The organism is Salibacterium halotolerans (assembly GCF_900115625.1).
Lineage (GTDB): Bacteria > Bacillota > Bacilli > Bacillales > Marinococcaceae > Salibacterium > Salibacterium halotolerans.
The window spans coordinates 1-57,671 of sequence record NZ_FOXD01000012.1; the positions used below are offsets into that span (position 1 = coordinate 1).

General features: G+C 49.0%; 56 protein-coding genes, 4 tRNA genes and 1 pseudogene (1 of these 61 running past the window's edge). 14 read left to right on the forward strand and 47 right to left on the reverse strand.

Annotated elements, in window-relative coordinates:
• Positions 1-411: 411 nt before the first annotated feature.
• The 3 genes from BM124_RS10865 to BM124_RS10875 form a co-directional block, all read right to left on the reverse strand.
• Positions 412-852 carry an OsmC family protein gene (locus BM124_RS10865; RefSeq protein WP_244504311.1) on the reverse strand — a complete coding sequence of 147 codons (441 nt, stop codon included), beginning with the start codon at positions 850-852 and terminating at the stop codon, positions 412-414.
• Between the two features lie 14 nt (positions 853-866).
• Positions 867-1,958: an NAD(P)/FAD-dependent oxidoreductase gene (locus BM124_RS10870; RefSeq protein ID WP_170841107.1), complete on the reverse strand. Its 1,092-nt coding sequence runs from the start codon at positions 1,956-1,958 to the stop codon at positions 867-869.
• A gap of 163 nt (positions 1,959-2,121) precedes the next feature.
• Positions 2,122-2,769, reverse strand: coding sequence for a class F sortase (locus BM124_RS10875; RefSeq protein ID WP_093337529.1), 648 nt, complete (start codon positions 2,767-2,769; stop codon positions 2,122-2,124).
• Between the two features lie 333 nt (positions 2,770-3,102).
• Here BM124_RS10875 and BM124_RS19520 point away from each other — a divergent pair, with 333 nt between their 5' ends.
• On the forward strand, positions 3,103-3,237 hold the full coding sequence (locus BM124_RS19520) for a hypothetical protein (RefSeq protein ID WP_280139734.1): 135 nt from the start codon (positions 3,103-3,105) through the stop codon (positions 3,235-3,237).
• Here BM124_RS19520 and BM124_RS10880 read toward each other — a convergent pair.
• The 4 genes and pseudogenes from BM124_RS10880 to BM124_RS18975 form a co-directional block, all read right to left on the reverse strand.
• Entirely contained in the window at positions 3,216-4,586 is a 1,371-nt protein-coding gene (locus BM124_RS10880) for a copper amine oxidase (protein WP_093337531.1), read from the reverse strand. The genes BM124_RS19520 and BM124_RS10880 overlap by 22 nt on opposite strands.
• A gap of 229 nt (positions 4,587-4,815) precedes the next feature.
• Positions 4,816-5,607 (reverse strand): anti-sigma factor, encoded by a 792-nt coding sequence (locus tag BM124_RS10885; RefSeq protein WP_093337533.1) that lies wholly within the window; start codon positions 5,605-5,607, stop codon positions 4,816-4,818.
• Entirely contained in the window at positions 5,597-6,166 is a 570-nt protein-coding gene (locus BM124_RS10890) for an RNA polymerase sigma factor (RefSeq protein ID WP_090926543.1), read from the reverse strand. Before BM124_RS10890 ends, BM124_RS10885 begins: the two co-directional genes overlap by 11 nt.
• Positions 6,167-6,322: 156 nt before the next feature.
• Positions 6,323-6,901: pseudogene (locus BM124_RS18975) on the reverse strand (peptide-methionine (S)-S-oxide reductase MsrA); the annotation flags it as partial.
• A gap of 244 nt (positions 6,902-7,145) precedes the next feature.
• Here BM124_RS18975 and BM124_RS10900 point away from each other — a divergent pair.
• Complete coding sequence (locus BM124_RS10900) at positions 7,146-8,024, forward strand: ZinT family metal-binding protein (protein ID WP_093337536.1); 879 nt, start codon at positions 7,146-7,148, stop codon at positions 8,022-8,024.
• Between the two features lie 343 nt (positions 8,025-8,367).
• On the opposite strand, the gene BM124_RS10905 is transcribed toward BM124_RS10900, so the two are convergent.
• Entirely contained in the window at positions 8,368-9,138 is a 771-nt protein-coding gene (locus tag BM124_RS10905; RefSeq protein WP_093337537.1) for an SDR family NAD(P)-dependent oxidoreductase, read from the reverse strand.
• 360 nt (positions 9,139-9,498) lie between these two features.
• Between BM124_RS10905 and BM124_RS10910 the strand changes: the two genes are divergently transcribed.
• The gene (locus tag BM124_RS10910) at positions 9,499-11,007 is read left to right on the forward strand and encodes a BCCT family transporter (RefSeq protein ID WP_093337539.1); all 1,509 of its coding nucleotides are present in this window, start codon (positions 9,499-9,501) and stop codon (positions 11,005-11,007) included.
• Positions 11,008-11,097: 90 nt separating this feature from the next.
• On the opposite strand, the gene BM124_RS10915 is transcribed toward BM124_RS10910, so the two are convergent.
• The 3 genes from BM124_RS10915 to BM124_RS10925 form a co-directional block, all read right to left on the reverse strand.
• Complete coding sequence (locus tag BM124_RS10915) at positions 11,098-12,015, reverse strand: pseudouridine-5'-phosphate glycosidase (protein ID WP_093337541.1); 918 nt, start codon at positions 12,013-12,015, stop codon at positions 11,098-11,100.
• Positions 12,012-13,136, reverse strand: coding sequence for a PfkB family carbohydrate kinase (locus tag BM124_RS10920; RefSeq protein ID WP_244504312.1), 1,125 nt, complete (start codon positions 13,134-13,136; stop codon positions 12,012-12,014). Before BM124_RS10920 ends, BM124_RS10915 begins: the two co-directional genes overlap by 4 nt.
• A 151-nt stretch (positions 13,137-13,287) precedes the next feature.
• Positions 13,288-14,004: a glycerophosphodiester phosphodiesterase gene (locus BM124_RS10925; protein WP_093337542.1), complete on the reverse strand. Its 717-nt coding sequence runs from the start codon at positions 14,002-14,004 to the stop codon at positions 13,288-13,290.
• A 124-nt stretch (positions 14,005-14,128) separates the two neighbouring features.
• Between BM124_RS10925 and BM124_RS10930 the strand changes: the two genes are divergently transcribed.
• Positions 14,129-16,222 (forward strand): transglycosylase domain-containing protein, encoded by a 2,094-nt coding sequence (locus BM124_RS10930; RefSeq protein WP_093337544.1) that lies wholly within the window; start codon positions 14,129-14,131, stop codon positions 16,220-16,222.
• Positions 16,223-16,372: 150 nt separating this feature from the next.
• Here the strand turns inward: BM124_RS10930 and BM124_RS10935 are convergent, their stop codons facing one another.
• Genes BM124_RS10935 through BM124_RS10945 form a run of 3 tightly spaced genes read right to left on the reverse strand, consistent with a single transcriptional unit; the run spans position 16,373 to position 18,840 of the window.
• Positions 16,373-16,930, reverse strand: a complete 558-nt coding sequence (locus BM124_RS10935; RefSeq protein ID WP_093337547.1) for a YwhD family protein — start codon at positions 16,928-16,930, stop codon at positions 16,373-16,375.
• A gap of 45 nt (positions 16,931-16,975) precedes the next feature.
• Complete coding sequence (locus BM124_RS10940; RefSeq protein ID WP_093337548.1) at positions 16,976-17,482, reverse strand: YwgA family protein; 507 nt, start codon at positions 17,480-17,482, stop codon at positions 16,976-16,978.
• Positions 17,482-18,840 (reverse strand): HD domain-containing protein, encoded by a 1,359-nt coding sequence (locus BM124_RS10945; protein WP_093337550.1) that lies wholly within the window; start codon positions 18,838-18,840, stop codon positions 17,482-17,484. The genes BM124_RS10940 and BM124_RS10945 overlap by 1 nt, the downstream gene beginning before the upstream one ends.
• A 180-nt stretch (positions 18,841-19,020) precedes the next feature.
• Between BM124_RS10945 and BM124_RS10950 the strand changes: the two genes are divergently transcribed.
• Positions 19,021-19,872: a lipoate--protein ligase family protein gene (locus BM124_RS10950; protein ID WP_244504313.1), complete on the forward strand. Its 852-nt coding sequence runs from the start codon at positions 19,021-19,023 to the stop codon at positions 19,870-19,872.
• 57 nt (positions 19,873-19,929) lie between these two features.
• On the opposite strand, the gene pta is transcribed toward BM124_RS10950, so the two are convergent.
• Positions 19,930-20,928: a phosphate acetyltransferase gene (gene pta / locus BM124_RS10955; RefSeq protein ID WP_093337552.1), complete on the reverse strand. Its 999-nt coding sequence runs from the start codon at positions 20,926-20,928 to the stop codon at positions 19,930-19,932.
• Positions 20,929-21,310: 382 nt separating this feature from the next.
• On the opposite strand from pta, the gene BM124_RS10960 reads away from it, so the two are divergent.
• The 7 genes from BM124_RS10960 to BM124_RS10995 all read left to right on the forward strand — a co-directional run bounded on the left by BM124_RS10960 (position 21,311) and on the right by BM124_RS10995 (position 28,506).
• Positions 21,311-22,138 carry an oxidoreductase gene (locus BM124_RS10960; protein ID WP_093337553.1) on the forward strand — a complete coding sequence of 276 codons (828 nt, stop codon included), beginning with the start codon at positions 21,311-21,313 and terminating at the stop codon, positions 22,136-22,138.
• Positions 22,139-22,242: 104 nt separating this feature from the next.
• Positions 22,243-22,992 (forward strand): hydrogen peroxide-dependent heme synthase, encoded by a 750-nt coding sequence (hemQ, locus tag BM124_RS10965; protein ID WP_093337555.1) that lies wholly within the window; start codon positions 22,243-22,245, stop codon positions 22,990-22,992.
• A 345-nt stretch (positions 22,993-23,337) separates the two neighbouring features.
• Positions 23,338-23,763 (forward strand): cell wall hydrolase, encoded by a 426-nt coding sequence (locus tag BM124_RS10970; RefSeq protein WP_093337557.1) that lies wholly within the window; start codon positions 23,338-23,340, stop codon positions 23,761-23,763.
• A gap of 90 nt (positions 23,764-23,853) precedes the next feature.
• Positions 23,854-24,294, forward strand: coding sequence for a spore coat protein GerQ (gene gerQ / locus BM124_RS10975; RefSeq protein ID WP_425288585.1), 441 nt, complete (start codon positions 23,854-23,856; stop codon positions 24,292-24,294).
• A 534-nt stretch (positions 24,295-24,828) separates the two neighbouring features.
• Positions 24,829-26,982 (forward strand): ATP-dependent Clp protease ATP-binding subunit, encoded by a 2,154-nt coding sequence (locus tag BM124_RS10985; RefSeq protein ID WP_093337560.1) that lies wholly within the window; start codon positions 24,829-24,831, stop codon positions 26,980-26,982.
• Between the two features lie 271 nt (positions 26,983-27,253).
• Complete coding sequence (locus tag BM124_RS10990; RefSeq protein WP_093337561.1) at positions 27,254-27,580, forward strand: DUF3817 domain-containing protein; 327 nt, start codon at positions 27,254-27,256, stop codon at positions 27,578-27,580.
• Between the two features lie 110 nt (positions 27,581-27,690).
• Entirely contained in the window at positions 27,691-28,506 is an 816-nt protein-coding gene (locus BM124_RS10995) for a DUF368 domain-containing protein (protein WP_093337563.1), read from the forward strand.
• Between the two features lie 624 nt (positions 28,507-29,130).
• Here the strand turns inward: BM124_RS10995 and BM124_RS11000 are convergent.
• The 8 genes from BM124_RS11000 to BM124_RS11035 form a co-directional block, all read right to left on the reverse strand.
• Entirely contained in the window at positions 29,131-29,496 is a 366-nt protein-coding gene (locus BM124_RS11000; RefSeq protein WP_093337565.1) for a hypothetical protein, read from the reverse strand.
• Between the two features lie 471 nt (positions 29,497-29,967).
• Complete coding sequence (locus BM124_RS11005; protein ID WP_093337566.1) at positions 29,968-30,339, reverse strand: DUF423 domain-containing protein; 372 nt, start codon at positions 30,337-30,339, stop codon at positions 29,968-29,970.
• A gap of 18 nt (positions 30,340-30,357) precedes the next feature.
• Entirely contained in the window at positions 30,358-30,669 is a 312-nt protein-coding gene (locus BM124_RS11010) for a DUF5327 family protein (RefSeq protein ID WP_170841110.1), read from the reverse strand.
• 142 nt (positions 30,670-30,811) lie between these two features.
• Complete coding sequence (locus BM124_RS11015; protein WP_093337569.1) at positions 30,812-30,997, reverse strand: hypothetical protein; 186 nt, start codon at positions 30,995-30,997, stop codon at positions 30,812-30,814.
• A 96-nt stretch (positions 30,998-31,093) separates the two neighbouring features.
• Positions 31,094-31,417 (reverse strand): MerR family transcriptional regulator, encoded by a 324-nt coding sequence (locus BM124_RS11020; protein WP_093337571.1) that lies wholly within the window; start codon positions 31,415-31,417, stop codon positions 31,094-31,096.
• Between the two features lie 46 nt (positions 31,418-31,463).
• On the reverse strand, positions 31,464-32,198 hold the full coding sequence (locus tag BM124_RS11025) for an exonuclease domain-containing protein (RefSeq protein WP_093337572.1): 735 nt from the start codon (positions 32,196-32,198) through the stop codon (positions 31,464-31,466).
• The gene (locus BM124_RS11030; RefSeq protein ID WP_093337573.1) at positions 32,189-33,217 is read right to left on the reverse strand and encodes a DUF294 nucleotidyltransferase-like domain-containing protein; all 1,029 of its coding nucleotides are present in this window, start codon (positions 33,215-33,217) and stop codon (positions 32,189-32,191) included. The genes BM124_RS11025 and BM124_RS11030 overlap by 10 nt, the downstream gene beginning before the upstream one ends.
• A 4-nt stretch (positions 33,218-33,221) precedes the next feature.
• The gene (locus BM124_RS11035; protein WP_093337574.1) at positions 33,222-34,511 is read right to left on the reverse strand and encodes an ammonium transporter; all 1,290 of its coding nucleotides are present in this window, start codon (positions 34,509-34,511) and stop codon (positions 33,222-33,224) included.
• Positions 34,512-34,699: 188 nt separating this feature from the next.
• On the opposite strand from BM124_RS11035, the gene BM124_RS11040 reads away from it, so the two are divergent.
• Positions 34,700-35,293, forward strand: coding sequence for a YdcF family protein (locus BM124_RS11040; RefSeq protein ID WP_093337575.1), 594 nt, complete (start codon positions 34,700-34,702; stop codon positions 35,291-35,293).
• Positions 35,294-35,353: 60 nt separating this feature from the next.
• On the opposite strand, the gene BM124_RS11045 is transcribed toward BM124_RS11040, so the two are convergent.
• From BM124_RS11045 to BM124_RS11055, 3 genes are all read right to left on the reverse strand, one after another.
• Entirely contained in the window at positions 35,354-36,184 is an 831-nt protein-coding gene (locus BM124_RS11045) for an aldo/keto reductase (RefSeq protein WP_093337576.1), read from the reverse strand.
• Positions 36,185-36,202: 18 nt separating this feature from the next.
• Positions 36,203-36,877 (reverse strand): uracil-DNA glycosylase, encoded by a 675-nt coding sequence (locus BM124_RS11050; protein WP_093337577.1) that lies wholly within the window; start codon positions 36,875-36,877, stop codon positions 36,203-36,205.
• A 90-nt stretch (positions 36,878-36,967) separates the two neighbouring features.
• Entirely contained in the window at positions 36,968-37,738 is a 771-nt protein-coding gene (locus BM124_RS11055; protein WP_093337578.1) for an inositol monophosphatase family protein, read from the reverse strand.
• A 156-nt stretch (positions 37,739-37,894) separates the two neighbouring features.
• Between BM124_RS11055 and BM124_RS11060 the strand changes: the two genes are divergently transcribed.
• A complete protein-coding gene (locus BM124_RS11060) occupies positions 37,895-38,485 on the forward strand; it encodes a DedA family protein (RefSeq protein ID WP_093337580.1) in 591 nt (196 codons plus the stop codon).
• A 64-nt stretch (positions 38,486-38,549) separates the two neighbouring features.
• Here the strand turns inward: BM124_RS11060 and BM124_RS11065 are convergent, their stop codons facing one another.
• The 21 genes from BM124_RS11065 to rpsF form a co-directional block, all read right to left on the reverse strand.
• On the reverse strand, positions 38,550-40,199 hold the full coding sequence (locus BM124_RS11065) for a methyl-accepting chemotaxis protein (RefSeq protein ID WP_093337582.1): 1,650 nt from the start codon (positions 40,197-40,199) through the stop codon (positions 38,550-38,552).
• A 9-nt stretch (positions 40,200-40,208) separates the two neighbouring features.
• A complete protein-coding gene (locus tag BM124_RS11070; RefSeq protein WP_093337583.1) occupies positions 40,209-41,180 on the reverse strand; it encodes a BMP family lipoprotein in 972 nt (323 codons plus the stop codon).
• Between the two features lie 259 nt (positions 41,181-41,439).
• Positions 41,440-41,919, reverse strand: coding sequence for a 23S rRNA (pseudouridine(1915)-N(3))-methyltransferase RlmH (rlmH, locus tag BM124_RS11075; RefSeq protein WP_093337585.1), 480 nt, complete (start codon positions 41,917-41,919; stop codon positions 41,440-41,442).
• 348 nt (positions 41,920-42,267) lie between these two features.
• On the reverse strand, positions 42,268-43,521 hold the full coding sequence (locus BM124_RS11080; protein ID WP_093337586.1) for a S1C family serine protease: 1,254 nt from the start codon (positions 43,519-43,521) through the stop codon (positions 42,268-42,270).
• A 76-nt stretch (positions 43,522-43,597) separates the two neighbouring features.
• The gene (locus tag BM124_RS11085; protein WP_093337588.1) at positions 43,598-44,392 is read right to left on the reverse strand and encodes an MBL fold metallo-hydrolase; all 795 of its coding nucleotides are present in this window, start codon (positions 44,390-44,392) and stop codon (positions 43,598-43,600) included.
• Between the two features lie 14 nt (positions 44,393-44,406).
• Entirely contained in the window at positions 44,407-45,288 is an 882-nt protein-coding gene (locus BM124_RS11090; protein WP_170841111.1) for a two-component system regulatory protein YycI, read from the reverse strand.
• 1 nt (position 45,289) lies between these two features.
• On the reverse strand, positions 45,290-46,621 hold the full coding sequence (locus BM124_RS11095; RefSeq protein ID WP_093337591.1) for a YycH family regulatory protein: 1,332 nt from the start codon (positions 46,619-46,621) through the stop codon (positions 45,290-45,292).
• Positions 46,618-48,441: a cell wall metabolism sensor histidine kinase WalK gene (walK, locus tag BM124_RS11100; protein ID WP_093337592.1), complete on the reverse strand. Its 1,824-nt coding sequence runs from the start codon at positions 48,439-48,441 to the stop codon at positions 46,618-46,620. Before walK ends, BM124_RS11095 begins: the two co-directional genes overlap by 4 nt.
• 2 nt (positions 48,442-48,443) lie before the next feature.
• On the reverse strand, positions 48,444-49,151 hold the full coding sequence (gene yycF / locus BM124_RS11105; RefSeq protein ID WP_093337687.1) for a response regulator YycF: 708 nt from the start codon (positions 49,149-49,151) through the stop codon (positions 48,444-48,446).
• Between the two features lie 216 nt (positions 49,152-49,367).
• Positions 49,368-49,443: transfer RNA gene (locus BM124_RS11110), tRNA-Phe, on the reverse strand.
• A gap of 41 nt (positions 49,444-49,484) precedes the next feature.
• Positions 49,485-49,560 (reverse strand) — tRNA-Asp (locus BM124_RS11115).
• Between the two features lie 342 nt (positions 49,561-49,902).
• Positions 49,903-49,977, reverse strand: a tRNA-Glu gene (locus BM124_RS11120).
• Between the two features lie 25 nt (positions 49,978-50,002).
• Positions 50,003-50,078 (reverse strand) — tRNA-Lys (locus BM124_RS11125).
• Positions 50,079-50,261: 183 nt separating this feature from the next.
• Positions 50,262-51,551, reverse strand: coding sequence for an adenylosuccinate synthase (locus BM124_RS11130; RefSeq protein ID WP_093337594.1), 1,290 nt, complete (start codon positions 51,549-51,551; stop codon positions 50,262-50,264).
• Positions 51,552-51,821: 270 nt separating this feature from the next.
• Entirely contained in the window at positions 51,822-53,189 is a 1,368-nt protein-coding gene (gene dnaB / locus BM124_RS11135; protein WP_093337597.1) for a replicative DNA helicase, read from the reverse strand.
• A 97-nt stretch (positions 53,190-53,286) separates the two neighbouring features.
• The gene (gene rplI, locus BM124_RS11140; RefSeq protein WP_093337598.1) at positions 53,287-53,730 is read right to left on the reverse strand and encodes a 50S ribosomal protein L9; all 444 of its coding nucleotides are present in this window, start codon (positions 53,728-53,730) and stop codon (positions 53,287-53,289) included.
• On the reverse strand, positions 53,727-55,694 hold the full coding sequence (locus BM124_RS11145) for a DHH family phosphoesterase (RefSeq protein ID WP_093337600.1): 1,968 nt from the start codon (positions 55,692-55,694) through the stop codon (positions 53,727-53,729). The genes rplI and BM124_RS11145 overlap by 4 nt, the downstream gene beginning before the upstream one ends.
• Before the next feature lie 11 nt (positions 55,695-55,705).
• Positions 55,706-56,644: a YybS family protein gene (locus BM124_RS11150; RefSeq protein WP_170841112.1), complete on the reverse strand. Its 939-nt coding sequence runs from the start codon at positions 56,642-56,644 to the stop codon at positions 55,706-55,708.
• Between the two features lie 175 nt (positions 56,645-56,819).
• The gene (gene rpsR, locus BM124_RS11155; protein WP_093337603.1) at positions 56,820-57,047 is read right to left on the reverse strand and encodes a 30S ribosomal protein S18; all 228 of its coding nucleotides are present in this window, start codon (positions 57,045-57,047) and stop codon (positions 56,820-56,822) included.
• A gap of 59 nt (positions 57,048-57,106) precedes the next feature.
• A complete protein-coding gene (ssb, locus tag BM124_RS11160; protein WP_093337604.1) occupies positions 57,107-57,586 on the reverse strand; it encodes a single-stranded DNA-binding protein in 480 nt (159 codons plus the stop codon).
• A 26-nt stretch (positions 57,587-57,612) separates the two neighbouring features.
• Positions 57,613-57,671 carry the end of a 30S ribosomal protein S6 gene (rpsF, locus tag BM124_RS11165; protein WP_090927338.1) on the reverse strand. It continues 229 nt past the right edge of the window, so 59 of the gene's 288 nt are visible here — the last part of the coding sequence; the start codon falls outside the window, past its right edge — the gene reads right to left on this strand; the stop codon is at positions 57,613-57,615.

Genomic DNA, 57,671 nt, shown 5'->3' on the forward strand with positions numbered 1-57,671 from the left:
AAGTCTATCCCTCTACAATAGGAGATTTTTTTAGGCTTGTAAATGAAAAATAACCCATAAATGATACTATAAGGAAGTTGTTTGCAAGACTAGTGCCATAATCCCGGAATAACGGACAGTTCTCCACGCAGAATGTCCAGTAAAAATTTTTACCGGACATTTTCCTATCCAATTTGTCTCTAACCTCCACTTTTTCTCTCCGCCCGGCAGCATGTAAATCGTAGAAGCGCTCTATCGGTTCCTTTTTCGCGCAGTAAACCAGTGGGGCTTAGACACCAACTAACCTACACAATGCGGGATGACGGTGGAATGTGTGGCGGCAAGCACAGTACGACTGCACCACAAACACACAAAAACCCGGACGCTGCGGTCTCCAACTGTCGTCCGGGTCGTGATACATATACCAATTGTCTATGCTTTTTCCCAGGTGGTATTCAGTTCCACACCCGCGGCTTCAAGTGTTGTGAACACGGGGCAGCGCGCGTCGGTCAAACGCTTCAGCTCCTGGACGCGTTCCTCTGACTCACTCGTTGTCACTTTGGCGTGGACGGTGACCGTCTGAAAATACGGCCGCACCCCTTCGACACCCTGCATGCCGCGCGGATCAATATCACCCGAGATATCAAAGGTCAGCCCCTGCAGGTCAAAATCCAGCTCTTTCGCCACGAAGTTTGCGACGACGTTTTCGCAGCCGGCAAGAGACCCGAGCATCGTCGTCAGAGGATCCGGGGCAGTGTCGTTTCCGCCCAGACTCTGCGGTTCGTCAATTTCAATGCGGTGCTTTCCCGATTCTGCCACGGTTTTCATGTTTTCGGATTCACTACTGATGTGAAAATTCATGTGCTGCGCCACTCTTATTTCCTCCTTTAAGAACGAATTTCTTTCATAATATATTTATCCAGCTTTTTCTTTTCTCTCCAGGCCTGCCTGCTGATATACGTCTTGCTGCCGCGGCGGTAGAAGCCTGTCCTGTGCCCCATATTCAATACAAGCGATTCTTTCTTCGGCGGCTTGAACGTTTTGAGCTTTGTTTTGCCGCGCAGCATACGATCGAGGTTTTCCTCCAGTACTTTTGCCTCCTGAAATGCCGTTATGCTGTCTTTGGACGTATTCACTTCCTCCTGCAGCACCGTTCCGGCGCCGCTTCCGAAAATATCCGGACTGCCGACCGTCTGCAGCGTGGAAGAAAGAAGCAGATATCCTTTATCGTCCACCGGCAGATCCGCATAATCAAAGATGAGCGGCGGTTTTGCTCCATCCAGCCAGAGCACCTGACCATATGGCAGCACTCTGCTTCCGGCGTATATGACATCTGCATCGATCCGCTCCACCGGCATGTTTTCATAAAGGAGCAGTCCCCGCTCATCAAGCAGATCTCTCACGTTGTCCCGTACATCTTTGTTCTCTTCCGGAAGAACGGGACCGCTTGTGATAAGGGTCACCGGTGTCTTCTTACGATTCGCCCTGCGCCATGCCTGCAGCGATAAAGCAAACTCTACGCCGAAAGCACCGCCGCCGGCCACAACAGGATATTCTGTGTACTGCATGCTCGCCGCTGTCATTGGAATTTCTTCATGCGGATTCAAAAACAAAGCATGATCACGCACCCCCGGAACGGTTCCAGTCTCCTGACGCAGTCCCATTCCGGCGGATAAAAGATCATACGAAAGCGACTTGCCGCTCTCGGTTAAAACCGTTTTCCGGTCCCGGTCCACAGCGGTCACTTTTTCTTCCAGAAAACGCCCGCCGTTTCTGTGGCAGAATTCCGCCAGATCGACACGGATATCTTCCAGGCTGTACTGATCCTCCATATACAACCCTGTCATTTCGGGAAAATATTTATACCTTGATGGCGAAATCAACGTCCATTCCGTGTCTTTCGGGGTGTTTTTTTTCCAATTTTTCAGAACAGAGAGATTGGCATATCCCGCTCCCACAAATAAGACTTGGTTACTCACTATGTGCTCCTCCTTTTTCCAGTCAAACGCACAAAGTGGAATGACTGCCCTGCAAATGTAAGTATCTACTGCCTATCTTCCTCTTTTCGACAATAGGCAAACATACACCTTTCCCGTTATAAACAAGAGGCTGCGGGGGCACCCCAAAAAGGAGGCCTCCGCATCAGGAGGCGCCCGTCGTATCTTCTTTATGGACGGCGTATACGACAAGTCTCTTTTCGTGCGTGCCGGCATTTTCATTAAATTCGCCCGTGCAGGTAATTAATTTCAGCTGTCTTCGATACGACCACCCAAATATTTCTTCCACGGGAGCATCGCTGCGATCATAACTTTTTTGGTTTTGAACAATGAATGTCTCCTGTTCTCCATTGTTTCCCCTTACGATGATCTCATCCCCTGCTTTTAGTTTTTCCAGTTCAAAGAAAACCGCAGGACCTGTTTTACTGTCTACGTGTCCGGCAAGAACAGCACTCCCCTGCTCTCCGGGACGGTAACCAGGCCCGTACCAGCCCACGTCTTCTACATTTTCCGGCTCCCCCATTTTGCCGCTCGGAAGACGGCCGACCTTGTTAACCGCTGCTTCCACCGAAATCGCCGGGATATTCACTGCAGCTGGTATGATTCCCTGTTTCTTCTTTTCATCCGTTTCTTCTGCCGTACTGGCTTGAAATGTGTCGGAAAGCGAGGTTTGCTCTGTTGTTTGTGAATCCTGCTCTGCTGACTGCTGCATTCCACCGGTGTTTTCGGTCACGGTGTTTGTACAGCCGGCCAGCAGAAAAAGCAGCAGGAAAATACCCATGATCTGTTTCATCGTACACCTCCTTTAGAAAGAACAGACCTGTGTTAAAAGTCAAAAGTTCTTCGCTGACATGTGGGGCATGTGCTGTAGACGGGTGCTTTTTCTCCAACGTACAAGCGTGGCATCTGGAGCTGGGCAGCGGTTGTACCGGCACGGAGCGGCTCCGCGGACACTAAATCGCCCCATAGCATACATAGTGTCCATGGAAGTAGAATCGGGGGATACTAAGACTCTCAGCCGGCAGATATTGTCCATTGGGTTTCCGCCGGCACCCACTACCTCCTGATTTCAGCGGCGTAGTGTCCACCAAACGGTGATCCGTGGACAATACGTTATTATTTTTCGATGGTAGTATCCACGGGCTGCGCCTTGTTCCCTCTGGAGACGCCGCCTTCCACTCCTGCCTATGATGAAAAGGGAGCTGTACCATTTGATACAACTCCCTTTTCAGCTGTTTATTACGCCTTTTTCCGGCGGTAACCGATAAAGAGGCCGGCGGATACGACAATCATAGAACTCCAGGCCATCATCCATGCGCCTGTCCCGGATGAGTCGCTCGTTCCGCCCATACCTGTTTTCGGCATTTCAGACGGCATATCTGTTTCAAAATCAGAAGGGTGCTGGCTCACAATCGCTCCGGACAGACCCTCTCCCACGCCAAACATGTGGCCATAGGCTTCTCTCATCTGATCATAAGCCATCTCATAGTCTCCGGCCATATAACTGTCAAACGAGCCGGTCAGTTGATCGACGTGCATCTGCAGTCCCTGCGCCAGGTTATCTGCATTCAATTCTCCTTCTGTCGCTGTCTCCAGAAACTTGGAAAACTCCATTCTGTATTCATCCAGATTGGACAGTGCCTGTTCTTTTGCTTCTTCATCGCCTGCTCCTGCTGCCTCAACATAATCAACAAAATACCCGATGTGCTCTTCCCACATCATTTTAAAATCTTCCTGCGCCTGTTTCCCGTATACCGAACCGATCTGGGCAGCAAGATCCTCTGTATTGCCCTGAAGTGCGGCGGCCGCGTTTTCAAAATCTTCCGCGCCGTCTCCGCCTTTCTGCATCGCAAGAACAGCCAGAGCAGCGTGTTCAGAAAGGGTATGATTCAAGCCTGCCCGAAGATCTGCAGCCGGAGTGGCTGGGCTTGTATTTCCGAAATCTTCAGGAAACTGATTCGTTACAGCGGTGGACAACCCTTTTCCTACCCCGTACATATGCTCCATGCTGGCGCGGAGATCACTGTACGCTTCTTCATAATTGCCCGCTTCATAGTTATCAAATGAACCGATCAACTGGTTCACATGCATCTGCAGCCCTTCGGCGAGAGCCGATGCTTCAAGTCTTTCGTTGGTTGCTGTCTCCAGAAACTCCGAGAAATCCGCGCGGTAATTATCCAGCGCGTTCAATGCTTCCTTCTGCGCCATGTCATTATCTTCTGCCGCGGCGTTCACGTAATCCACAAAATAACCAATGTGTTCCGACCACATGTTGTTAAACTGTTCCCCGGCTTCTTCCCCGTACACAGAAGAGATGGCACCGGTTAAATCTTCTGTATTCTCTTCCAGCGCCGAAGCGGCGGCGTCAAAATCTTCCGCGCCGTCTATGCCTTTTTGCATCGTGACTACGGCCAGGTAAGCATGTTCGGACAAATACTGGTCCAACGTCGCCCGCAGATCCGCGGCCGGTGTCGATACGGACGGCCCCATTTCTTCAGCTTTGGCTCCTGTTTTTCCTTCTTCCGCCGGCTCCGCTGCTAACCCTGGAGCGGCCGGCACCATGATAGCTGCCGCTAACGGAATCGCTGTCATCGTTCGTTTCAGATTCATCTTCCATCACTCCTTTAAAATGGTTTCATTGAGCTAACGCAGCAAAAGGGAAATTGGATCATAATTATTTAAAAATTTTTTCTGCGGCGGTATTCTGTTCCAGATCGGCAGGGTGAAAATCCATTAATAAGAAGTATCGAATAAAAAAGACGGAGCGGGGCTATCTTCCCGTACTCCGTCTTTTCAAATTAGCACCTTTTTTAGATTATGATAGAAATACAGAGAGCTGTCAGGACCATTCGGCCTGCATGACTACTTCGCCCTGGGGCTGTTCATTACCCGGCTGCGGTTCTTTCGATACAGCTACCGCATCCCAGTCACCCTGCCTGTTTTCCAGTTTATACAATACACCGCCGGCTCCTGCTTCATTTGTCGTAAAGGATCCGGCCGGCACAGGTGTACCATCTTCAAACAGCCATACCTGATACACTTCCTCATTCGTCAGTGCTTCCAGGTTCTGTGCCTGAACAAGAAGTTCGGCCGATTCGTTTTGTTCCACAAGCGCAGCCGTCCCCCCGCTTTGTCCCTCATCTGACGGGAGAAATGTCGCTGTCTGAATCGAATCCTGGGTACCGGGGGATGTGCCGCTTTCTTCGTCCTGAAGATCCGACAGAGCGGTCCGGGTATCCGATAACTCCTGCTCGAGTTCCTGATTCTCCGACGAAAGGTTTTGAAGCTGGGACGTCGTATAAATATTCATACCGAGCGAAAGAAGGAGACCGGCAGCAAGCGCCACTCCCGCCGTTTTCGTCCCGCTCCACGTTTTTTTGGCGGTGACACGTGCAGGTTCTTCTTGTTGGTCTTCTTCCAGAACATGACCAAGAACCCTGCCTTTTAAACCATCAGGCGGATCGACCTGTTTCACGTGAAACGCAGTATCTCCCGCGGCGTCTTCGATTTCCTGAAGCTCTTCACGGCACGTTTCACATTCCTGAAGGTGCTGTTCAAATGCCTGTTTTTCTTCTTCGGTCAGCCGGTCATTGATGTAATCGATAAGATGATGGCATGTTTTATTTTCCATGGTCGATCCCCCTTTCTTCCGCCAGATTTTCTTTTAGTTTCTGTAAAGCCAGCCGGATTCTTCCTTTCACCGTGCCGAGTGGAATATCACAGGCATTCGAGATTTCCTGCTGGGAATACCCTTGAAAATAAAACAGGCAGATCATGCGCTGCTGGGCATCCGGCAGCGTGTGAATGGCGCTTTGCAGTTCATCACGCTCTTCTTTGCTTTCGATTTCCTGTTCCACTCCGGGCATCTCTTCATGGCGGGAATCCCGCTCCTCCCACTCCACTTCCTGCGTCTTGTTTTTGCGGTTGCGGTCGATGGACGCATTGCGGGTCACAGTAAGCAGCCAGCTTGAAAACTTCCCCTTTTCCTCCCTGTACTGCCCGGATCCTTTGTCCTTCCACAGCTTCAAAAACACGTCCTGCATCACTTCTTCAGAAGCCTGCGAATCGTTTGTCATTCGAAAAGCAAAGGAATAAAGAAGCCTCTCGTATCTGTCATACAGCATTTCAAGCGCTTCCCGGTCCCGCTCCCGGATGCGGTCATACAACTCCTTATCGGTCGGTTTGTTCATATACGTATCTCCTTTGACGCCTCTGGAGAACCATTCATCCAGTTAACGTTAAAATGAAGGGATTGGATGTATAATGCCTGACATTTCCTCCAAAAGAATCAGTTTCTATTGTTATTCCCTTTGTGCCGCCATATATAAAGATAATGGTGTAAATAATTACCAGCGGACCGCATCCAGTACCTGAAATGTCCGGTCTATCTGTTCCGGACTCCATCCCCAGCTTTCGATTTCACGTTTCAGTTCCTTCATGGAAGAACGTCCCCTTACGAAACCATTGAGTCTTGCCGTCACCGTCGAATCCCGGAACGATGCTTCATCGGGATACAACGCAGAGAGGGTCTGCACCGCCTTTTTATACCGGCGCAGGAAATATTTCTGATGATAATTTTCCGCTGTATAAAAGGTGCTCCGTGCCTTGATTTCTGTCTGTACCGTTTCACCCAGCTCTTTTTCCAGTTCTGCTTTGGAAGCCAGTGCTTTTTCTTGCTGCTCGTTATTATCATACATCAACAGTGACATATACTGGCGTTTTCCGAACGGACTTTTCATCGTGGGATTATGATTCTGCCAGAAAAGGTCCAGCAGTTCGTCATAACTGATAATGGAAGAGTCAAACTTAATCTCAAGGGATTCCGTATGATCCCCTATCTTCCTGTACGTTGGTTCCGGCGTGGTTCCACCCGAAAAGCCGGTCCGTGTGCGGTATACTCCTTGAAGCTGCCCAAACTGGGCATCAGGTCCCCAGAATCAACCGAGTCCAAATACTGCGGTTTCCATGGTTGTCTCCCCCTTGTACATGATTATCCTTTCAGTTTAAAGGACTGCACTTCGCAATGCAAAAACGGTTCCGCGGCTTTTCTTTTCCATGCATGAAACGTTTTTTCACAAAAACTATAAATCTACTCTTGCATTTACCACCAGGTATAGATAAAATTTAAATCGTAACTATTACGATTTAAATGAAGGGGGACGTGTTTCTATGAAAACACTACTTAAGTGCGCTTTGTTTGTGTTCGCTGTCGGTTTTATTCTGGCAGGCTGCGGACAAGGATCCGATTCAAGTGGAGAGTCAGCATCGGGGTCTGAATCAACAGAGTCTGCTGAAACAAAACAGACATCCGGAAGTTCAGAAGAAAGTGAATCTTCCAATTCTTCCGATTCGTCAGAATCATCCGCATCAAAGGGGCAGAGTTCCGAAAGTGGATCGTCATCTGAAGAACATTCCCACAACCACGATCACAGTCATAACCACAGTCATGGTGAAGGTGAGGCACATAATCACAGCCACGGAGACGGGCACAGCCACAGCATGAGTGAAGAGGAACAGCAGATTTACAATGGCTGGTTTGAAGACAGCCAGGTAAAAGACCGCTCCCTGTCCGATTGGGAAGGAGACTGGCAGTCGGTTTATCCTTACCTGCAGGACGGCACTCTTGATGAAGTATTCTCCCATAAGGCAGAAGAAGGAGAAAGAACAGCTGAAGGGTATAAGGAATACTACACCAAAGGATACAAAACAGACGTGAACCGGATTGTTATTGAAGGACAAACTGTCACGTTCTATAAAAACGGGGAAGAAATGTCCGCGGATTATGCCTACGACGGCTACGAAATTCTGGAATACGAGGCCGGCAACCGTGGAGTCCGCTATATTTTTAAGAAAGAAGGGGACTCCAGTGAGGCTCCCGGCTATATCCAGTTCAGTGACCACGGGATTGCCCCGAAAGATGCCTACCACTTCCACCTTTACTGGGGAGACGACCGCCAGGCGCTGCTTGACGAAGTAACCAACTGGCCTACGTATTATCCGTCTGATTTAAGCGGGGAGGAAATTGTCCAGGAAATGAAAGCACACTAGAAGGTGGATTCAAGTAAGAAACGGAGCGGAGCGGGATTAGTTTCCCGCTCCGTCTTTTTTTGCGTTGGCTGCTAAAGCCGCACATTCAGCAGGTATTTCTTCTTACTTGGCTTGTAAATGAGCATATTTGGCCTGTAAGATAAGATTCGGCTGGTACTGCCTTTAATTTGGCTCGTAAATCACACTATTTGGCATGTAAACGGCAGAGTTTGGCTGGTATGCTCCCCTTTTCAGACATCCTGCCGACACAATGATCTTCCACACCCTTCTCTGCATATAAAAAACCTGCGGAAGATAAGCTGCCGCAGGCTTCTATGATCATTAGTTATTGACGTTTGTACGATTAAACGGAAGTCGCGCCTTGAGCACCGTCAATGCGGTAATAGGTCCCGGAAATAAACGAAGCACGCTCCGACCCGAGGAAGTGAATTAAATCGGCAATTTCTTCTGGTTCAGCATACCGGTTCATCGGCACACTAGCTTCGAACTGGCTTCTGGCGGATGCCGTGTCATCCGGGCTGGCATTGGATTCAATCGAACGCATCATCTGCGTGTCGACACCGGACGGCGCGACAGCATTCACACGAACACCATGATCGGCTCCTTCCAGGGCTGCCGTTTTGGTTAATCCAACCACCGCATGCTTGGACGCCACGTAAGGCCCCATACCCGGTGCACCTAAAAGGCCGCCATTAGAAGCAAGATTGACAATGGCTCCGCTTCCCTGAGCGGTCATTTCTTTCATCACATATTTTAATCCCGCGAAAACACCTTTCACGTTCACACCTAAAACGTTCTCCAGGTTCTCCATGGTTTGGTCCTGCAGATTGGCGAATTCTCCATTAATACCGGCATTGTTTACAAATACATCAACAGAGCCGTAAACCTCTTTGGCCTGCTGAACGTAATGAGCGGTATCTTCTTCTTTTGTAACATCGGCAGCCACCACCTGCACATCTTCATGATCAAGAGCTTCTGCTGTGCGTTCCAGTGCCTCTTGATTCATATCAACCAATGTTAATTTTGCTCCTTCCGCTGCGACCATTTTCGCAAAAGCGGAACCAATTCCACCAGCGGCGCCGGTAACAATGACACTTTTTCCTTCGTATGACATTCCATATCCTTCTTTCCTGAAAAATTGATTACATTATCATTATAACATCCGTGTGTCTATATCGAAATTAATCTGTCATTGATTCGTCACCTAAAGAGTTATTATTCATTTCGTAAAAAAAATATTTAACTTTTTTAAATTTATGAATCCCCCTTCATGAGCGTACTTGGAGAGTTTTTATCCCGGTTTCAAGGGAATGAGGGGTGTTGAAAAGTGAACGGGTTATTATTACGATAACAATTATTGCATACACAACATGGATTTGCATGCTTATCTACATATGTTTGATGATCTATTTTTTGAGAGAAGCTCCGGAACGTTCCAAAAAATAAAATATTGATGAAAGGGAGAGGTGAAAGTGTGAAACATGTAACGCCGGTATTTTGGATTTCGATTGCGCTTTGTGCTGCCCTGGTTATTTGGGGTGCTGTATCGCCGGGTCAGCTGCAAGGTGTAACAAACACGTTGACATCAGCCTTTTCTACAGGGTTTGGATGGTATTACTTAATTATTGTCGTCTTCATACTAGGGTTTTGTGTATACTTAATTTTCTCTCCATACGGACGAATAAAACTTGGGAGTGATGACGCCGAACCTGAATTCAAACTGCCTACCTGGTTTGCGATGCTTTTCAGTGCCGGAATGGGTATGGGGATGGTATTCTGGACAACCGCAGAACCGATCTCGCACGCCTTTGTGAACTCGCCTGAAGCAGAAACCGGGTCCCAGCAGGCTATCCGTGAATCGCTGCAGTATTCCTTTTTCCACTGGGGGATTCATGCCTGGGCCGTTTATGCCATCGTCGCTCTGGCCCTTGCCTATTTTAAGTTCCACCGCGGATACCCGGGGCTTATAAGTGCAACCCTTATTCCCCTTCTAGGTGAAAAAAGCATGCGCGGCCTGCCAGGCATCCTGATTGACGCACTGGCTGTTTTTGCGACCGTCCTTGGGGTGGCATCCACGCTTGGCTTTGGAACTGCACAGATCAACGAAGGCATGGCGTTTCTCTTTAATACACCGAATACATTTACGGTGCAGATTATCGTGCTTGTCGTTGCCACTGTACTGTTTATCATTTCGGCCTGGTCCGGTATCAGTAAAGGAATCAAACATATGAGTAACATTAACATGTGGCTTGGATTCCTCCTGCTGATCACGCTTTTCATTGTCGGTCCGACGCTTTATATTCTGGACATGTTCACGAGCACAACCGGAAACTACCTGTCAGACTTCTTTCACATGAGCTTCCGGAGTGCTCCGCTTGATGACGGCACTCGGGGCTGGATCGATGCTTGGACGATTTTCTACTGGGCCTGGTGGATTTCCTGGTCACCGTTTGTGGGCATCTTTATTGCCCGAATTTCCAAAGGCCGTTCCATCAAGGAATTTATGCTCGGCGTTCTCTTTGTGCCATCTGTTGTATGCTTTATCTTCTTTTCGGTGTTCGGTGTTTCCGCGCTGAACCTGGAACAGAACGGCATTGCCGAGATTTCCCAGTATCCGATGGAAACAGCGACGTTCGCGGTACTTCAGGAATATCCGCTCGGGTTTGTCATGTCGATCGTGACTCTTGTCGTCATCGCCATTTTCTTTATCACTTCCGCCGACTCTGCGACCTTTGTGCTCGGCATGCTGTCGACAAACGGATCGATTGAACCGGCCGGCCTGGTGAAAATTTCATGGGGTGTGGCAATGTCTTTTGTCGCCGCTGTGGTCATGTACTACGGCGGAACCCAGGGGCTGCAGAATACCTTAATCATTGCCGCCCTCCCGTTTTCCATCGTCGTTCTTCTGATGGGGGGTTCCTTCTTCAAAACCGTGCGGGAAGAACGAAGGCGGCAGAAGGAAAAAGAGGAAAAAGCGACATAATAAGGATCCATGGATAAATAAGATGACCACCCAACAAAACAAGCGGGCCATGCCTCTGTTGAAAGAGGCATGGCCCGCTTGTTCACTTAATCAGGACTGTTTTTTATTCAGCGACACGGCAATAGCCGCGCCGACTTCCGCGTTGCTCTTCACAAGGGCAATGTTAGCGTCCAGACTCTGCCCTCCGGTGGATTCCTGTATTTTCTGCAGCAGAAACGGCGTGACATCTTTCCCTGTAATCCCGAGGTTCCCGGCTTCCTGCACCGCCTCCTCAATAACTCCCGAAATGACTTCTTCATCCATGGCGTATTCTCCCGGTATCGGATTCGCGATGACCGCTCCGCCTTCCATGTTCATCCCCCATTTGGCATGAAGGGTGGCTGCCGCCTCCTCTGCTTCATCCACCCGGAAGTGGACAGGGTAGTCACTGGAACGCGTGAAAAAAGCAGGAAGCTGTTCTGTTTTATATCCCATCACCGGGACACCCTTGGTTTCCAGGTATTCCATCGTCAAACCGAGATCCAGAATGGATTTTGCACCGGAACAGATGACGGCTACGTTGGTGCGGGCCAGCTCTTCCAGGTCAGCGGAAATGTCCATGGAATATTCGGCACCCCGGTGGACACCACCGATGCCGCCGGTCACAAAAACAGGGATATCCGCCATGGCTGCACATATCATCGTGGCAGCCACTGTGGTCGCCCCGTGCTTTCCCGCAGCCGCCAAATACGGAAGGTCTTTCCGGGAGGCCTTCGCTACGTCTTCGGAGCGGGCAAGAATATCCAGCTCCTCATCACTAAGCCCGATTTTAATCTGCCCATCAAGCAGTGCGATCGTAGCGGGTACCGCACCTTGGTCCCGGATAATCTGTTCTACGTCCCGTGCCGTCTGAACATTCTGCGGATACGGCATGCCGTGGGAAATAATCGTCGATTCAAGCGCCACAACCGGCTTTTTCTCCTCCCGCGCGGTACGTACTTCGTCGGACAATGTTATAAATGTATTCATGATCTCTCCTCCATTCTTTTGTTTAACCAATCTGCCGTCATCGTCTCTTTGCCGGCTGTGTCTGATGTTAATACCGCGGCCGCCTGTATCATTCCCGCTTCTGCAGCTGATTTCACGTCCCATCCTTCAAGCCAGGCATAAAACAGGGCGGCACAGAAAGCATCACCGGCCCCCGTCACATCCGCGATCTTCTCCACCGGCTCTGACGGAAGATGAAAAATACCGGAAGCCGTACTTCCTATCACAGCGCCGAGACCTCCACCGGTAATGACGACGTGGGCGGCACCTTTTTCCAACCACTCGGAAGCTGCGTTTCTCCAGTCTTCCCCGCTCTCAATGGACACGCCAAGCGCCGCTTCGGATTCATCTTTGTTTGTCACAAGCCACGTTACTCCTTCCAGCCTTTCCGGAAGCCGCTGCATTTTGGGAGCGGATACCGCGGTAAGCATGAGAGGCACTTGATATTCAAGGGCTTTCTGACGGATGACTTCCAGTGTTTCTGCGGGGCAGTTCAAGTCAGCGGCTATACCGCCGGCCTGCTGCAGTACACGCTCATTGGACCGGATATATTCCGGAGTGATGGACTCATAAATCTCCATATCCGCAAAAGCGAGCGTCATACTGCCTTGCTCGTCCAGAACCGCTGTATAAGAGCCCGTTGTTTTTTCATGAAGCACGGCGGCATGGTCCATGTTCATATAACCGGCTGACGCCTCCTGCAGCGTGATCCAGTCCGCATCCATCCCGGCTGTCGTGAGCAGTGTGGTTTCCTTCTCCAGCCGGCCGAGATTTTCTGCCAGATTCCGTGCCACACCACCTGCACTCTCTGTCGATATAATCGGGTTCGACGTCCCCCACTGCAGGGTTTCTTTCACATGATATTTCCGGTCCACGTTCGCTGCTCCTATGCATACGACCGGCCTCGTTTCATTGATAACATAAGCTTTGCCAAGAATATAGCTTTTCCGGACGAGACCGGATATGATATTGGCCACGGCGGGTCTTGAGAGTCCAACCGCTTCAGCCAGATCAAGCTGGGACACATAAGGATCATCTTTGATGCGCGTGAAAACCTGTTTTTCTTTTTCCGTCATCGGCTCTCTATTATTGTAGGCGGGCATATCTTCACCTCTTTAAACATGTGTTTTTAAAATAAAACTTTTGTTTAAATCCATTTTACACACTCTCCCGCAGACCGTCAACTCGTTTTCCCATTAAAATAGAGCCGGGGTTTCCATGCGGTGGAAAACGCCGGCTCTGCGAGGTCTTTTATTATTTCAGTCGAACGATATCAGGATGGTTGGTCGTGATGACAAGTTCCTGGGACAGAAGACACAGCCGTTCCACGGCGGACTTTTTGTTAACTGTCCATACATTCACCCTGTAGCCGTTATACAGCATCAGATCCACAATGCCCTGCCCTGCCATTTCATGATAAAGCATCATGCATTCCGCGCCGGCATCTTCCATCTGCTCAAGCGGAATAACCGGCCGGTTCATGAAAATCAGGCCGGTTTGTACCACGGCATCCATCTGTTTGATTTTTTTCACCGCTGTGTGATCGAACGAGCCGACCAGCGTGGATCCTGTCAGCTCGTACTTATGAAGGAGGCGTACGACCTTCTCTTCAAGACCCGGGTATATGTTCCTCCGCTGTTTCAGCTCTATCGTCAGCGTCTGTCTGCGGTTGATCCGCCGGAGAACATCTTCCAGTGTCGGTATCTGTTCGCCTGCAAATCGTTCATCGAACCAGGACCCGGCATCGAGAGCCTTCAGTTCATTGACGGTGTAATCCCGCACCGCTCCTTTTCCATTGGTGGTGCGCTTCACCGTCTGATCATGAATCACGACCGGTACGTTATCGCGCGACAGGTGGACATCCAGTTCAATTCCGTCCACATCCGGGGAATTCCATGCCAGCTCAAACGCAGCGAGTGTATTTTCCGGAGCCTTTCCCGACCATCCCCGGTGAGCAATGCACTGTACCATTTCCAGAACCCCTCTTTCCTCTTCTCCTTCCAGTATACAAAAAATTTCCGCCTTCGTGTTTACATGAAAATGATTTAACCAACAATGGGAACAAACAGGAGTTTTATTTCAGGAGGGGAAACCAATGAACACAGCAGTGAGCCGAAGCGGCCGGCAGCGACCGGGCATCATCCGGCTGTTGATCCGATTGATGCTGCTTGCAGGTATTATCGGCATGATCGGTATATTAGCGGCCGCAGGCTCTGCTTATCTGCTTCAGCCGCCGCCAATCCATGTCGATCAATCCACCGTTGTCTACGGGGCCGATCAATCGGTCATCGGAGAACACCATAATGGAAAACAGCGGTATTGGGTAAATCTTGAAGACATCTCCCCGCATCTTGTGCAGGCGTCGGTGGCGGTGGAAGATGATGAATTTTATGAACACAATGGGTTTGACCTAACCCGTATTGTGTCCGCCGCAGCTGTAAACATAAGAACCTTTTCCAAAGCACAGGGTGGAAGCACGATAACCCAGCAGTACGCCAGGAATCTTTTTTTATCTCATGATAAAACGTGGGCACGCAAACTCGAGGAAGCTTTTTATGCGCTTCGTCTGGAAACACATTATGAGAAAAAAGACATTCTCGAAGGGTATCTGAATACGATTTATTTCGGGCACGGCGCCTATGGTATCGAAGCAGCCGCGCGCCTTTATTTTGATACATCCGCCGAGGACCTGTCCCTTGCCCAAGCGTCTCTTCTGGCCGGTTTGCCGAAAGGTCCTTCATATTATTCCCCGTTTTCCCATCCTGACCGGGCCCATGAGCGGCAGAAGCTTGTGCTGTCCGCCATGGAACAGACGGGCGTGATTACCGCCGAAGAAAAAGAAAATGCCGAAAACGCCCCTCTTTCCCTGGAACCACCCGGTCAGTTATCCGACGACCGGGTCGGCCCGTATTTTCAGGACCACGTTCAGTCTCTGGTGGAACAAAAATACGATATCGATCCTAAACTGGTGGAACAGGGGGGCCTGCGGATTCATACCACACTCGATCCCGAACTGCAGAAAACAGCGGAAAAGTGGTTCCGCAATGAAATTCCAAAAGACTCGGAGCTCCAGGGTGCACTTGTCGCCATGGATCCGGAGACCGGGAATGTCCTCGCCATGGTCGGGGGGAAAAATTATGAGGAAAGCACCTTTAACCGGGCGGCCGATGCAGCACGGGCTCCTGGTTCTGCGCTGAAGCCATTTCTTTACTACGCAGCACTGGAAGACGGGTTCACCCCGTTAACATCTTTTCGAAGCGAACCATCAGAGTTTACCGTTGGCAGCCAGGGACGCACGTATGCCCCCGGCAACTACGGCGAAATCTATGCAAATGATTTCATTCCCATGTATGAAGCGCTCGCGGTATCCGATAACATTTATGCCGTGAAAACCCATATGTCTCTCGGGCCGGAAACCCTTGTATCTACATTGAAAGAAGCCGGGATTACGTCCGATTTATCTCCTATTCCGTCCCTGGCCCTCGGCACGCAGAATGTAAAACCGCTGCAGTTAACAAGTGCGTACCTCCCTTTTGCAAACGGGGGGAAAAAAGCAGAGCCGCGTCTGATCAAAAAGATCACCGATGCAGAGGGGAATGTACTTGTCGAGAATGAACCAGAAACAACTCAAATATTTGATCCTCAAAAAACGTATGTTGTCACGGATATGATGAAAGGCGTTTTTGATGTGTCCATGGATGCCTATACATCGGTAACCGGCCATTCCGTGGCCCATCTGTTTAACCGGCCGCTTGCCGGAAAGAGCGGTTCCACCAATCATGACAGCTGGATGGCCGGTTTTTCTCCCGGCCTTGCCGCCGGTGTATGGATCGGCTACGACGATAACCGGAAAATGAACCACGCCGAAGAAGGGCAGATCTCCAAACGAATCTGGGCACAGTTTATGGAAGAAGGACTTGAAGATGAACTGAAGATGGATTTCCCTTCTCCGGAAGAAATAGTAAAAACTCCGATCGATCCTGAAACCGGACTGCTTGCATCCGAAGAATGCGGCACCTCCCGGACTATCGCTTTTGAAAAAGGAACAGAGCCGCAGCGCTCCTGCACCGAAGAACTCGAAAACAGACAAAACGCCAATCCAGAAGACCATCCAAACGAGAAAGAAGAGCAGCCACCCGGGCAGCAGGAAAAACTCTGGGACCGGCTCAAACGCTGGATGCAACCGTAATATGTTCTAAAACGAAAATGTGCAGAAGGGCCGGTTGGCGCTCCTGCACATTTTGGGTCCTTATTTTAATGCATGTGTGTAGTTCCAGTGTATTCATCATGGTGAAAAAGAACAACCGCTTTGGAGATTGTTCAAAAATTGTTCAAAAAATCAGTTGTCTTCTCCGTCACCGCAATGAGCGTTCAGCGCTTGATGAAGCTCTTCGCTGGAATGATCCCAGTAGTCTTTATTGAACCCTTTAAGAAACTCGCCCAGAATATACTTGGAATGATCATCCATATGATCCACAACCAGTTTACCTTTAAGCGATTTATCCATGTTGTTTACGTGTTCCGGCATGCTTTTGTATCCTTTACGGATCCGTTTGTCAGAGTTCTCAACCAGTGTTTCACACGCTCCTATCCCGGTGTAGCACGGTTCTCCGTTTACATGATCCACAGTCACCCAGATGAGCCAGTACAGTTTCGGTTCGGGAACATCATCTTTATCGGCGGAGAATTTCACTTTTTTTTCAATTTCCGAGCGGGCGTGCAGAGCTCCCATGTCAATAAACGCCCGGTCCTCGGCAGGATCAATGATAACCGGAGTCATATTGTCCAGGCTCATCGTTCCTGCCCCGTAACCACCGTCACCGCCGGTGGAATCCCCGCTCAGGATATTAAAGCCGCCGCTTTTACGTTTCTTGTCATCGTTATCGAAAAGATCCATGCAATCGTCTCCTTTTAAAGATTCTCTACTCTCATCATACGCTGTTCATATGGTTTCTTTCAAAGAATCAATCAGCCCCCAGGCTTCCTCCATATCCGCATTCGAATAGTTCTGGCTTTTCTTCAGTTTGTGAACCTTTTCCTTCACGTCATCTTTGGGCAGATCATCAAAATACAACATGGTCGATACCAGTTCCAAAAAGCGCGAACTGTATTCATTTAAGCGGCTTGTTATCGCTTCTGCCTGCCGGCGGGGCCAGTCCAACTGCATATTCTGAAGAAACGTATTCCCTTCTTCCGTGAGCTGATACCGGTATTGGTAGTATCCGGCTTTGGTTTCCTTCCTCTCCGATACAAATCCGAGGCTGCACAATTCTTCCGTTCTCATCGACAGCTCTTCGGAATACGGGCCATACATGTGAAATGTATATTTCTCCTGCAGGGGAAGCTCGAGCTTCTTACAGATATAGACGATTTTCTGCCACTTCTTACGACCGACTACTTCTCCGGCGTCCTGCAATAACGCGAGTAACTTTGCATGATCAGGCAGCATTACTGACTTCCTCCTTCATACTTGAACCATTCCTGTGCCTGCTGCTTTGGTTCACCTTGTTCATTATCGGAAAACAGCATGTCTTTGATCTCTTGTTTCGTCTTTTCGTAACCGGGCGTTTCCAGCCATTCTTTAGGGTAGTAAAGTTTGTGATCCGTGCGTTTCTTTCCGGATATGGCTTCCACCAGATCCGACTCTCTGGACAGTTCCCGGAGCCGTCCATTTGGCATTAAGAGGTGGATCGGCATTCGTTCTTCTTCTTCCCCCGGCCGGTAGAAGTCATACGGAAGATCCGACGAGGAATCGATCACGAGATAATAGTCCGGATCAATCCCCGCCTCCCGGAATAACTCCTGCAGCTTTGTCCATTTGTTCAGCAGAAAGTTTTGGCTGAATTCTACAAACTTGAACAGGCGCCGGTTCAGAAAACGCTGGCACAGATCCCGCAGAATGCTGTCGTCTTCAAACTGCCACATTTGAAAATAATACGTAATGACCGATTCATCAAGACACAGATAATCTTCGAGCGTCTGGGTCCCTTCAAAAAAACGCTGAAAATGATAAGGCTGCTGGAAAAAGTCATATCCGTTTTCCCTCAGTTTTTTCACCCGCTGCAGAATCTTACTTAAAATCACTTCCGCACTTCGTGTCACGGGATGAAAATAGACCTGCCAGTACATCTGATAACGGCTCATGATATAATCCTCGACCGCGTGCATGCCGGTATTTTTAATGACGGCCTGGTCTTCGGTGGGGCGCATCACACGCAGGATACGTTCCATGTCAAAATGCCCGTAACTGACACCGGTATAATACGCATCCCTCTGCAGATAATCCATCCGGTCCGCATCAATCTGACTGGAAATCATGCTGACGACGAGTTTATTGGGGTATGTTTTTTCAATGACATCCGCCACGTCCTGAGGAAAATTCTCCCCCATACGGCGAAGCACCTGATTCACTTCCGTATCGCCGGTGATAATTTTTCTTGTCCACCATTCATGGTCTGTCTGAAATACTTTTTCAAAGGAATGGGAGTACGGGCCGTGGCCGATATCATGAAGCAGGGCGGCGCTGAGACAGAGAAGGCGTTCTTCCTGCTGCCAGTGCGGTCTGCCGTCAAACACTTCGATGATCCGTCTCATGATTTCATACACACCCATGGAATGGTTGAACCGGGTATGTTCCGCGCCGTGAAACGTCAAAAAGGTCGTTCCGAGCTGACGGATCCGCCGCATCCGCTGGAATTCGCGGGTTCCAATCAAGTCCCATATCAGTTCATCCCGGATATGAATATAACGGTGAACCGGGTCTTTGAACACTTTTTCTTCCTGCAGTTTCCGGTTTCCTTCTCTCATGAGCCGTTTTCCGCTCCCTTATGTATGCTCTGTTTCCAATCACGACGTTAGTATCCTTTATTATACCAATCCAACTGCTTTTATGGCAAAATAAACCTGGAGCGCAGCCCGTATTTCAACCGCGGTAGTTTCATGCTATAATCTACGGAGCTATTATCAATGAGAACGGAGTTCAAGCCCATGAATATGAATGACATGTTCCACGGCATACGCTGGCGCTGGATTGACCACGCCGGGTCCGGCCTTCATTTTCATCCCCTTCAGTCTTTTGCCTATGATGATACGTTCTGTGTCAGCGCAGGGGCAGGACTTGCCCCCGTAATGCGGGCATGGGTCCATTCTCCCGTTGTGGTGCTCGGCATTCAGGACAGCCGCCTGCCGTCAGCGGCGGATGGCATTGACTTGCTGCGGGAACAGGGGTACCAGGTGATCGTCCGGAATTCTGGAGGGCTCGCGGTCGTGCTGGACGAAGGCATTTTCAACTTGTCCTTTATCTTTAAAGAAAATAAACAGTTTTCTATTCACAGCGGTTACGAGTTGATGTGGGAAGCAGTCCGGAGGATGTTCCCGGACGCTCCCGCTTCAATTGACGCGTATGAAGTGAAAGGGTCCTACTGCCCCGGTGATTATGACCTGAGTATAAACGGGCGTAAATTCGCCGGTATTTCGCAGCGCCGTATCCGCGGCGGCGCCGCCGTTCAGATTTACATGGCCGTTCACGGCAGCGGAGCGAAACGGGCCCGGCTGTTAAAACAGTTCTACGAGACGGCCGCCGGCGGTGATCACCCGCCTGCATTCGAACCCCCCCGTATTGAACCACAGGTCATGGCCTCCCTTGCCGAACTGTACGACGGTACATTCACGATAAACGACGTCCTGTACCGCCTGCTGACAACCGTGAAAAACGAAGGCGCCTTTATCGACGAAAGCCGTTTGGAGGAGGATGAACAGGAACGCTTCGATATGTACCTGAACCGGGTCATGGAACGAAATGACAAAGCCCTGCGGAAAACAAAACAGCAGAATCCATAAAAAATGAGGCTGTCCCTTTTTATTCGGGAGAGCCTCATTTTTTGGATAGCTGCTCTTTTACACCTTAGTCAGTGTTTTTTTTTCCGTAATAGCCTGCATTCCGGTGAGAAGCGCCAGGTTGTATACATCCATGACGCTGCAGCCTCGGGACAGGTCGTTCACCGGTTTGTTCAGCCCCTGAAGAATCGGGCCGACTGCTTCGTATCCGCCGAGACGCTGGGCGATTTTATACCCCAGGTTGCCGGATTCCAGACTTGGAAAAATAAAGACGTTTGCCTCTCCCTGCAGAGGGGAGTCCGGTGCTTTTGTCTGTGCCACGGCCGGAACAAACGCTGCGTCAAACTGGAATTCTCCGTCGATCATGAGATCCGGGCGGTCGTCCTGGGCTTTTGCTGTCGCTTCAGATACTTTATGGGTTTCCGCGGAAGAGGCGGACCCTTTCGTCGAAAAGCTTAGCATTGCCACTCTCGGATCTATATCAAACGTCTGAGCCGTCTCGGCAGTGGACACCGCTATCTCCGCAAGCTCTTCGGCACTTGGTGAAATATTAATCGCGCAGTCGGCAAACACGAATTTTTTCTCATCTTTGACCATGATAAACACGCCGGACGTTTTCTGAATGCCGGGTTTTGTCTTTATGATCTGCAGCGCCGGACGAACGGTATCACCGGTGGAATGAGCCGCTCCGCTCACCAGTCCGTCGGCTTCATCCATATAAACAAGCATCGTTCCGAAGTAATTCGGATCCTGCAGTTTTTCTTTTGCCGTTTCTTCCGTTTCTTTCCCTTTACGCCGCTCCACGAAGGCTTCCGTCATGCGGTCCAGGTGTTGATAGGTAGATGGATCATATATCAAGGCATTTTCGAGTGAAATGCCGAGTGATTCCGCTTTTGTCTGCACGTCTTCTTCGCTCCCGATGATAACCGGACGCACCATTTTATCTTCTGCCAGTTTGGCGGCGGCTTCAATGATGCGGTCATCGTCTCCTTCCGGAAATACAATAGAAGGATAGGAAGCTTTTACCTGGCTTTTCACCATTTCAAACAGATCGCTCACAGCCGATTCCTCCTTTATCTCACATTCCCGTGTTCCTGTTCATCCAAGCTTTACATTTATTATAACCTGTTTTCAGGCAAACTACATGTTTCATGAAAACTTGTCACTTATTTTTCATTCACAAGCATACTCCAGTGCCTCGAAAAAATAAACCGTAAGGCACAAAATAATAAAAATAGAAATTTTCTAACCGGTATGCGTTTCCATCTCCCGGCAAATCAAGCGTTTTCACCTTTTCAGCGACACTGTTTCACGTGAAACATTCCGGTTTGAGGAAAAATGGTCCTTCTTTTATTCCTACGAAAAACCTACAATGAATCCTTCCACTCTGTATCATACTAAAACCATACGTATACCTTTTAACAGGAAAGGAAGATAAAACATGAAGAAACAATGGTTGCAGGACCCTCTTCCCCTGCAGCATGTTACACTGCCGAGCCGGATTATCATTGAGATGGAAAACAGCACATCCATTGGTGGAAATCATCTCCCTCCCTTCCCTGTCGGTTATCTCGCTGCAGGAAATATTGATTCCTCTCCCTCCGAACGATGGAAACATGTCATTCAAAGTGTTCATAAAGAGGGAGGTTACATTTTTTTGAAGTTGGAAATCGAAAAAGATCATTTCTATTCTGCTTCCCGGGAAACCGCCCTGCATGACATCCATCGAATGGTCCAGTCTTTCGCCGACCAGGCTGCGAATGCCGAACAGGCTGGTTTTGACGGTGTGGAAATAGAAGGGATAAAAGAATCTGTCATCCACTCTTTTGTGTCCAGTGAGACAAACAACCGGAGCGGAAGCTGGGGAGGCTCCCGCAAAGGCCGGCTTCACTTTCCTCTTGCAGTGGGCAGACACGTCCGGGAATATACCGGACCCGGATTCCCGCTTATCTTCCGCCTTCCTTCTGTAACGGAAGCCGTCCCTTTGGAAGAACTCGCGATGATGGCCGGACAGCTGGAAGCGTCCGGAGTGGATCTGTTTCATATCGGGCGTGGGCCGGACAACTCCCACTCCACCGAATCATCCTTCCAGAACATTGTACAGACCGCTGCCGCCGTCAAAAAAAGTGTATCTGTTCCTGTCATTGCAGCCACCGGTTGTGTATCGGCGGACACATCTTACCGGATGCAGGAAGAACACGGTTTCGACGGTATTTCCATCCATGCCGGTAATGACAGCTGGAAGCGTTTGTTTTTGTCTGAAACATGACAGTTTTATAGTAAGAACTTCTGCAGGATCGCTCATTTTTTTCGTACGGTTTGATTCGTGGTATAGTAGATGTACTGGATATCTTTTCAAAGGAGTGATACATAATGAGTGAACCTTCTCAAACATTGGACGGCTGGTTCTGCCTTCATGACCTCCGTAAAATGGACTGGGCGGCCTGGCGGAACGTGCCGGCGGAAGAACGGCGGGACATCGTTCAGGAATTTGTGGACATGGTCCATACTTGGAAAGCTGTGGAAGAAGAAGAAAACGGCAGCTACGCCCTTTATACCGTAGTCGGTCATAAAGCCGACTTTATGATGGTCAATCTGCGCGACTCCCTGAATGACCTGGACCACATTGAACAGGAATTCAACAAACTGCGCATCGCCGACTACACGACACAGACCTACTCGTATGTGTCCGTTGTGGAACAGGGGAACTACACCCCGCCGAAAGACGGCAGTGATCCACTTGATAACCCGAATATGCGGGCAAGAGTCTATCCGATCCTGCCGAAGTGGAACCATATCTGCTTTTACCCAATGGATAAGAAACGGGAAGGGGACGATAACTGGTATTCCCTTCCGATTGATGAGCGTGTGGAATTAATGAAAGCCCACGGAAAGACCGGACGGAAATACGCGGGCGAGATTAAACAGATTATTTCCGGCTCCACCGGCCTGGATGACTGGGAATGGGGCGTGACATTGTTCGGTCACGACGCGCTTCAGTTCAAAAAACTGATTTATGAAATGCGGTTTGATGAAGTGTCCGCCCGTTACGGGAAATTCGGTGCCTTTTATGTCGGCAACCTTCTGGAAACGGACCAGGCCCAGCTTTTCTTTGATATGTAGAAAAAAGACAATACCATCCGAGCTGTCCCGCTGTACGGGGCAGCTCTTTTTATGCTCCAGACGTTGTCATACAGCCACTTTGGAGAAGGTCGGATGAAAAAGAGAAGCTTAGGACGCGTGTAGGATGTACTTTTAACGGATGGAACCCAAAGAGTATCGGGTAGATGCAATCTAAGGGATACATGTCGCAGCTGCAGTGTTATTTCTGGTGCTTAGATAGCTGAGTAGAAGCTTTCGGGGCTGCTCAGCTGCCGGTTTTCTCTTTCAATGGCTTTTTTCTAACATAACTCCTCTTTTCCTTTCATATCGTAGAGTAGATACTGCTGCAGGAAGCGGGGTGATTGCATCGCTGTCATCAAAGCTCCAACCGAAGATCTCAAAATGCTGGCCCGTTTGATGCGGGCGGAAGCGGAGGGAGAAGGAAACCTTGGAATGCTTCTGGCCGGAAATGTAATGGTCAACCGAGTGTATGCCAACTGTTTGGACTTCAACAACATCCGGACGATTCCAGAGATGGTTTACCAGTCCCCGGGTGGATTTGAAGCTGTACAGAGAAGTTATTTCTACCAGCGTGCAAGAAACCGGGAAGTACGGCTCGCCCGGCGTCTCGTTCAGGGAGAGCGGTTTGCTCCGGCGCAGAACTCTTTATGGTTTTACCGCCCGACGGGAGCCTGTCCGGCGGAATGGTTCGGGCAGCCGAACGTCGGCCGGTACAAAGCCCACTGTTTTTTCTCCCCCATCTATTCGGACTGTCCCGAAGTATATCGATAATTTTAATCTGAAGGAGGATGTGTTGTGTACAATTATTATCCATGGTACCCGGCCCAGCAGAGCGGCGCGTGGTATCCATACAGCCCGGAAATGGGAATGAACCGTCAGAATAACAACGGAAGCGGTATGATGAACGGCGGCATGATGAATGGCGGCGCCATGAACATGAACGGCGGTGGAATGAACGGTGGTACAATGAACGGTGGTACAATGAACGGCGGTGGAATGAACGGCGGTACAATAAATGGCGGCGGCCTGCCGATGGAACAGTCCTACATTGAGAATATTCTGCGGCTGAACACCGGCAAACGCGCCACTGTGTATATGACGTTTGAAGGAAATCCAGATTGGCAGTCAATGGTGTTCCGCGGCATTCTGGAAGAAGCGGGACGCGACCACATTGTGCTGAGTGACCCTGACACCGGAAGATGGTACCTCCTCTTAATGGTTTATCTCGATTATGTTGTCTTTGAAGAAGAAATCAATTACCAGTACCCCTATGACGGGGTCGAACCCTACGCTAACCGCTGATACGTTTAAACCTTTGCCGAATGTGTAATATATAACATATGAATGCAGGCAGTGCGTGAGTTTAACATGCACTGCCCTTCTTGTTTTTTCGAAAAAAGAATGGGAAACGGCTGCCGGACTCCGTCTTTTATGAGGGACGGGCGCTTGCGATAACCGTGTACCCCCATACTTACGTTTGAGATGCGCATTTTTTCTGTAAACGTCGTTATGACCTGTTCCATGTTACGTTTGACCGGCCATGCATCTTCCAAAACGGTCTTATGATCGGTTTATACTTACGTTTTCGCTGTCCATCTCACTCTTTTTGGCCGGATGACAAATTGCCTGCCGGCACGTTTTATTTTCCAGCCTGAAAAAATCAGTTCTTTCCTCTTGAAAGTCAAAGATGGTCAGTGTACAATATGATTTGCAAGGTCAAAGATAGTCAAAGTCAAAGCAAATCATTTGATATCCCATAACCAAGGCGTTATCATGCAAACCAAGATAAATAACCAACGACCAGACAACGTAAAGAAATAAAGGAGGAAACGAATCATGAGAAGATGTGAACACTGCCAACAGCGCCCCGCGCGTATTGAGTTGAATATGAACATCAACGGATATCAGCAGAAAATGAATTTATGCGATATATGCTACCACGAAGTACGCAATGAAATGAAACAGCCTTCCAATTTCGGAGGCGGACAATCCTCTGCTTTTGATCAGTTCTTCCAGAACATGATGGGAGGACAGCAGCAGATGAACGGTGCTCAGGAACAGGGCGGACAGGCCCAGCAGGGCGGCGGAAACGGCGGTCTCCTGGATGACCTTGGGAAGAACCTTTCCGACGCTGCCCGCGCCGGCATGATCGATCCGGTCATCGGCCGTGAAACCGAGGTGGAACGTGTTATCGAAACATTGAACCGCCGCAACAAGAACAATCCTGTTCTGATCGGGGAAGCGGGTGTCGGTAAAACAGCCATCGCTGAAGGACTCGCGCTGCGGATTACCGAAGGCGACGTTCCGAACAAACTGAAAAACAAGGACATCTATCTTCTTGATGTCTCCTCCCTCGTCGCCAACACCGGCGTACGCGGCCAGTTTGAAGAAAAAATGAAGCAGCTCCTGAAAGAACTGCAGGAACGTAAAAACGTCATCGTCTTTATCGACGAAGTTCATCAGATTGTCGGCGCCGGTTCCGCGGAAGGGTCATCCGACGCAGGCAACATCATGAAACCGGCCCTTGCCCGCGGTGAAATTCAGGTCATCGGTGCGACGACTCTGAATGAATACCGTAAAATCGAAAAAGACGCCGCGCTTGAACGCAGATTCCAGCCGGTTATGGTCAATGAACCATCCCTGGAAGACTCCATCAGCATTTTGGAAGGCCTGCAGAACAACTATGAACAGTATCATCAGGTTTCCTATACCGAAGATGCCCTGCAGGCCTGCGTAAACCTGTCGAACCGCTATATTCAGGACCGTTTCCTGCCGGACAAAGCAATTGACCTGCTGGATGAAGCCGGCTCGAAAATCAACCTGATTCACAGCGAAGACGACGAGCAGGAACTTCGCAGCCGCATCGAACAAGCTGCGGCGGACAAGGAGAAAGCCACCCAGCAGGAAGACTATGAACGGGCCGCCCAGCTCCGCGACGAAGAAGCGAAGCTCCAGAAACAGCTGGAAGAATCGGAAGGCGGGAGAGATATCTCCAATCGTGACGCGGTCGTAGACGTCGATACGATCCAGCAGATTGTCGAGAATAAAACCGGCATTCCGGTCCGCCGTCTGCAGCGGGATGAACAGCAGAAAATGAAAGACCTGCCGGAACGCCTCCGCGCAAGCGTCATCGGACAAGACGAAGCAGTCAGCAAAGTCGCCCGCTCCATCCGGCGTAACCGTGCCGGACTGCGCAGAGGCACACGCCCGATCGGCTCCTTCCTGTTTGTCGGACCGACCGGAGTCGGTAAAACCGAGCTCTCCAAGTCTCTGGCAGGAGAAATGTTCGGCGACAGTGAAGCGATGATTCGTCTCGATATGAGTGAGTACATGGAAAAACACTCTGTGTCCAAACTCGTCGGTTCGCCGCCTGGATATGTTGGACATGATGAAGCAGGACAATTGACCGAAAAAGTGCGCCGTCAGCCGTACAGCATCATTCTGCTCGACGAAATCGAAAAAGCGCACCCCGACGTACAGCACATGTTCCTGCAGATCATGGAAGACGGCCGCCTGACCGACAGCCAGGGCCGCACCGTGAGCTTTAAAGACACCGTGCTCATCATGACATCCAACGCCGGCTCCAACGTTAAACACGTCACCGTCGGCTTCGGAAATCAGGATGCCGTGGAACCGCGCTTGATGGAATCCCTGTCGGACTACTTCAAGCCTGAATTCCTGAACCGGTTTGACAGCATCGTGTCCTTTGAAGAGCTGAAGAAAGAAGATCTTGTCACCATCGTTGATCTGATGCTCGAAGACATCGTCAGCGCAGCCAAGGACCAGAATCTCAACGTCACCATCTCCCAAGAAGCCAAAGAGATGCTGGCAGAAGAAGGATATGACCCGGCATTCGGCGCCAGACCGCTCCGCCGCGTCATTGAAGAAAAAATCGAAGACGGCATCGCCGATTTGATGCTCGAAGAAGAAGATATCGAAAACATCCAGGTCACCGTCGAAGACAACGACATCGCCGTCGTCAAAGCATAAGTCAGACAGAACAACGAAAAAGCCATGGGCTTACGTCCCGCGGGATGTGCGTGTCCATGGCTTTTTTTGTGATGGTTTCTGTTTTCTCTGATAATATCACCCTTTCATCTTATAATAAGCGCCTGTTTTACAACCATGAAAAATAACTTATTTGTCGAAAATTGCGACATTAATGCCTTGAACGTCATAAAACGTCCATTGTCCTCTATGAGCGTCCATGCTATGCTGATATGGGAAACAACACTTTCATGCGATGAGGTGAACGATAAATATGCTTTCAACTGGAATAGGCAGGCTCCGCGCGGCAGGAATGCTGGAAGGTCTGTCCTTCATTATTCTGTTGTTTGTGGCCATGCCTTTGAAATACGGTCTTGGTATCGATATGGCGGTGACCATTGTGGGGGCTGCCCACGGAGGGTTGTTTATTTTATACATGCTGGCGGTGCTGTTTGTCTGGATTCAGCGGCGCTGGCCTGTTCCACGAGCTATGATTGCGGCGGTGGTGTCCGTCATTCCATTCGGTCCGTTTGTATTTGACCGCAGCCTGCAGAAAGAAGAAAAGCTCGGAACAGCTCCGGGAAACGCCATCGGCCTGTAAAACATGCGTCCCTGTAACATTTCCACTGTCAGGGACGTCTTTTTGTGTGCATGGCAAAAGCCGCTTGTACATACGTATCAATGAAAAACATGAACCGAAGGAGACTTGTTATGTTCGAATGGAAAAATATTTTCAGGGGCTTGGCTATGGGAATCAGCGATATCATTCCCGGTGTCAGCGGCGGTACCATCGCCCTCGTGCTCGGCATTTATCACCGGCTGATCGCCGCAATCAATAATCTTTTCAGCAGGCACTGGAAAAAGCAGCTCGGTTTCTTCATCCCGCTCGGTATCGGGATCGGCGCCGCTATCTTCAGCTTAAGCAGTGTACTGGACTGGCTTTTGGGCAATTACCCGCAGCCGACATTTTTCCTGTTTATGGGGTTGATCCTCGGGACCATTCCCCTTTTGCTCCGAGAGGCTGATTATAAACGGGCATTCAGCGGCAGTCATTATGTGATTGCAGCCATTGCCGCGGTACTTGTTATTTTATCCGGTCTTTTCCAGGGAGAAGAGAGCGCGGTCATGGAATCCCTGTCCGCTTCCGATTACCTCCTTTTCTTTTTCTCAGGTTGGATCGCGAGTACGGCGATGATCCTCCCCGGTATCAGCGGTTCCTTTATTTTACTGCTTCTCGGCGTGTACGGCACTGTCATTCATGCGGTAAGCTCACTGCAGTTTTCGGTGCTGCTCGCAGTCGGAGGAGGGATTGTCGTCGGCCTGGCGATCATGAGTAAACTCCTGCACTACCTGCTGCGACGGCACACTGCAGGAACCTACGCTGTTATGACAGGCCTCTTGATTGGGTCGTTGTTCGTCATATTCCCCGGTCTCGGAGCCGGCTTCGTCCAGTTTTTCGTCAGCCTTTTCACCTTCGCCGTGGGGCTGGTCATTGCCGCAATCCTCGGAAAAGTGGAACGCAGGTAATGTAACATTAAGTGTTTCGACTGATACGCAGAACCTTGCATCATTCAGTACAGTTGGCATAAAATAATGGCAGAGACACAAGAAGTGCCCCGCCTAAACGAGATGCGAACTATCCCTCTAAAGAAGGGCTTAAAAAAGAATGGTTTAAATAGAAACCCATCCTACTTAGAGTGGCTGCTCTTTTAGGATGGGTTTCTTTATTGTCTGCGCTTCTTAATATGTTTTCCATACTATGGCGGTCAAAATGCTCCAACCGGTGAGCACGGAGTCATTCATTCTCTCACGCCAGCACTCGTCTCTTATGCCTATCAGCTGCACATGAACGTCTCCTATGCTTCTACGCCGGTTATCAAGCAGTTCCTTATGTTTTTACTCCAGGAGGTATTGAAGCGAGGCCATTAACATGATAAAGAAAAAACGCGTCGTTTCTCATTTTTGTACATTTTGATTAAACTCTTCCTCGTACTCTTCCATGTCACGCTGCACTTGCTTTAACATATTTACCCAGTCGTTTTGGGCTGCCATCGTGTCCCGATATTCGTTTGAAAATTGATCAGTGGTTATAACATGGTTAGGATTCCCGTCTGCATCTGGATTTCTAGTATGGTCTATATTTTCAAATGTTCAGTTAAGGTATTCCACGGATTCAAGTGCTATGATACTCGGTTCATTAGAAGAATATTGTGTTTGTTCAAGACGATTTAGATAACATATGGAAATTTTTTCTATTTTACCAAGATGTCTCAGTAAACGATTGTAATCTCTCTTCAATGTCTTCCATTGTTCTACCTCCATTTCTTCACTCGACAAAACCCGTTCCAAATTACTTATATTTGAATAAGCGGCTGAGGAGACATTGATTATTGCATCTATCAGGTCTTGATTCATATAGGTTTCATATTGCTGCTTTTCTTTATATTGAATATACCCAAAGCGGTACAGAGAAGCAAAACAGATAAAGTAACGTATACTAACTTCTTCACTATTCAATCACCTTAATTTTAGTAAAATCACACCAACTATATGAGGCCGATTTATAGTATAGTAGTTGGTAGATGCAACGGGATTTCCCTTTAAGGATGGGCAGCCACTCCCAAAGTAGGAAGGGGGTGGTGCTATGTCTGATTATCAACTTGTCATTGTATCAGACAGAAAGTAAAACCCCATCCTTAAATTAGAGCGGCATCTCTAAAAAGGATGGGGTTTTAATATACCCTGAAATGGATGTTGCCCTCTTTGAAGGGCCGTTCGCATCATATCGAGGAAGGGACAGTTCATCGCTGTTCCTTCCTTTTATTATATCTTTACTGTACCATATTATTCTTATTACCTCAAAACAATACATGCGGCGGGTAGAAAAGGATCACGACTCTTGGAAGAAAGAAAGAAAAAATTAAACATCCATCCTGCCCAGAGCAACTGCTCTATTAGGATGGATGTCTTCTTTGTCTACGTTTCTTCTTATGCTTTCCATACCGCCGCGATCAAAAGAATCCAGCCGGCGATAAAGGCGGTGCCGCCGATCGGGGTGATGGCGCCGAGCCAGGAGATTCCGGTGAACGCCATCGTGTACAGGCTTCCGGAGAATACGAGAATTCCCACAAAAAGCAGCCATCCCGCCCACATGATGAGCGCGGAGCCTCCAGCGTACGCGGCAACCAGCCCTATGGCCAGAAGACCGAGCGCATGCATGATATGGTACTGCACGCCGGTTTGATACACGTCCATCAGACGGTCTGACAGCTTTCCTTCCAGCCCGTGCGCGCCGAATGCGCCGAACCCTACCGCGGCTGCGGCGTTCAATGCGCCGAGAATCACAAACATCTTCCACATCACTGACACCTTCCTTTTTTAAAAATCCAACAGGTTTCCCTCTGTTGAAGGGACATCTTCTGTCGGAGAAGATGACGGTTTCGGGGCGGGGGATGCTCCGCTGCCTGCCGAAGGTGCCACAGAAGCTGTCCGGCCGGCGTTCTTTTGGGCAGGCTGTTCCTGTTCTCCCGTCAAAATATCGCAATAGGCTTTAATGACTCTGGCGTGATGTTTCACGGCATCTTCATCCTCACGGTCCAGCCGGTCCGAGAGCGCCATCATTTCTTCTTCCATTTTTTCCACCACGGTTTTCGCCGGGATATACATTGCTGTGTCACCTGCCCTGTCCATTCCTATCGTGCTCTCTATTGTAACACAAAAAAAGCAGCGCACGCCCGCAGGTCTTTTCCCTGGTGCAAACGCAAATAATCCTGAACCCGGCTGTCCGCCCGCCGGTTCAGGATTATTTGCGTTTGCATATCAGAAGCTTTTCCTATTCATTTATTTTCGTGTAACCCAGTGATTCGATTTTCGGATAGTTTTCCTCGTCTACCACCCATATCTCTTCGTCGTTATCTCGGACAATGACATCTTTAGAAGTCGCGGCCTGCTTTGCGTCTTCTACGGTTTCATATTTTCCAGCGGGAATCTGCATATCATCCACCATGATATATGCCACTGTTAACACCTCCATTTGTCGGGAGGTATTCCCGCCTGTTCTGACTGTTAAACGAAACACACTACCATTGTAAGATGATTGTAAAACCAGTATCTTCTAGTCATCGCTCTCCAGATAATACCGGTGGAGTTTCTTAAGATCCCGGTTCCGGAGAGAGGATGTTTCTTCCTCATGCTGTTTTTTTACATCAAGTACAGTTTTTACCCCTGCAGTATTCAGTCCCTGGTCAATGAGTTCCTTGATCCGTGCGCAGCGGTCAATATCCTCGAGTGAAAAGATCCGCTGGTTTCCATGGTTGCGTTTAGGCGCAATCAATCCTTGATCTTCGTAGTATCTGATCTGACGGGCGCTTAACGATGTCAATTCCTGTACCACACTAATCGGAAAACAGGCGGTACGTGGTGGTATTTGTTCTGTCACCCCGCTTTCCTCCTTTACACAAACTAAAAATGGATGGAGCCTGCAATCAGCGTGTCTGCCTGTTCAAATACACATACACATCCTGAAGCGTCTCATAGCCAAGCTCAACAGCTTCCTTCATCGTGCAGACCCAGAGTTCGGCCGCGAGCACCGCGTCGGCCAGAGCATGGTGACGATGTTGAACCGGAATACCGTAGTGGCCGCAGCACACATCAAGTTCCTGGGACACCTGATCCGGCACTGCAATCTGATACAAAAAGGACGTGTCCAACAGCCGGTGCCTGAAATGCATACCGCTCGCCTGATACGTCGCGTGCTGCAGAAATTTCTTCTCGTGCTTCGCGTGGTGGGCAACGAGAATATCGGTTTGAATAAAAGAATAAAACTGCTGCAGCACGTCGGCAAGCGGAGGGGAGGATGCCAGCTCTTCTTTTGTCAGGCCCGTCAGATCAGCCGTTTCCGGAGACAGGGCATCCGGTTCGGAAATGGTGCTGTAAAAGGCTTCTTCGTGTTCCACTTTTCCTTTTCGTACTTTTACCGCTCCAATGGAGAGGATCTTATCCCCTCCATCCGGATAAAACCCGGATGTTTCCAAATCCAGCACAGTAAAATCAAGCGTATGAAGCGGTTCTAAGAGCGGCTGTTTCGCCTTGAGATCTTTCTGCAGCTGCCTCATGTAAGACTGGTGCTGCAGGCTGTTCTGATCAATCGACCCGGGGACGGGAGCTCCGAGTTTACCGGATACCTGCCGCACCCACTGGAACATGTTATTCATAACCATTTGTTCTCACCTGACTCTGCAAGCTTTTTCGTATGCTGAAAGAGCGATTTCCCCTCTTTCACGGCCGCTTTCAGTTCCTGTTTCTGCTCCCTGTTCAAAGCGTCAACCGGAATGTAATGTACATCTTCATACGTGTGCTGCTGCGCTGCAAAAGCCGAACGAAGTTTCAGCAGATTGTTGAAATGACGTTCTTTGTCCGCGGCAAACGGATAGATTTCCGCCGTCCGGCGCATACGCTCGAGCGTCGGGGTCTTGAGAATTCCTTCCTTGATGGCAAGCAGCCGCATCGCATGCACGTACGGAAAGAAGCCGACGTCTTTCAGATGAATGGAACCGGCGTACGGCCCCTTTTCATCCGGCAGAAGCTGCCCAAACGCATTTACACCCTGGTGCAGATAGGAAATATTCTGGGATAGTCTGCGCAGCAGCTTCGGCTGTTCTTCCACGAGACGGAATACATGGTTTTTGACATCTGTCAGCAGTCCAGCTCTGCCAAACAAGGGTCTCGCATCAATGAAGGTCAACAAGTGGCGGAATGTGCTCCATGTATCGGTTTCCACCCACTCTTCAATCTGCTGTTTCCATCCTTCCCGGCTGTGGCACCAGCGCGGATGGGAGGCCATGACTTTTCCTTCGCATCTGGGATAACCAACGGCCGCCATTCCCTCCCGGATTTCTGCTCCCAGAGCGAGAAAATAGTCCCGGCCGTCTTCCTCTTCCCCGCCCTCAAATACAATGCCATGATCCTGATCGCTGAATACCCCCTGCTCTTTGCGTCCGGCGCTTCCCATCAAAAAAAACGCAAAATGAGCAGGGGCCCTCCCCCGCTCATTTTCCACCTGCTTCACGGCAAGAGCTGTTGTTTCAAGGACCCACCGGTCATGGGCTTCGTTTAACTTCCATGAATCCTCTGCATACGTTTTTGTTTCTTCATCGCGGGCTCTTTTAATGGCATCATAACTTTGAAAAGAAGGAAGGGGAAGGGCTTCCCCTTCCGGATATAACGATGAAGATGTCATGTTATCACGCACCTGTATGAAGGTTGGCTGAATCTGTGTTCATCTGCGGATTCACGTTTTCCGGATAACCGTAACTACCGTGCTCACTCATATCAAGTCCCATGATTTCTTCTTCTTCCGAGACGCGTAGTCCTCCTGTCAGCCCTTTCGTAATTAAAAGCAGAATGTAGGAGGCAATAAAGGCGAACACCCCGCAGGCAAGCACACTGATGAACTGGACACCGAGCTGGGTTAAACCGCCGCCGTAGAACAGGCCGGCCTGACCGCCGTTCATTTCCGCCAGTTCAGGAGTGGCAAAGAAACCGGTCGAAAGCGTCCCCCATACCCCGGCTGCACCGTGTACGGAAAGGGCGAAAATAGGGTCATCAATGCCTTTCTTTTCGAAGAATTTCATGCTGTAGAATACAAGCAGTCCACCGATGATACCAATCACTACTGCGGCCCATGGCTCAACGTAGGCACACGATGCGGTGATGGCAACAAGTCCTGCAAGCGCACCGTTGAGCATGGTCGGCACATCTGCTTTTCCAAGTGATGCCCATCCTATGAGAAGAGCGGCAACGGCACCGGCTGCAGCAGCAAGCTGTGTGTTCAGAGCAACAAAGCCGAAGAAGGCGTCCGCCACACCGAATGTACTACCCGCGTTAAATCCGAACCAGCCTACCCACAAGAGTAGCACGCCAAGAGCAGTGAAGACCTGGTTATGTCCGGCCAGTTCATTCGGGGAACCGTCCTTGTTGTATTTACCGATACGCGGTTTCAGAAGAATGGTAGCAGCAAAAGCCCCCATCGCACCGGTCAGGTGAACCACCGTAGAACCGGCGAAATCCTGCTTACCAAGAGCACCGATCCAGCCTGCCCCCCAAACCCAGTGAGCAACAATCGGATACACGAAAGCTGAAAACAACACAGCGAAGATAACGTAAACGGACAGCTTTGCTCTTTCGGCGAAACCGCCGAATGCTACGGTCAGCGCGATGGCGGCAAAAGCCAGCTGAAAGATAAAATCTACAGAGCTTGAAAGACCCTCCCCTTCAAAGGCATAATCACCATAGAAGAAGTTCGAAAGACCAATCACTCCGCCGGCGCTGTCCCCGTAGATAAATCCATAACCGACAGCCCAGAATACTAGGGATACAATACCGAGAGTGAAAATAGTTTTGCCGGCGATGTGTCCGGCGTTTTTCATCCGGGTGGAACCGGCCTCCAGCATAATAAATCCACCCTGCATAAAGATAACTAGAATAAATGCGACCATGATCCAGAGATTATCCATTAATACCATAGGATCCATGAAACGTTCTCCCCTTTCATATTCTTTGAAGATGTAAACTTAGTTAACATCTTTCGTTATTTCACATTTTACACGTTCTACAGCTGGCATCTACATTTATGTAAGAAAACCTCACACATTGATTTCGAAAAGTCTGATTTTTTTGCAGACGCCTGCGTCCGCGGTATTTTATAAAAAAGGAAGATACGATGAAACTTTTACGAAGAATCTGCCTGCTGCTCGGAGTTCTTCTGCTCGTTTACGCCGCCTGGACCGCCTTCAGTATCTGGAGTTTCAGCCAGGTGACCGAAACAGAGAAAACCGATGCTGCCATTGTGCTCGGAGCGGCGGTTCACGACGGCGAACCATCTCCCGTGTTTCAAAAACGTATTGATCATGCCGTGAATCTTTGGAAAGAAGATCAAGTGAATGCTCTTCTTTTCACCGGCGGTAGTGCCGGAGACAAAGAGCCGGCCGAAGCAGAAGCAGCCGCTGCCTATGCCAAAGAGCAGGGAGTGGAAGAAGAACATATTTATATGGAGAGCAAATCCCGTATTACCGAAGGAAACCTCCGCTATGCTAAACAGGTGGCCGCTGCGCACGGGCTGCATACCTTTACTCTCGTCAGCGATCCGCTCCATATGAAACGGGCGGAAGCGATAGCAGATGATCTCGGGATGGATGTCATCTCCTCCCCTGCCGGCGATTCCGCTTATCGAACCTGGAAAACCAAACTCCCGTTTTTCCTGCGCGAATGGTTTTATTACACCGGCTATCAACTTCTTTCTCCGTTTCGTTTTTAAATAGAAGAAACGTAAAAAAGCTGCTTCATGCCGGTGCACGAAGCAGCTTTTATTTATACTTTAACTGTATGGGAAGTTGTCAGGGTGATAGCCGTAGCGGCGGTCTTCATTCAGACCGTCTATCGCCTGCAGGTCTTCGGCGTCCAGTGCAAAATCGAACACTTCCGCGTTGGATTTGATCCGCTCCGGTGTGACCGATTTAGGGATAGTGATGACGTTATTTTCCATCGACCAGCGGATAAGCACCTGAGCCGGTTTTTTACCGTGTTTTTCCGCGATGCGCTGCACAGGATCGGCATCGAGCAGATCTCCCTGGCCGAGCGGACGCCAAGCTTCAAGCTGAATATCGTGCGTCTGGCAGTACTCCAGCAGATCTTTTTGAAACAGGCGCGGATGGAATTCCACCTGGTTGACCATCGGCTTCACTTTGGCAATTTTCATCAGTTCTTCGAGGTGCTGATCGGTGAAGTTGCTGACGCCGATGGCACGGACTTTGCCATCTTCATATAGCTTTTCGAGCGCGCCCCAGGTTTCTTTGTATTTGCCCGGGACCGGCCAGTGGATTAAGTATAGATCAATCACATCAACACCGAGTTTTTCACGGGAACGTTCGAACGCTTCCAGTGTTTCATTGAAACCCTGCTCATCATTCCATACTTTTGTTGTCAGAAAGATATCGTCTGCAGGGACGCCGCTCTCTGCAATAGCTTTGCCGACACTGTGTTCATTTCCATAAAACGACGCTGTATCGATACTGCGGTACCCTGCTTCCAGAGCCGATTTCACCGCACGTTCCACTTCGTTACCGGCTTCTGCCTTGTATACGCCGAGACCAACCCACGGCATTTCCACGCCGTTGGCCAGGGTCTTTGTTGCTGTTTGAATACTCATATGCTTTTTCCTCCTTGTTTACTGATCAGGAATACACCAATCGATTTCCGGCCTTCCCATTTCTCTCAGAAACTCGTTCGTCCGGGAGAAGGGCCGGCTTCCAAAAAATCCTTTATGCGCAGAGAAAGGACTCGGGTGCGGGGATTTGATCACGAGATGACGATCTGCGTTGACCAGTTCTTCTTTCGCCTGCGCATGACGTCCCCAGAGTATGAATACCACAGGATCGCTTTTGTTATTCACCTGATTGATCACTTCGTTGGTGAAATGTTCCCATCCTGCGCCGCGGTGGGAGGCAGCCTGCCCCGCTCTCACCGTAAGTACCGTGTTCAGAAGCAGCACTCCCTGCTCCGCCCAGCTTGTGAGACATCCGTGGGACGGAACCGGACAACCGATATCTTCCTGCATTTCCTTGTAAATGTTCTGAAGCGACGGCGGCATTTTCACTTCCGACTGCACGGAAAAGCTTAATCCGTGTGCCTGGTTCGGACCATGATACGGATCCTGGCCCAAAATAACCGCTTTCGTCCGTTCATAGGGAGTGTGGTGAAGCGCGTTAAAAATATCATACATATCAGGATAGATCGTCTTTTCCCCGTATTCCTGTTTTAAAAACTCTCTCAGTTGAAGATAGTAATCTTTTTTGAATTCGTGATCGAGAACATCGGCCCAATCATTTTTCAACACAGACATGCTTCGTCATCCGCCCCTTTTCTTCAGGTGCCTGCATGCACGTATTCCCGCTGTACATTCTTTCAAACATAAATTGTTTCACGTGAAACATTATCTTTTTATGAGAGCATCCAATTCTGCATAGATACCCGGGGCAGCAGCCAGTGCATACAATCCTTTTTCTTCCTCTGATACTTTCGTTCTTCCTCCCGCTTCTGCTGCCAACAGCAGACCGGCTTCCACGTCCCAGTCATGCAGCTTGATTTCCCAGCTGGCATCCAGTCTGCCGCAGGCGACGTAGCAGAGGTCCAGCGCAGCACTTCCGGTTCGGCGGAAACCACCGAGACGGGGAACGACCTGCTGAACGTGCGGCAGGTTATTATCTTCTGTCGTTCCTTTATCATAAGGAAAACCACTGCCGACAACCGCTTCATCCAGCCTTTTTGTTTCTGACGTATGAATATGGGTGCCGTTCAGCCAGGCCCCTTCTCCTTTTACTACTTCAAACATTTCATCCAGCTTCGGGGCATACACAACGCCGACAACCGTTTCTCCTTTATAACGGAGACCGATGGAAATACAGTAAAACGGAATCCCCCTCGCATAATTCACCGTCCCGTCAATTGGGTCAATGACCCATTCGTAGGGGGAGTCTCCTTCATACGCGCCGCTTTCTTCTGTTTTCATGAGATGATCCGGATAATAGCTTCGTATCTGTTTCGTTAAAAACGATTCCGTCCATACGTCCATTTCTGTTACAAGATCAATCGCGGCGCTTTTACTGCTCATTTCCATCGGCTTCTGCGCACGCCTTACCTGTTCTTTTCCTGCTTCAAAGGCCCATCCTTTAGCAAGTTTAAGCATTCCCTTCCATTCCTGCATCCCTATCGCCTCTCTTTTTCCGTGTTTCTTCTATCATATCGGATATCAGGGGCGGACTCAAAAAACCATAGAGGTTAACCCGCCCTTTTTTTCTCCTATTTGTGTTACATTAGAGGCTGTTGTATCATCATTTGTGCTGCCAAGGAGAATCTATCTATGCTTGAACTGATATTGAATGTACTCGAACAGCTTGGGCTCGCCGGATTATTTCTCGGAGTGGCTATTGAAGCGATCTCCTCCCCGTTTCCGGCCGCCATCGTGCTTCTTGTATACGGCTATATTATTGATCCAACCGGCTGGGACTGGATTCTTCTCAGCATTAGTTCAGCTGCCGTCTATACCGCTATCGCCTACATTCCTTACTGGCTTGCTCTCCGCTATGACTACCTGCTGCAAAAACAGGTGGATAAAGCCGGGACGAGACAGATGATGAAATTCATGGACAAATACAGGGAATGGACCATCACCGCCGGGCGTATTCTTGGGATGGGGTATATTGTATACGTTGCCGCCTTTTATCGCATTACACCCTTTCGTTACGGCTTTTTCACTTTTATCGGCGTGCTGCCGGTCGCCCTTGTTATGCTGTATCTCGGCAGACTCGGCAATATCGAAGTCGTTTATTCCTGGTTCCAGGGGATTCAGTATGTATTGATGGTTGTTCTGACCGGACTGATCGGCTGGTATATTTACTACCGGATTAAACGCAGGAAAAAGGAATCCGGCAGAAGGCGGGAAGAAGAATGATAAAAACAGACCAGAACTGCGGCTTTTCCAGTTCCGGTCTGTTTTTTGGAGAGCATAAAAGGTCTTATAGTGTGAACTTCTTCACCGTTCCATTCAATTCATCGGTGAGTGTCCGCAGTTCGGTTACCTTATCCACCACATTTCGGAAGGCTCCCAGCTGTTCCTGTGTCGATGATGAAATTTCTTCGTTCTCCGCTGCGGTTTCCTCAACAACGCTGCTGATGCTCTCGACGTTCTCGAGCACGTCGCTTCCAAGACCTTTGGAGTATTCCATGCTTTGCAGCAATTCTTCCAGTTTGCCTGTGATGGAAGCCACTTTTTGATGAATATCTTCAAACGAGTTGTTTGTTGTTTCCATCGAAGACTGTTCTTCTGCAGAGATGGATACCCCGCGGTTCACAGCGGTCGTTACAGCCTCTATTCCTTCTTCAATCGAGCCGACCATATTGGAAATCCGGGTCGTTTCCTGCGTTGTCTGTTCGGCCAGTTTCCTGACTTCCTCCGCTACAACGGCGAATCCTTTCCCGGCTTCACCGGCCCGGGACGCTTCAATGGCGGCATTCAGTGCCAGCAGGTTTGTCTGGTTGGCAATGTCGGAAACGGAATCCGCCATCGAGTGAATCTTTTTCGTCGACTCCACAAAAGATTGAGTGGCTTCTTTAATACTTTTTGTCGTCTCTGTATTCTCCTGAACCAACTCCCGCTGCTTCTCAAGTGCTGCCTTGCCGGACTGAACAGCTTCAATCGCTTCTTCCCCGTATTGAACAGACTGCTTCGTGTAGTCCACATTCGACGAAAAAGCTTTATCCATATCTTCTACTTTCGTAACCGAATCCTGGAGGTCGGAGGCAATGGTCTGTGTCCCCTGCGCCAGTTCATCCGTAGAAGTGGCGACCTGCTGATTGATTTCTGTTACCGTGGCGTTTTCATTCTCAATCTGCCCGGCAAACCCTTCTACTCTATCACTGACCGACTGAATAGACTGGAGTAACGTTCGGATCTGTTCAATCATCTGATGAAACGAGTCGTTCAGCTGCCCCAGCTCATCTTTTTTCTGATACGAAATCGGTTCAATAGCCAGATTTCCGGCTGCCACTTCATTGGAACTCTCCGCCAGCTTCTTCAACGTTTTTGTAATCGGACTTGTGATCCGGTTGGATACCACAAGACTAATAATAATGAGTAGAACAACACTGACGATACTGGCAATGATGATGAACTGTACCTGCTGATCGAGTGCCGCCTGCGATTGTTCATAACTTGCTTCGGCAACCAGCTGCAGCATATAGACATCATTTTCAATACCTGCGAGTCTGGACGCCTGCTGATCGGCAGTGGAACCATCTCCCGCTTCAAGGGCCTGCATCGTTGTTTCTGTCCATCCGTCGAATTTATTTTTGATCTTTGTAATGTATTCGCGGCTTTGTTCATTCACCGCGATGTTATCGAGCTCACTGAGAAGTTCTTCGGTTGCTTCAATGGACGATGTCGTTTCCTGAACCAGCTCCTGACTCTGCGTGGTGGAAAAGCTGGATAAATTCAGCTGGGCAGCGTTCGTCTGTGATTTGAATTCCTCAATCGTAACGAGCGCATCCACCTGATCTTCACTGGAAGACTGAATCTGCATCATGTTAAAAATGATAAACGCAATGATGGCTGCTGCCAGCAGGATCGTCGTCAATGTATTAATGAGTAGTTTCTTTTTAATAGACATTTTTTCCTCCTATGATTCGCCTGCGAGTTCTTCTCTGGCAGCATCCAGTTGATCACTCAGATTGTCCGGAAAGTCTGCTACACGCAATGGCGCCAAGCCGACCCAATCTTCAGCAAGGCCATACTCCAGATTTTCACCTGACAGCGATTCTCCCTCAGCCATACGCTCAATCAATTGATAGATAGCGTTATCCACGTTTTTCATCACAGATGTAATGACCGCTTTTTCGGCCTGGAAATACTGATCGGTATCTACACCTATTCCATATACACCCTGGGCCTGTGCCTCCTGCAGCACCCCGACTCCGGTAAATCCAGCAGCAGCGAATATAATGTCTGCACCATTTTGTATCATGCCATCCGCTATATCCGCTCCCAATTGATCATCCTCATAGGTCCCCGCGTATTCCCGGTCGATGACAATATCAGGGTTCGCGGCTTTTGCTCCTTCTTCAAAGCCATTGTAGAAATTGTTGATAATTTCTACATCCTTTCCGCCGACAAAACCGATATGATCGGTTTCTGTTGTCATAGCTGCTGTCATGCCAGCCAGGTAACTGGCCTGTCCGACTTTGAAGTTGACAGAGGTAATGTTTTCCATCTCCGATACGGAATCTATGATCAGAAACTGCTGATCCGGTTGGTCGGCAGCTACGGTTTCCAGTGCTTCCTGCAGCTGATACCCTATTCCGATAACCAGGTCATTATCCTGCTCTACCAATTCACGTATACCCTGCTCATATGTATCTGTCGTGGCAATTTCTCTGTAATCAAATACGACATCTAGATTATCTCTTGCCCGCACAAGCCCCTCAAATGCGAGATCGTTAAAAGACTGGTCTCCAAGGCCGCTGTCCGACATCATCACACCGACTTTCAGTTTTCCCTCCGTCGCATTTATTTCCTGTTCCTGACCGCACGCCGCCAGTGACAACAAACTGAACAGACCCAGTGTTATAATAAAAAGATTCCTGAGTTTCATGCTTTCCCCCCTAAAATGGACTCTTCCTGTTTCATCGACAAATTTCCTATAAAGTGAATAGATTTACTTAAATTTAACAAAAATTTAGGTGTAAAATCCTTCATATTGAAAAGGAAAGAACCTAAATACATGAAAAAATCCGAACAATGGTACAAAATGCTTCATGCATTTTTTCGTACCACTATCCGGATCAGCTGCCCCTTCACTTTTTTATTTCAGCCCCTCATTTTCCAGTGTAATTTCGTTTTGAGCTATATCATCACTTATGATATGGCTCTCCTTTTTGTATCTTAAACGCGCGGTAGATCTGTTCGAGCAGAAGGAGCTTCATGAGCTGGTGCGGGAAGGTCATGTTGGAAAATGACAGTTTGTGATCGGCCCGCTGCAGAACAGCTTCACTTACGCCGTTCGAACCGCCGATGACAAAGGTGAGCTGGCTGTGCCCGTGCAGGCTCCACTTCTCCATTTTCTCCGCCAGCTTCTCCGAGGACCACTCGTGTCCGCCGATATCAAGCACTATAACGTTGCGGCCGGGCTTTATTTTATGTAAAATCCGTTCACCTTCTTTTTCCGTGACCTGCTGCTTTTCTTTTTCACTCATCTGCTCCGGCGCCTGCTCATCATTCACTTCATCCATCGTGAGCTTACAGTACGGTCCGAGCCGCTTTTCAAATTCTTCAATCCCCTGTTTCAGGTACTTTTCTTTTATTTTTCCGACACTTACAATCTGAATCTGCATAAAGCCTCTCCTGTTTCAACGTTATACACATGTGTGCAACCTGCAATTTAATTATCCACACAACCTATCCACATATTCACACCTGTTTCTGCGGTTTTCTTTGGATTTTATGCACAACTTGTCCACTGCAGTACGTTCAGGTTGTGGAATAGTCCCACTCCTTCTGTTTATCCATATAAGGAAATTCCCTTCTCTGTTATATCGCGTTATCAAGGGTTTTTTAGTTGTTATCCGGACATTCAGCGTACATGGCATCCCTCTTTTTTCACTATACCATATCTCACTTATCCACAATACATAGAAAAAGCCTTTCCCTGCATCGTGTGCGTGCAGGGAAAGGCTTTGCTGCTAAAACTGCTGTTGATTGTTCAGTACCATTTCTGCCGTCTGCTGCTGTCCTTCACGGTAGAACGTCACCGTAATCGTGTCACCCATTTTCGCTTCTGTATACAGATATCTTCGGAGATCGTGACCGTCGGCAATCGGTGTACCGTTCATTGCCGTGATGACATCATAACGCTTGAGGCCTGCTTTTTCCGCCGGCGTTCCGGAAACAATATTGGTGATAAAAATACCGCTCTCCACTTCCTCCGGCAGCTGCAGGGTTTCCTGCCAATGATAACTTGGAATTTCCGAAAGGGAACGGAGGGTGATACCCATCTGCGGGCGTTCTACTTCCCCGTTTGCTTCCAAATCTTCAATGACCGGCAGAGCAACCGAAGTTGGAATGGCAAACCCAATCCCTTCCACGGACGACTGCGCGATTTTCATGGAGTTAATCCCAATCAGCTGCCCTTTGATGTTTACGAGCGCACCGCCGCTGTTCCCGGGGTTAATGGCGGCATCGGTCTGAATCACTTCCGCGTTCCAGTCCGACTGACCGTCTCCATTCAAATCCACGGGAATGCTCCGTTCCACGGCACTGATGATGCCGCGGGTTACAGTGCGGGACAATTGTGTACCAAGCGGGTTGCCGATCGCTATCGCAGGTTCGCCGACATTCAGATTATCTGAATTTCCAAAGGAAACGGCAGTCTCAACCCCTGCTGCATCAATACGCAGAACAGCAAGGTCTGTCAGCACATCGGATCCCACAATGTCGGCATCAACGCGGGTATCGTTTGACAGGCTGACTTCCACCTGGCCGGCTCCTTCAATCACGTGATGGTTGGTCACCACAAAAGCTGTATCTCCTTCTTTTTTGTAAATAACCCCGGAGCCTGTCCCCTGACTGGCGCCGGAGCCATTTTCCTCTTCCCAGAAGTCGGATTGCTGCAGGTTAAACACGCCGACCACCGCATTGGATACCTGCTCGACCGCTTCTGTCGTATCAGATTGTACTGAAACCTGAAGCTGCTGCTGCTGTGCCTGTGAATCTCTTTCAACGGATATGTCTTCAGGTCTCTGCTGTGTTTCCTGTTCCTCTACAGCACTGTTTCTGTCTGTACCTGGATAAAGACCAGTTTCATAAAGAAAAGGCACCGCAATTAAAACAAGGACCGCTCCAATAATCGCACCGGCGAGCGCGGCCTGTCCGATTCGTTTCCGGTGCCGGTTCCTTCTTTTCGAAGGTCCCGTCACATGATCGTTATCATACCCCATACATGTCGTCACCTTTCATCCATGTTCCGTATTCATCCTTTATCGTTTCCCATTGGTTTGTTTTTAAACATATTTCCTACAGGGTAACTAGTGGTTTTGCTTCATAAGGATCGGTGTCATAAAGATGAAACGTGTGGCCGACACCACACTCTTCTTCTTCAAGAATCTGCTGGACGGACATGCGGGCCAGTTCTTTCATGTTGTTATCGAGGCTCAAATGGGCCAGATAGACCCGGCTCGTTCTGTCACCGACTACTTCGGTCAGCGCTGCTGCCGCATCTTCATTCGAAACATGGCCGGTATCGCCGAGAATACGACGTTTCACATTCCACGGATAACGTCCCATGCGGAGCATGTTCAAGTCATGGTTCGTCTCAAACACAAACATATCGGAGTTACGAATCAATCCCTTTGTCTGCTCCGTCACATATCCCATATCCGTTGCCAGAGCGAGTTTCTTCCCTTCGTGATGAAAAACAAAAAACATCGGATCAGCTGCATCATGAGAGACGGGAAAGGATTCAATATCAAGGTCTCCAAAGGTCTGGACGGCATTTTGTTCAAACACAAACTTCTGATCCGATGCAATGGTTCCGATACTGCTTTCCATCGCCTGCCACGTCTTCGGATTGGCATACAGGGGGAGCTGATGTTTCCGGGCCAGTACTCCCGCCCCTTTAATATGATCCGTATGTTCATGCGTAATAATGATGCCATCAAGTTCCGAAGGACTCCGTGCAATCTGTTCAAATAAACCTTCTATTTTTTTTCCGCTCAGGCCGGCATCAATTAACAGGCGCTGCCGGCCGGTTTCTACATAAACAGCATTACCAGTACTTCCGCTGGCAAGTACACTGAACGATAGTGCCATGACATGTCCTCCAATTACTGCTCCTGATTCCCGCTGTTCTCTTCGTTCTCTCCGTTGTTCTCTCCTCCAGACCCTTCATTTTGATTGGTGTTTCCGGAAGGATTCTCGACCGGGCCGCTGTCGTCCGATACTTCCTGAAGCGTTCGAACTGTACCGCCGATCGCGTTCACCAGATACTCGCTTTCCCCATTAACTTCCATTCTGTACATCGGCGCCATCACCTGATTGGAACCTTCCGGCGCAAAGAGGCTGTAATACCTCAGTTCCACTTCGTTGACTTCATCATTATTGGAGAGAATATTTTCGGTTAACAGTCTGTCTATCGCCCCGTACGTAGACAACATATCTTTCTGTTCTCCACCCTCTTCAAACTCCATATAGCTCTGAATGTAACTTTCTATTTCATTGTCATCATTGAGGAACAGAACGAGCGGGTTCTCATCATAGGTGACGGTTGTTTTATCTTCGTAAACCTGATTTAAAAGGACCTGCCCTTCTTCTTCATTGATTTCCTCTATAGCATATTCAGATCCGTTCCAAACCTGCTGGTCGAGAAAATTTTGAATATCGGCTTCCCCGGACACTGCATACGTGTTTTGCAGGGTTACTTCCACAAAATTACTATCCAGAGTGCTTACATTCTCTTCTCCGGCCTGACGGCTCACTTCTTCTTCAATATCTATGGATTCACCGACAATGTGGCTGATTTCGTCCCGTTCTGCCGGCAGGTCATCGGTGACCGTTATATTTTTTGCATTCAGTTCTTCCTCAGTGGAATTCTGCGCCCGCACATTGAGTTCACTCTGGCTCTGCTGCTCCACCATCTGCTGCAGCAAAAACGTATTTAAAAGCAGGAAGGCTAGAATAAATATGGTTTTCGTACGGCTCCAGTCCATGTTATCCCTCCCCGGTTGAGCCCGATGTGCTGTCATCCGGATTCACCGGATACCAGGCTCCATCATGTTTAACATACCAGCTCGGTTCAAATCGAAAAACGAGGCTGTCGGTTTTCTCCAGTTGATACCCCGGCTGAATGTCTTCAATCAAAGAAGGATCAAACTGCTGCTCCACGTATTCAACCACTTCCCTGCCGGATGCAAGTTCGATGGAACCTCTCGCATCAATCGGAGAATCATCGAGTTTAAACAATGGACGGGAATACTCGGAAACCTGTCCCCCGGATCTCGTAACATTGATGGAAGAAATGTCCGGACCTCCCGATGTGAAGACCGGCAGTCCTGAAACGATCATCCGGTACGTTGCACTTTGTCCTTCAGACTGCGGCTGCCAGTCATATAACCTGTAATCATCGGTCCACCCGCCGCGTGTATTCACAAATCCGAAGGTGGCATTAATCACGTGTCGCTGGCTGGAAGAACTTCCTTCACTGTATACCGGGTTCACGTACGTAAAATACGTCCCGTTTTCTTCCACACTTACCATGCGGTTGCCGTCTGTGAATGAAGCCTCTCCATTTTCACGGCGGTACTGTTCCACATACTCCGCATCACTGAACAATAAATTTAAAAACTGATTGTAATCAATGTCGGTCGATGTATCGGACAATGTGCTGTATTCCACGGAGTTTTCCGGAAGATACAGTACTTCAAGCGGAGAAGACGAACTGCCTGGCTCATATGGAAAAACAGGTTTATACTGATCCATCTGAAGAATATAATTTTCCCGGAACGAGGACAGACTGAAGGTTGTTTCCCCTTCCAGTACAAAAGATTCCTCGTTGGAGGCAAAGGTGACCAGCAGGTTCTCCGAATCTCCTCCCTGATCCCTCAGAATCATGCGGTCTATGGAATCGATGGGAAGATCCGGATCCTCTTCTTCGAACTGAAACATCTGCTCTAGAATTTCATCGGGGACAGACACAGGAAAGATGATCTCTGCTGTACGGGGTGCTGCATACAGATTCTCCCTCGATACGTCCTGACGCAGGGTTATATTCTGAAACTGCGAATCCAGCAGTTCATCGTAAAAACGGGAAAAAAGACCATTCGTTCCATTTAACGCGGTATATGTGCCGTCCTCATGAAAAACCAGCTGGGAAGGTTCTACCACATCATTCAGACTCCGCTCCTCGCCGATCTTTTCATTCGAGGTCGTGGCCGATTCATTAAGAGGAGCAAAATTGGCTTGAAATGTCCAAAGCTGCCACGTCAAAAACACACTGAATATCACTAATAAAGCAAGAGCACCTGATTTTATCCGCTCTTTCATTCTATAACCCCTTCTTTTTCCAGTGCCGAATAAGGAAGTGTCACCGCAACCGTTGTCCCTTGCTGCCACTCACTGTCGATAGAAATAAAGCCTTGATGGGATTCTATTAATTCTTTGGCAATCGCAAGTCCGAGTCCGGTTCCGCCCAGATTACGGGCTCTTGCCTTATCCACCCGGTAAAACCGGTCAAATACTTTCGGCTGGCTTTCTTTTGGAATCCCTACACCCTCATCCGTAATTTCTACGTTAACCGTTCGAGGTCCCGGCGTCACTTTAACCTTAATGGTTCCCCCGTCCGGTGAATATTTCACCGCGTTGGAAACAATATTGTCGAATACCTGCATCACTTTGTCTTTATCAATATCAACATATAACGGATGGTCCGGAATCATCTTGGAGAAATGAAGGTTCCTGTCCTTTGTAATCATTTCAAACCGTTCCGTCATCTGTTGCAGGAGTTCCACGAGATCCTCCGTTTCAAAAGTAAGGGTCAGGTCATCGCTGTCCATTTTAGAAAGCTGCAGCAGGTCGTTCACAAGCCGTATCATTCGCTCTGTCTCATTTTGGGTAACCTGCAGAAAACGCGGTCCAAGGTTCTCATCTTCCATGGCCCCGTCTTCCAGAGCTTCCAGGTAGCTTCTCATTGTCGTAAGCGGCGTTCGGAGCTCGTGCGACACATTGGCTACAAATTCACGGCGTTCCCGTTCCAGTGTTTCTTTTTCGGTTACATCATGAAGAACGGTAATCAGTCCATTGACCGGACCTTCTTCATTTCGGATGACAGAGAAATTCGCTTCGAGCAGACGTGCCTCGTCCTCATCACTGAAATCCAGTAAAATCGAATCGGCATAGTCATACAAGTCACTGGGTGCCACCGTTTCCGACAGGTGCAGCAGCTCCGGAAGCGACGCTCCCATCACATGACGGCTGTCTACATGGAGAAGCTGTTCCGCCCGCCTGTTCATCAGAATGATACGCCCGAGTTCATCTGTTGCAATGACACCATCGGTCATATGGGTCAGGACGGAACTGAGTTTTTTCCGTTCCCCTTCCGTTGTGGAGTGGGCTTCTTTCAGATTCAGTGTCAGGGAGTTAAACGATTCGGCCAGCTGTCCAATTTCATCCTGACCGTACACGCGCACCCGTCTCGAAAAATCTCCATCCATCATCACTCTGGCCTGTCTGCGCATATCCACAATGGGCCTCGTAATTGTCTGTGAGAGCAGTATCCCGAGAAGCGCCGTCAATCCGAGCGCAATAATGGTTCCGTTAACGAAGATGGAATTGATCTCGTTCATTTCCTGGTATATGTTTTCCATGCTTGCTTCGATGTAAATCGCTCCGATGATTTCGCCGTTTTGTTCAATCGGCTTGGCGACAACCCGGAGCCGTTCTCCGTCCTGGGTCCGTACTACCTGATTGGCCGGGGAACCAATTAAAGCCCGCTCCACTCTGACCCTTGTGCTCTGCTGTCCGACCAGATTCTGATCGTTCCATTCCGATGTCCCGAGAATCTGCTGGTTCGGACCAATAATCTGCGCTTCAATCCCTTCCACCGAGAAAAATTCCTGGAGAAGGTTGGCGATATCCTCCTCGAGCGGTTCTTCTTCTTCATCCCGATTTCGCGTGAGCTCTTCCTGTACGTTATACTCCAGCAGATCCGCGCGTTCCCGGATCATTTCCTTATGGTTTTCTTCCAGCTGCGCTTGCAGTTCCCCTGTGAAATAAACACCTATCACCTGCACGGCAATAAAAATAAGCAGCATGAAAATGGTGATTAACTTAAAGTGGATAGACTGAAACATTCCCCCGAGTTTCATGCTCACTTCTCCTGTTCAGGGTGTTTCACATAATATCCTACACCACGTCTTGTCACAATCCACATCGGATAGCTTGGATTATCTTCTACTTTTTCGCGCAGGCGGCGCACGGTTACATCCACCGTCCGGACGTCTCCGAAGTAATCATATCCCCAGACCGCCTGAAGGAGATGTTCTCTTGTCATGACCTGTCCTATGTGTCTGGCCAGATAATGAATTAGTTCAAATTCCCGGTGTGTTAAATCGACGGGTTCTCCCCGTTTCGACACGAGATACGCATCGGGATCGACGGTTAAACCGCCGACTTCAATCAGTTTCTGTTTTGACGATGTTTCTTCCGGCACCGTCTGCAGACGGCGGAGATTCGCTTTCACCCGCGCCAGCAGTTCGCGGTTGCTGAAAGGCTTGGTTACATAATCATCGGCACCAAGTTCCAATCCGAGTACTTTATCAATTTCAGCATCTTTGGCCGTCAGCATAATAATCGGCATATCAAAGTATTTACGGATTTCCCGGCACACTTCCATTCCATCTTTATGAGGAAGCATGATATCAAGAAGCACAAGATCCGGCACAAATTCATGAACTTTCTCCAGCGCTTCATTCCCATCGTAGGCGACTTCGACTTCAAACCCCTCTTTTTTCAGGTTAAAGTCGAGAATGTCGGCGATCGGCTGTTCATCATCGACGACCAGTATTTTTTCATCCATTTCCATTCGCTCCGTTTCCTGCATGAATTCCGTCCTGTATCGTGCCTTCCTCCTTGACGAAAAGGCGGACAGCTTGTCTGTTTCTCATCTACCTATTATTGTAACACAGCGTGTAACATTGGGTTTATCATGGTTTGAATCTCTTTTTCACGTTTTGTTCTATCAAAAAACGTCTGGGCTGTATGCCAGACGTTCGGGGTCATTATTTGGAATGAATGGTGGCTCGAGACGGAATCGAACCGCCGACACGAGGATTTTCAGTCCACTGCTCTACCGACTGAGCTATCGAGCCTTTTTGGTGCCTTTCTGATTAAAGACAAAAAAGTAAGTAAATGGCGGGCCTGACGGGAATCGAACCCGCGATCTCCTGCGTGACAGGCAGGCATGTTAACCGCTACACCACAGGCCCTTTTTTGAAAGAATAAACGGCGAATCTCTGCGTCAGCTGCGTTCGCATCGTCAGGTCACGTACAGTTGTACGTTCCCTCCTCTACTCTCTTGCTTCCTTGACCTTCTTGTTTCTTCTTTCAAAAAGGTAAAGCGAGGCGGATCTTTGCGTCAACTACGTTCGTGTCGTCAGGTCACGTACTGGAGTACGCTCCCTCCTTCACTCTCTTGTTTCCTCGACCTTCTTGCTTCTTCTTTCCAAAAGCAAGGAGGCAAATCTCTGCGTCAACTGCGTTCGTGTCGTCAGGTCACGTACGGTTGTACGTTCCCTCCTCTACTCTTTTGTTACGATGAAAAAAGAAAATGGTGACCCGTACGGGATTCGAACCCGTGTTACCGCCGTGAAAGGGCGGTGTCTTAACCACTTGACCAACGGGCCGCATGAAGAAAACAATGATTTAAAATGGTGAGCCATGGAGGATTCGAACCTCCGACCCTCTGATTAAAAGTCAGATGCTCTGCCAACTGAGCTAATGGCTCCCGTTTGTTGGTTCATCGTTTTCAGCGACAGAATTAATAGTACCATGCCGATTTTTGATTTTCAACCGATTTTTTTAAAGAAATTATTCATACGAAAAAAACCTTCTGCATCCGGGGATGTCCAGGAGTAAATGCCCCCTGCTTTTCTTCCTGATGAAAAAAAGCGGGGGCACTTATTACCATTTATATCCCCCATACCCCGCGTACCATGTTCGTCTGGCTGCGGTCCGGGCCGACAGAGAAGATACTGAGCGGAATATTGGTTAACTGCGACAAGCGCTCCAAATAGTGGCGGGCATTTTCCGGAAGATCACCAAGGGTTTTTGCACCGGTAATATTCTCCGACCATCCCGGCATTTCCTCGTATACGGGTTCACATTCGGCCAATATTTTCAGATTAGCCGGGAATTCTTCTATAATTTCGCCTTTGTACTTATAGGCGGTGCAGATTTTCACCGTTTCGATTCCGGTCAGTACATCGAGCGAATTCAATGAGAGATCAGTGATGCCGCTGACACGGCGGGCATGACGGACAACGACACTGTCAAACCAGCCTACCCGGCGTGGTCTTCCTGTAGTGGTGCCGTATTCATTCCCAATTTCCCGGATTTGTTCTCCAACTTCATCGGTAAGTTCTGTAGGAAATGGTCCGTCCCCGACTCTGGTCGTGTATGCTTTGGATACACCAACCACATGGTGAATCTTCGAAGGACCGATGCCGGATCCTATCGTAACGCCGCCGGCGATCGGGTTCGAGGATGTTACGTAAGGGTAGGTACCCTGGTCAATATCCAGCATAACACCCTGCGCCCCTTCAAATAATACCCGGCGGCCGTCATCCACCGCATCATTGAGAACAACCGACGTATCACGGACGTAATCGGCAAAGAACTGTCCGTAATTATAATACTCTTCCAATATGTCACTGATTTGAAAACCTTCTGTTTCATGAATCTTCTCAAGCAGGCGATTTTTTTCTTTTAAATTCCGTTCAAGTTTTTCTTCGAACTCTTCTTTATCCAGCAGATCGGAAATACGAATCCCCGTTCTAGCGGCTTTATCCATATAAGCAGGACCAATGCCTTTGCGGGTGGTCCCGATTTTATTGCTCCCTTTGCTTTCTTCTTCCATCGCGTCAAGTTTGACGTGGTAAGGGAGAATGACATGTGCCCTGTTGCTGATGCGGAGATTGCTGGTATCCACACCGCGGTTGTGTAAATATTTCAGTTCCTCGACCAACGCCTTTGGGTCAATGACCATGCCGTTTCCGATCACACATATTTTGTTATCATAAAAGATTCCGGATGGAATGACATGCAGTTTGTAGGTTTCTCCACCGAAAACGATGGTATGACCGGCATTGTTTCCGCCTTGATATCTGGCAACCACTTCTGCATTTTCCGAAAGAAAGTCTGTGATTTTTCCTTTGCCTTCATCTCCCCACTGTGTTCCTACGATTACGATTGATGACAAACTGTCCACCTCCGCACCTGCTCCCAGGCTGCTGTATTTTTTCTATGTAAAAGCCACAGGCTGAAAACCCTCACATAGTGTATCAATCCCATCCCAAAAAGTCAATAAAACACGAACATTTATAAGGTGTATTACTTTTTACGTTCGTAATAATAATTTGTTGTTCAGGCTGTTTATCGAAAAGAATGAAAAACGCGGGAGCTTACCGAATGATAACCTTGCCGACTTTTTTCATAAAAAAACCAAGGTGCTCTTTCACCTTGGCTTTCTTTATGCTCCCGGCGGAACGTCCCTTTCGTCGTGGCGCCGGTCGAGATTGACAAATTTGTTGTATTCTTTAATAAAGGCGAGTTCAACGGATCCCACCGGTCCGTTCCGCTGCTTGGCCAAAATGACCTCAATCATATTCTGATTCTCGGTTTCCTGGTCGTAGTAGTCTTCCCGGTACAAAAACGATACAATATCGGCGTCCTGCTCAATACTGCCGGATTCACGGAGATCCGACATCATCGGGCGTTTATCCTGGCGGGATTCCACGCCGCGGGAAAGCTGGGAAAGTGCGATGACCGGCACGTCCAGCTCACGCGCGAGGCCCTTCAGCCCTCTCGAAATTTCCGACACTTCCTGCTGACGGCTCTCTCCGCCGCGTGAACCGGAACCTTGAATCAGCTGCATGTAATCGATCATGATCATACCGAGTCCGCGTTCCTGTTTCAGACGCCTGCACTTCGCCCGGATTTCATTCACTTTCACGCCCGGAGTATCGTCGATGTAAATGCCTGCTGAAGACAAGCTTCCCATTGCCATCGTCAGCTTTTCCCAATCTTCTTCTTCAAGCGATCCCGTTCTCAGTTTCGTAGCGTCAATGTTTCCTTCGGCGCACAACATCCGCTGCACCAGCTGCGCCGCTCCCATCTCCAGACTGAAGACAGCGACATTCTCCGCCGATTTGGTGGCAACGTTTTGCGCGATATTCAATGCAAATGCCGTCTTACCCATAGACGGACGCGCCGCGACAATCACGAGGTCACTGCGCTGGAAACCGGTCGTCATTTTATCCAGTTCCGCAAATCCGCTCGCCACCCCGGTAATATCGTCCTCCCGGTTCTGCAGCATTTCAATATGGTCGTACGTTTCAATCAGCACATCCTTGATGGAAACAAAAGCGCTCGTCCTGCGCTGCTGCGCCACTTCAAGAATCGAGCGTTCGGCATCACTCAGAATATCTTCTACTTCATCTTCTCCATTGTACCCTTCCGAAACAATGGTGGTCGCTGCCTGTATAAGGCGCCGCAGAATCGACTTTTCCTGAACAATTTTGCTGTAATAATCCACGTTGGCAGCAGTCGGTACAGCGTTGGCCAGATCCGTTAAGTAGGAAATGCCGCCCACTTCTTCAAGCCACTCATAGTCCTGCAGCGCCGACGTCATCGTGACGAGATCGACCGGACTTCCTTTTTCCCCTAATTCAAGCATCACCCGAAAAATTCGTTGATGAGACACGCGATAAAAATCTTCGGGAGCGATGCGTTCTGTTGCTGTAACCAAAGCTCCGCCTTCCAAAAAGACGGCGCCCAAAACGGCCTGTTCCGCTTCAATATTCTGAGGGGGCCTGCGGTCGGCCATGATATCGCTCATGTCCATCTTCCTGCCTTTCCTTTGATTCCTGTACAGAAAAAAACCGGCCTATAACGTACCGGAACATTATAAGCCGTATGGAGAAGCTGCCTGGTGTTTACTCTTCCACGACATGGACATCGACAACCGCCGTTACTTCTTTATGCACTTTAATCGGTGTCTTCGTTACACCGAGCGTACGGATCGGCTGATCGAGTTCAATTTTTCGTTTATCCACTTTCATGCCCATATCCTTCAGCTGCTCAGCAATCTGTTTTGTGGATACAGCGCCGAATAAGCGTCCGGCTTCTCCTGCTTTTGCGGTAATCGTCACTTTAGTGTTTTCCAGCTGTTCCTTGAATTTCTTCGCATCTTCAAGTTCCTGCTGTGCTTTTTTCTCATCACTTTCCTGTTTGGCTTTCAGATTTTTTACGTTACCTGCTGTCGCTTCCACAGCGAGATTGTGTTTGAATAAATAGTTCCGGGCATACCCTTCCGAAACGTCTTTCATTTCACCTTTTTTCCCTTTTCCTTTTACATCCTGATTAAAAATGACTTTCATTCCTCGGTTCCTCCTTCCAGATAATCATCGATGGCCTGTTTGAGGCTTTCTTCTGCTTCATCAAGCGCAGAATCAAGCTGGGTGGCGGCGTTGGTAAGATGCCCGCCTCCGCCGAGGGCTTCCATGATCAGCTGTACATTGACCTCGCCAAGGGAACGGGCACTTATGCTTACCTTTCCATCACTGCGTTTGGAAAGCACAAAGGAACCCTTCACATCATTCATCGTGAGCAGGGTGTCCGCTGCCTGGGCAATCAGAATCTGATCATACAATTCTTCATCCGAGGCTTTCGCCACCGCCATACCATCCCGGTAAATCGTTGCTTTCTCTATTAAGTGGGAACGACGTACGTATTGATCGATATCCTCTTTCAGAAGCCGCTGCACCATCGTCGTATCCGCTCCGTGGGATTTCAGGAAGGAAGCGGCATCAAACGTACGGGATCCCGTACGGATGGCAAAGCTCTTCGTATCCACAATAATACCAGCAAGCATCGACGTGGATTCAAGTTCATCCATCGATAGCTGGTGTGGTTGATATTCTAACAGTTCAGTCACCAGTTCTGCAGTAGAAGAGGCATAAGGTTCCATGTATACGAGAACCGGGTCCTTGATAAACTCTTCCCCGCGCCGGTGGTGGTCCAACACCACTACCCGGTTGACCGCATCAACCAGTCGGGGTTCAATAACCATCGACGGCTTGTGCGTATCCACGACAACGAGCAGCGTGTGCCGTGTTAAGTCATCCAGCGCTTCTTCCGGGGTGATGAACTGGGACCAGAGGTACTCGTGATCGCCGACTTCTTCCATCAGCTTCTTCACGTCCGGATTTATTTCATTGGGATCAACCACAACGTAAGCATCTGTGTTATTGACTTCTGCTACTTTCAATACTCCAATAGCAGCTCCGATCGCGTCCATATCAGGATTTTTGTGACCCATAATAATAACCTGGTCGCTCTCAAGCACGAAATCACGCAGCGCATGGGAAATGACGCGGGCGCGAACTCTTGTCCGTTTTTCCATCGCGTTGGATTTGCCGCCGTAAAAACGGACTTTCCCATTGGTTTCTTTAATGGCTACCTGATCGCCGCCGCGTCCAAGGGCAAGATCCAGACTCGACTGTGCGAGACTCCCCAGTTCCCGCAGCGGGGAATCACCGCTTCCAATCCCGATGCTCAGCGTAATGGACACTTTCTCTTTACCGGTTACATCCCGGACATGATCCAGCAGTTCAAAACGGGTTTTTTCCAGCTGTTTCAATGCTTTCTGATTCATGACGGCGATAAAACGGTCGGAGGAAATACTGCGGAGCAGAATCTGATATTTTTCCGCCCATTCATTCAGTGACGTTGTGACATGACTCATCAGGCTGCTTCGGATCTGATCGTCCATGCCCTGGGTCACTTCATCGAAATTATCCAGATAAACAAGACCAATAACCGTCTGTTCCTCTTCGTACAGGGACTGGGTTTCTTTCGTTTCCGTCATGTCAAAAAAGTACAGCAGCCGTTCTTGTGGCTTAATGTCTATCGTATAGTGCCTGTCGCTCAGTGTTAACTCCGTTTTTGTATCCCCTTTTTTAATCGGGGAGGTGATGTCTTCAAACACATCATTAAGCGGCAGACCGAGAAATTCACGAGGCAGGTAATCCTTCATAAACGGATTGGCCCACTGCATCTGATAGTCTTCATCATACAGGATGATTCCGATAGGCAGGCTCTTTACCGCTTCTTCGCCGGCTTTATTAACGCGGTGGGATAACGTCTTGATATACTTTTCCAGATCGCGTTCAAACGCTTTTCTCGCCTGAAGCACATAAATGAGCAGCAACGCCAGAATGAAAAACCCGACGATACCAAGCATCCATTGATATATCGTTAATAAACCAATGAACAAGGCAGCTGTCACAAACAATAAGATTACATGCAGGCCGTGCCAGCGGTTCATTAAAAACTCAGGCATAATGTCAACCCCTACTTCGTGTCAGATTCCAGACGTTTCTTCAATTGAAATCCTAAATCAATGATACCCAGCATGCGGGCCAAGAGAAGAATAAAAGGCAGAATCAACCCAAAAACCAACAGGAGAATGGGGAGCGCTTTTGGAATGGATTTACTGTAACAATAGTAAAAGATCACCGTAAAACCCTGCAGCGCCATCGCTGTTTCCAGTAAAGGGAACAGGTTCCATACCACCGTTTGAACCGCCGTACCTTCTTCGACCCCCACCCAGTATACGATAAAGGTAAGAAGATAATACCACAGCAGCGAACGCGGTATATTCCAGTTCCGAAAAGGAGGAAACGCCTCCACTTCCATGTTCATGCGCCGCATAACTGCGTGGGCAATGAACTGCGTCAAAAACGCATACAATACACCGGTGAACACAATCAAAAGCGGTCCCATCCGTCCAAAACGGTCAATCATATCCCCGTATTGTTCCAATTCGACGGAACTTTCCTGTCCCAGGGAGGAAAGCATGGACTGAGCCTGCTCCGCCGACTGTCTCATAATATCCTGAAGAACCGAAATCGGATCGACCTGAAGAAGAAGAACCGACCCGGCATATAAAGCCGTCAGACCACCTATATAAGCGACACTGGCGGCAGCAGCTGTCAGCAGAGCTTCTTTTCTGCGGCTCATCATTTCTCCCATGGCAATGCCGCCGACTGCCGACAGCACTGCGAATGGAAGGCCTGTCAGCGCGGTCAAAAAGACAGACAGCAGCATCGATACAACCGCCATCACGATACCCGGCTTCCAGCCGTACCGCGCTGTAAACAGGATAAAAGGCAGAGGCAGGAACCAAAGCAGTATCATACTGAGAAACGGAACGAATACCGCAAGCAGCAGCATGACAATAAAAACACCGCTCAACACGGCTCCCTCTGTTACCCTTCTCGTTTGCTGCAATAACGTCACCTCATCCATCGCATTCTCATATAAACAAATACATCAGCCATATGTGTATGTAAATTCCATTCGTCTATTGTAAGCCATTCTTCTGAAAAAAGAAAGAATGTCCTAACGCAGAGACGCGAAATAAAAAACGTTTCCCGGTTCGTCGGGAAACGTTTTTACCTGCGCCTTACTGTTCCCGTACATAAGGAAGCAGCGCCACATGGCGGGCACGTTTGATGGCTTTCGTCAATTGACGCTGATACTTGGCAGAAGTACCAGTCACACGGCGCGGAAGAATTTTACCGCGTTCCGAGATGAATTTCTTCAACAGTTCTACGTCTTTATAGTCAATTTTTTCAATCTTATTGACTGTAAAGTAACATACCTTCCTTCTCTTACCTCTACGGCGTGCCATAAAGTTTCAACCTCCTTTAGAAAAGTTTTTCGTTCTATACGAAGAAGGGAAGAGTTTTATTAAAATGGCAGATCATCATCGGATATATCAATCTGCTGACCGTCATTGCCGAACGGATCATCATTCAAATTGGAAGATCCGCCTTGGTTCTGCTGGCCGGAGCTTTGCGCGGCGCCGTACTGGTTCCCCTGTGGAGCACCGCCACCTCCGCCTGAAGACCCGCGCGGTTCAAGAAACTGCACGTTTTCGGCCTGTACTTCCACGACTGTGACGCGGCGTCCTTCCTGATTTTCATACTTTCGGCTCTGCAGACGACCGTCAATACCGGCTTGACTGCCTTTTTTCAAATAGTTTGCGACGTTCTCGGCCTGTTTTCTCCAGGCGACACAATTGAAAAAGTCAGCTTCCCGTTCTCCATTCTGGTTCGTAAACGGGCGGTTTACGGCGATACCGAAATTCACTACGGCGATACCATTCGGGGTGTACCGCAGTTCAGGGTCACGGGTCAGACGGCCAACCAGAACAACACGATTTATCATTTTGGAACTCCTCCCACTGGTTATCCTTAGTCTTCATTTTTTACGACAAGGTGGCGGATGACATTATCATCCATCTTAACCAGGC

Bases quoted from the DNA above. Each gene is read 5' to 3' on its own strand.
- BM124_RS10890 (WP_090926543.1), bottom strand. From the start codon at position 6,166: ATGAACAAACCGACCGATAAGGAGTTGTATGACCGCATCCGGGAGCGG.
- BM124_RS11035 (WP_093337574.1), bottom strand. From the start codon at position 34,511: ATGGATCCTATGGTATTAATGGATAATCTCTGGATCATGGTCGCATTT.
- BM124_RS10950 (WP_244504313.1), top strand. From the start codon at position 19,021: ATGAATATGAATGACATGTTCCACGGCATACGCTGGCGCTGGATTGAC.
- BM124_RS11040 (WP_093337575.1), top strand. From the start codon at position 34,700: ATGAAACTTTTACGAAGAATCTGCCTGCTGCTCGGAGTTCTTCTGCTC.
- BM124_RS10945 (WP_093337550.1), bottom strand. From the start codon at position 18,840: ATGAGAGAAGGAAACCGGAAACTGCAGGAAGAAAAAGTGTTCAAAGAC.
- BM124_RS11005 (WP_093337566.1), bottom strand. From the start codon at position 30,339: ATGTGGAAGATGTTTGTGATTCTCGGCGCATTGAACGCCGCAGCCGCG.
- BM124_RS11045 (WP_093337576.1), bottom strand. From the start codon at position 36,184: ATGAGTATTCAAACAGCAACAAAGACCCTGGCCAACGGCGTGGAAATG.
- BM124_RS10925 (WP_093337542.1), bottom strand. From the start codon at position 14,004: ATGGTACAGTGCATTGCTCACCGGGGATGGTCGGGAAAGGCTCCGGAA.
- BM124_RS10905 (WP_093337537.1), bottom strand. From the start codon at position 9,138: ATGTCATACGAAGGAAAAAGTGTCATTGTTACCGGCGCCGCTGGTGGA.
- BM124_RS10930 (WP_093337544.1), top strand. From the start codon at position 14,129: ATGAACACAGCAGTGAGCCGAAGCGGCCGGCAGCGACCGGGCATCATC.
- dnaB (WP_093337597.1), bottom strand. From the start codon at position 53,189: ATGAGCGATATCATGGCCGACCGCAGGCCCCCTCAGAATATTGAAGCG.
- BM124_RS11085 (WP_093337588.1), bottom strand. From the start codon at position 44,392: ATGGCACTATCGTTCAGTGTACTTGCCAGCGGAAGTACTGGTAATGCT.
- BM124_RS11025 (WP_093337572.1), bottom strand. From the start codon at position 32,198: ATGGTTATGAATAACATGTTCCAGTGGGTGCGGCAGGTATCCGGTAAA.
- BM124_RS10990 (WP_093337561.1), top strand. From the start codon at position 27,254: ATGCTTTCAACTGGAATAGGCAGGCTCCGCGCGGCAGGAATGCTGGAA.
- BM124_RS10900 (WP_093337536.1), top strand. From the start codon at position 7,146: ATGAAAACACTACTTAAGTGCGCTTTGTTTGTGTTCGCTGTCGGTTTT.
- BM124_RS11010 (WP_170841110.1), bottom strand. From the start codon at position 30,669: ATGGACAGGGCAGGTGACACAGCAATGTATATCCCGGCGAAAACCGTG.
- yycF (WP_093337687.1), bottom strand. From the start codon at position 49,151: ATGGATGAAAAAATACTGGTCGTCGATGATGAACAGCCGATCGCCGAC.
- BM124_RS11080 (WP_093337586.1), bottom strand. From the start codon at position 43,521: ATGGGGTATGATAACGATCATGTGACGGGACCTTCGAAAAGAAGGAAC.
- BM124_RS10920 (WP_244504312.1), bottom strand. From the start codon at position 13,136: ATGCCCGCCTACAATAATAGAGAGCCGATGACGGAAAAAGAAAAACAG.
- BM124_RS10875 (WP_093337529.1), bottom strand. From the start codon at position 2,769: ATGAAACAGATCATGGGTATTTTCCTGCTGCTTTTTCTGCTGGCCGGC.
- BM124_RS10915 (WP_093337541.1), bottom strand. From the start codon at position 12,015: ATGAATACATTTATAACATTGTCCGACGAAGTACGTACCGCGCGGGAG.
- BM124_RS11095 (WP_093337591.1), bottom strand. From the start codon at position 46,621: ATGAAAGAGCGGATAAAATCAGGTGCTCTTGCTTTATTAGTGATATTC.
- BM124_RS11090 (WP_170841111.1), bottom strand. From the start codon at position 45,288: ATGGACTGGAGCCGTACGAAAACCATATTTATTCTAGCCTTCCTGCTT.
- rpsR (WP_093337603.1), bottom strand. From the start codon at position 57,047: ATGGCACGCCGTAGAGGTAAGAGAAGGAAGGTATGTTACTTTACAGTC.
- BM124_RS10995 (WP_093337563.1), top strand. From the start codon at position 27,691: ATGTTCGAATGGAAAAATATTTTCAGGGGCTTGGCTATGGGAATCAGC.
- BM124_RS11145 (WP_093337600.1), bottom strand. From the start codon at position 55,694: ATGCCTGAGTTTTTAATGAACCGCTGGCACGGCCTGCATGTAATCTTA.
- rplI (WP_093337598.1), bottom strand. From the start codon at position 53,730: ATGAAAGTCATTTTTAATCAGGATGTAAAAGGAAAAGGGAAAAAAGGT.
- BM124_RS11030 (WP_093337573.1), bottom strand. From the start codon at position 33,217: ATGACATCTTCATCGTTATATCCGGAAGGGGAAGCCCTTCCCCTTCCT.
- BM124_RS11050 (WP_093337577.1), bottom strand. From the start codon at position 36,877: ATGTCTGTGTTGAAAAATGATTGGGCCGATGTTCTCGATCACGAATTC.
- BM124_RS10885 (WP_093337533.1), bottom strand. From the start codon at position 5,607: ATGGAAAATAAAACATGCCATCATCTTATCGATTACATCAATGACCGG.
- BM124_RS11070 (WP_093337583.1), bottom strand. From the start codon at position 41,180: ATGAAACTCAGGAATCTTTTTATTATAACACTGGGTCTGTTCAGTTTG.
- hemQ (WP_093337555.1), top strand. From the start codon at position 22,243: ATGAGTGAACCTTCTCAAACATTGGACGGCTGGTTCTGCCTTCATGAC.
- BM124_RS10935 (WP_093337547.1), bottom strand. From the start codon at position 16,930: ATGGATCTTTTCGATAACGATGACAAGAAACGTAAAAGCGGCGGCTTT.
- walK (WP_093337592.1), bottom strand. From the start codon at position 48,441: ATGAAACTCGGGGGAATGTTTCAGTCTATCCACTTTAAGTTAATCACC.
- BM124_RS11055 (WP_093337578.1), bottom strand. From the start codon at position 37,738: ATGCAGGAATGGAAGGGAATGCTTAAACTTGCTAAAGGATGGGCCTTT.
- gerQ (WP_425288585.1), top strand. From the start codon at position 23,854: ATGGGAATGAACCGTCAGAATAACAACGGAAGCGGTATGATGAACGGC.
- BM124_RS10985 (WP_093337560.1), top strand. From the start codon at position 24,829: ATGAGAAGATGTGAACACTGCCAACAGCGCCCCGCGCGTATTGAGTTG.
- ssb (WP_093337604.1), bottom strand. From the start codon at position 57,586: ATGATAAATCGTGTTGTTCTGGTTGGCCGTCTGACCCGTGACCCTGAA.
- rlmH (WP_093337585.1), bottom strand. From the start codon at position 41,919: ATGCAGATTCAGATTGTAAGTGTCGGAAAAATAAAAGAAAAGTACCTG.
- BM124_RS10940 (WP_093337548.1), bottom strand. From the start codon at position 17,482: ATGCTGCCTGATCATGCAAAGTTACTCGCGTTATTGCAGGACGCCGGA.
- BM124_RS10960 (WP_093337553.1), top strand. From the start codon at position 21,311: ATGAAGAAACAATGGTTGCAGGACCCTCTTCCCCTGCAGCATGTTACA.
- BM124_RS19520 (WP_280139734.1), top strand. From the start codon at position 3,103: ATGGTAGTATCCACGGGCTGCGCCTTGTTCCCTCTGGAGACGCCGCCT.
- BM124_RS11060 (WP_093337580.1), top strand. From the start codon at position 37,895: ATGCTTGAACTGATATTGAATGTACTCGAACAGCTTGGGCTCGCCGGA.
- BM124_RS11065 (WP_093337582.1), bottom strand. From the start codon at position 40,199: ATGTCTATTAAAAAGAAACTACTCATTAATACATTGACGACGATCCTG.
- BM124_RS10880 (WP_093337531.1), bottom strand. From the start codon at position 4,586: ATGAATCTGAAACGAACGATGACAGCGATTCCGTTAGCGGCAGCTATC.